The organism is Streptomyces sp. MI02-7b (assembly GCF_033793585.1).
GTDB lineage: Bacteria > Actinomycetota > Actinomycetes > Streptomycetales > Streptomycetaceae > Actinacidiphila.
In genome coordinates, this window is sequence record NZ_JARAWX010000023.1 from 56,133 (window position 1) to 107,424 (window position 51,292).

Sequence of the window (51,292 nt, forward strand, 5' to 3'; positions counted from 1 at the left end):
CGGCTGCCCGGGGAGTTCGCGGCGGCGCCGCCACGCGACGGCGAAGACCTCCGCGGCGACTTCCTCCACCTCGTCCTGCTCCTGGCCGTCCAGCCGCCGCGCGATGTAGCGGCAGATCGCCCAGTAGTGCTCGCGGTAGGCCGTGGCGAACGCCTCGCTGTGCGTCTCGTCCGTGCTCATGACCGCTTGGTGTCCGACATGGCCCCGATCATCACACCCGTCCGGTGTGATCTTTTCGCCGGTCCTCGCGGGCGTCCTCCCGTGACGCACCGGGCGGTCCCGGACACCTAGCGGGCATGAGGCTCAAAGACGTACGCGGGACCGCGGTGGTGCGGTGGCTGACCACCACGGACCACAAGACCATCGGCACGCTCTACCTGGTCACGGCGTTCGCGTTCTTCTGCGCGGGCGGTGTGATGGCGCTGCTGATGCGCGCCGAACTCGCCCGGCCCGGACTGCAGGTCCTGAGCAACGAGCAGTTCAACCGCTGTTCACGATGCACGGCACGGTGATGCTGCTGATGTTCGCCACCCCGCTCTTCGCGGGCTTCGCGAACTGGATCATGCCGTTGCAGATCGGCGCGCCCGACGTCGCCTTCCCCCGGCTCAACATGTTCGCGTACTGGCTCTACCTGCTGGGTTCGCTCATCGCGGTGAGCGGCTTCCTGACCCCGCAGGGCGCGGCCGACTTCGGCTGGTTCGCCTACTCCCCGCTGTCGAGCGCCGTGCACTCGCCGGGTGTGGGCGGCGACCTGTGGATCATGGGCCTGGCGCTGTCGGGCTTCGGGACGATCCTGGGCGCGGTCAACCTCATCACCACGATCGTCTGCATGCGCGCCCCCGGCATGACGATGTTCCGGATGCCGATCTTCACCTGGAACGTGCTGCTCACCGGCGTGCTGGCGGTGATGGCCTTCCCGGTGCTGGCCGCCGCGCTCTTCGCGCTGGAGGCGGACCGGACGTTCGGGGCGCACATCTTCGACCCGGCCAACGGCGGGGCGCTGCTGTGGCAGCACCTGTTCTGGTTCTTCGGGCACCCGGAGGTGTACATCATCGCGCTGCCGTTCTTCGGGATCATCAGCGAGGTGATCCCGGTCTTCTCCCGCAAGCCGATGTTCGGCTACACCGGGCTGATCGCCGCGACCGTCTCCATCGCGGGCCTGTCGGTCACGGTCTGGGCGCACCACATGTACGTGACGGGCGGGGTGCTGCTGCCCTTCTTCTCCTTCATGACGCTGCTCATCGCGGTGCCCACCGGGGTGAAGGTCTTCAACTGGATCGGCACGATGTGGAAGGGCTCGCTGAGCTTCGAGACCCCGATGCTCTGGGCGACCGGCTTCCTGGTCACCTTTGTGTTCGGCGGTCTCACCGGGGTGCTCCTCGCCTCGGCGCCGCTGGACTTCGAGGTCTCCGACACCTACTTCGTGGTGGCGCACTTCCACTACGTGGTCTTCGGGACGGTGGTCTTCGCGATGTTCTCGGGACTGCACTTCTGGTGGCCGAAGTTCACCGGCAAGATGCTCGACGAACGCCTGGGCAAGATCACCTTCTGGACGCTCTTCACCGGCTTCCACGGCACGTTCCTGGTCCAGCACTGGCTGGGCACCGAGGGGATGCTGCGGCGCATCCCGGACTACCTGGCCGCCGACGGCATCACCACCTTGAACACCGTCTCGACGATCAGCTCCTTCCTGCTGGGGCTCTCCCTGCTGCCGTTCCTCTACAACGTCTGGCGCACGGCGAAGTACGGGAAGAAGGTGGAGACCGACGACCCGTGGGGCTGGGGGCGTTCCCTGGAGTGGGCGACCTCCTGCCCGCCGCCGCGCCACAACTTCCGCTCCCTGCCGCGCATCCGGTCCGAGTCGCCCGCGTTCGACCTGCACCATCCCGAGGTGGGGACGTCGGAAACGGTATCGAGCCTGCCGGGAGCGACACTCCCGGCCGGTCGCGGCGGCGCCTAGGTTCGACGGCATGACGACGCACGAAGCCACCACGGCGACCCGCTCGCGCACCCACACCTGGCAGACCCGCCCCGAGCCGACCTCCGAGATCCCGGGGATGACCGGCCGCGAGATCCTCCAGGGCGCGCTGGACGGGAGGTTCCCGGCCGCCTCCATCATGAGCACGCTCGGCTTCCGGCTCGTCGGGGTCGGCGACGGACGCGCGGTCTTCGAGGGCGACCCCGGCGACCACCTGATCAACCCGATGGGCACCGTGCACGGCGGGTTCCTCGCCACCCTGCTGGACTCGGCGCTCGGCTCCGCCGTGATGAGCCGGCTGCCGGCCGGATCGGCGTACACCACCGTCCAGCTGGGGGTGCACATGATCCGGCCGGTGCTCGCGGGGACGCCCACCCTGCGCTGCGAGGGCACCGCGCTGCACGTCGGCCGGACGACGGCCACCGCGCAGGCGCGCGTCGTCGGCACGCACGACGGCAAGCTCTACGCGCACGGCACGACGACCTGCGCGGTGCTCCGCCTCAGCTGACCGACGCCACCGCCGCCTCGGCCACGGCCAGGGCCGTCGCCATGATGCTGAGCTGCGGATTCACCTCCGGGCAGCTGGGCAGCGCGGAGGCGTCGGCGACATGGACGCCCGCCACGCCGCGCAGCCGGCCGTCCGGCCCGGCGGGCGCGGTGCGCGGGTCGGCGCCCATCGCGACGGTGCCGGTGGGGTGGAACGCCGACAGATGGAGCTGCCGTACCGTCACGCGGTCGAGTGTGTCGTGGAGTTCGGCGGGAGTGCGGGCCCTCGGCGCGGCCGGGATGCCGGTGAGGACCTCCCGCGCGCCCGCGGCGAAGAGCAGGTCGCCCATGGCGCGCACCGCGCGCAGCAGACGCCGGGCGTCACGCGGGTCGATGTCGTAGCGCAGCAGCGGGCGACCGCGGCCCCGTACGCGCCCGCCCGGCCGGTCCGCGATCATCGCGCCGAAGGTGGCCAGGCGGCCGGAGTCCTCCAGCTCCGCACGCAACTCCCGCCCGACGCCCGGCAGGACGAAGGAGCCCATGCCCGGCGGCGGGGCCGTGGCCTCGATGAGGATGCCGTCCGCGTGCAGTTCCTCGACGCCCGCGCTCTGCAGCACCGCAGGGCCGCCGTCCGCGACGGGTTCGTCGAAGCGCCCGGCCACGCTGGTGGCCGGGTGCACGGCGAGGTTGCGACCGGTGCGCGGATGCCGGCCGAGCCCGGAGCGGCGCAGCAGCGGCGGGGTCTCCAGCGCGCCGGCGGCGACCACCACCAGCGGGGCCATGATCTCCAGCATGCTGCCGTCGGCGCGTCGTACGGCGACACCGCGGGCCCGCGGGCCGCCGGGCCGGTCCGGATCGGTCAGCACCCGGCGCACCGAGGCGCCGGTGACGATCCGCGCCCCGGCCGCGCAGGCCTGCGGCAGCACGGACAGCTGGACGCTCTGCTTCGCGCCGGCCGGGCAGCCCACCACGCACTGGCACGAGCCGCGGCAGCCGGGCGCGTTGCGCCGCAGCGGACCGGCCCGCCAGCCGAGTTCACGGGCGCCGAGCAGCGCGAGCGTGCCGTTGCGGCCCAGCACGCCGAGCGGCTGGGTGGCCACCCGCAGGGTGCGTTCGACCTCGTCCAGGCGCGCGCCGAAGGTCTCCGCGTCGGCGAGGGCGCCGAGCCCGTGCTCCTCGCGCCAGCGGGCCAGCACATGGTCCGGGGTGCGGTAGCAGGTACCGGAGTTGACGACCGTGGTGCCGCCGACCGCGCGGCCGGTGGGCACGACGAGCGGCGGGCTGCCGAGCGCGACGGTCGCACCGCCGTCCCGGTACAGCTCGGCGAAGCGGTCCAGCGGGGCCCGGCGTCCGAACTCCGCGGTGGTGTGCCGGCGGCCCTCCTCCAGGACCAGGACCCGCAGTCCGGCCCGCGCCAGGGTCCGCGCCGCCATCGCGCCGCCCGCGCCGGACCCGATCACCACGGCGTCCGCCCGTGAGCGGTCCGGCCACCGGGCGGCGGGCACGCAGTCCAGCGGCGGGTCCTGCGGGGCGGCCGGTGCGACGGCCGGCGCGCCCGTGCGCAGCATCCGCTCGGTCCCGGCGGCCAGCAGCACCGGCACCTTCACCACGTCGAGCAGCGGCAGCAGCGCGGGCCGGGCCGCGATTCCGGTCACCAACGCCTCCCGCTGACCCGGTGTCAGCCGCTCCAGTCCGTGCCCGGTCCGGGTCCTGGCGTACCCGTCGACCGCCGCTGCCGCCGCCCGGAACCCGTGCCGCGCCGGTGCGGGCATCGTCGCGAGCAGGCCCTCCAGCCGCGCGGCCACCCCCGCGGTCCAGTCGCCGTCCCCGTCGGCCGCGAGCAACGCCGCCACCAGGCCCTCCACCACGCTCACCGGTCGCCGACCTCCGCGTGGGCGGTGCCGTCGAGCGTCCACTCCGCCTCGGTGTGCCAGCGGCCCGCGGCACGGCGTTCGAGGAGGACGTGGGCGTCGGCGGTCTCGCTGTTGCGGCAGACGGCGGCGGCGCCGTCGGGGTCGGCGTAGTCGAGGGCGAGGGTGCGCTCTGGGTGCTGGACGACCCGTACGGTGACGCGCCGCCGGCCGGCGCGGCCGGTGACCGTCCACTGCGGGAGGCCTATGTCGGCGGTGAAGCGCCGCAGGCCCGCGCGGCCGAGGGCGGCGCGCAGTCCGCCGCGCGGCCAGTCACGGCCGTCCTTGCGCAGGCGGAGGAAGACCAGCGGGGGAAGCCGGTCCAGCCCGGGGCGGGTGGAGACGGCGGCCACGATCTCCAGGACGTCGCCGCCGCCGAGGTCCGCGTGCAGCCAGGCCCAGCGGCGGGCGTTGCCGTGCCCGTAGATGCGGGCCGACGCCCCGGGCGCCCGGCGCAGGTCCAGCTCACCGGAGCCGTGGCGGACGCGGCCGGTGTAGCGGGCCCGGGGGGACGGCACGATCTGCGCCGCCGGGAGCAGCGGCCGCCGCCACGACCAGCGCGGGAAGGTGTAGAGCGGTTCCGCGTCGCCGGGTTCCTCGGTGAGGTCCCAGGACAGGGCGCCCGCGGTGCCGCGCAGCCGTCCGGGCAGGGCCTCGACGCCGCCCGCGGTGAAGCCCTCCGGCTGCTCCGCCGTGCCGGCCGTGCCCGCCGTCGCTTCCGGCCACGGGACGGGCCCGAAGCGGGCGTGCTCGACGGGTTCGGCGCCCTTGGCGGGGAAGACGGCCGCCCAGCCGTGCGCGTGGGCGCCGCCGCCGTCGGCCGGGGTGACCACCTCGTGGTGCAGCCACAGTCCCGCGCCGGTGGCGGGGTCGGTGGCGGTGGTGTACCAGACCTCGGTGCGGCCGGGGGAGCCGCCGGAGCGGGGCGCCCAGTGCGCGCGGGCCTCGTCGCGGACCGGGAAGCGGAAGCTCGTGAGGAACGGCCCGAGCGCGGTGGCGGTGCGGAAGCGCAGCGTCCCGGTGCCTGCCGGTTCCGCGGAGCCGTCCCGGGTGAGCGTGAACGGCAGGACGGTCGTCGACCGCAGCGGGTGCCGCGGGGTGACCGACTTCCAGCCGTCGAGGACGCACCTTCGCCCGTCGAGGGCGAACTCCAGCCGGTAGTGGATGCGCCGCCGGGCCAGCGGTGAGATCTCCAGGGTGCCGGTGGCCTCGGGGTCGTCGGCGCGGCCCGCGATGCGCAGCCGTCCGGTGACCCGGGCGGGCGTGGTGCGGTGGGGGAGCAGCAACCGGTCGCAGCGGACGGCGAGTTCCATCCGCACCGGCCGGTCCTCGTCCTCGCCGGACAGCCGTACGGTGCCGGACATCGTCTCGGCGAAGACGGTGCCGCGCCGGGCGCGGGGGCCGCTCACCGGGTCGCCGCCTTCAGCCCGGCGCGCATGATCCGTTCGGTGGCGGTCAGATAGGCCTCCGCCGCCTCGCGGGCCGCCGCGGGGTCGCCCTCCTCGACCGCGGCGACGACCGGTTCGAGCCGCCCGTGGGCCTCCTCCGGGTCCTGGAACGGACCGGAGAGGTGACGCCGCATCGGCAGATAGGCGTTGAAGAGGGTGTTGGTGAGCAGTACGTAGACCCGGTTGCCCGTCGCGTGGGCCAGCGCGCGGTGCACCTCGGCGTCGGCGAGCTGCACCGCGTCCGGCTGCTCGGCCTCGCGCACGGCCTCGATCCGTGTCCGCAGCCGGGCCCGGTGCGCGGCGGTGGCCCGCGAGGCGGCCGTACCGGCGATCAACGTGCCGACTCCGCGCCGCACTTCGAAGATCTCGCCGAGCCAGCGCGCGTCGTGCCGGACCAGCATGGGCAGCAGGTCGGCGCCGCCGAGCCGCTCGTAGTCGCGCACGCGGGTGCCGATGCCGTGCCGGGTCTCCAGCAGCCCGGCCTGCACGAGCCGCCCGAAGGCGTGCTTGAGCGTGGTGCGGGTGACGCCGTACCCCTCGGCGAGCTGACGTTCGGGTGGCAGCAGACTGCCGGCGGGGTGGCGGCCGGCGAGGATCTCCTCGCGCAACCGGTCCTCCAGGACGTCCACGATCGACTCGCGCGGCAGCGCTTCCATCTCACCCTCCAGTGGCTCAGTGGCTCATCCACTCAATCCAATCGTCCGACGCCCCGTCAAGACCCGGGCGGCGCACGGTCGTCACCCGCACGGCCGTGCCGGGCCGCTCTCCGGTCGCCGTTCCCCGGACCGCGGCTTACGTTCGCGATGGCGCGCCCTCGTCCTCATCCCACGGCCGAAAGGCACAGAACAGACATGACGCCCACGTGCGCACGTCCGCCCCGGAACCGCAGCAACGTGAGTCGGGCGATCGCGGTGGCGCTGGCCGCCGCGGCCCTTCCCACGGCCCTGGCCTGCGGCGGCCCCACCCGCACCGACCGGCCGAACGCCACCGCCCCCGCCGCGGCCTCCTCCTCCCCCGCCACCGGGCCCGGCGAGGGCACGGCCCCGCCCGGCGGCGCGGCCTTCCCCCAGCTGAGCGGCGACATCACCAAGCGGCTCGACTCGGCGATCCAGGACGTGCTGAAGGAGACGGGCGTGCCCGGCGTGATCGCCGGTGTGTGGGCGAACGGCAAGGGCTCGTACGTGCGCGCCTTCGGCGTCTCCGACAAGCAGTCGAACGCCAAGATGACGTCCGACCTGTACATGCGCATCGGCAGCGTCACCAAGACCTTCACCGTCACCGGGCTGCTCCGGCTGGTCGACCAGGGCAAGGTGAAGCTGGACGACCCGGTCGGGAAGTACGTCGACGGCGTGCCCGACGGCGACAAGATCACCCTGCGTCAGCTGGCCGACATGCGCAGCGGGCTGTTCAACTACTCCGAGGACGCGGGCTTCGACAAGACGCTCAAGGAGGACCCCGAGCGCACGTTCCTCCCCGCCGAACTGCTGGCCTACGCGTTCCAGCACCCCTCGAACTTCCCGCCCGGGCAGCGGTTCCAGTACTCCAACACCAACACGGTGCTGATCGGCATGGTGATCGAGAAGGTCGCCAAGCAGCCGCTCGCCGGCTATCTGCAGCGCAACGTCATCTCGCCCGCCCGGCTCGGGCGCACGTCCTTCCCCAGGAACGCCTCCCTGCCCGACCCGCACGCCCGCGGCTACACGACGGACACGACGGACGGGCAGGAGGCCGACGCCACCGGCTGGAACCCCTCATGGGCCTGGGCCGCCGGCGCGATGGTCTCCGACCTGCGGGACATGCGCACTTGGGCGCACACCCTGGCCACCGGGACGATCCTCTCCCCCGCGAGCCAGAAGGCACGCCTGGACTTCCAGCCCACCGGGCTCCCGGGCACCGGATACGGCCTCGGCATCTTCGACAACCACGGCTGGATCGGCCACAACGGCTCCCTGCCGGGCTACCAGGCCGTGGTGGTCTACCTGCCGGAGGCGGAGGCCACGCTCGTCCTGCTGCTCAACTCGGACACCGCGCACCAGGGCAGCGAGCCCAGCACCCTGTTCGCCCAGGCCGTCACGAAGATCGTGTCGCCCGGCCACGTCTACACGCTCCCGGCGATGGCCAGCACCCCGCCCACCCCCGTCCCCAGCTCATCGCCCGGCACGGCCACGCCTTCCGCTCCTTCCGCTCCTTCCGCCCCCTCCGCCTCCCCGAGCGTCGTCCCGCCCACCTCCGGGCCGACCGTCCCCGTCGTCCCGCCCACCCCGGGCACGACCTGACCGACGGCGTACCGCGGCCTGCGGTCCCGCCACGGGACGGCCTGCTCCAGCTGGGCGGCGACGCCCAGCAGCAGGTCCTCCCGGCCCTGGGCGGCCACCAGTTGCACCCCGATCGGCAGCCCCTCGCGGCTCAGTCCCAGCGGCAGGCTGACCGCCGGGTTGCCGGAGACGTTGAACGCCGCGGTGAACGGGCCGTACGCGAACAGCCGCCGCAGCCAGGACCGCACGGTGTGGCCCGGGTCGTCCTGGGCGAACGTGCCGTGCGGTGCGGGCAGGGCGCCCAGCGTCGGGGTGACCAGCAGGTCGTACGTGGTGAAGAAGCGGCCGACCGCGCGCGTCACCCGGTGCTGGGCGTCGACGGCCGCCATCAGCTCCAGCGCGGTGCACGCCTCGGTCTCGGCGAGCACCGCGCGGGACACCGCCTCCAGCCGCGACCGGTCCAGCCGGGGCGCCGCGCGCAGCACCGCGCCGCCGCTCGCCAGCGCGACCAGGACCGAGGCCTCCACCAGGTCCTCGCCGTCCAGAGCGGGGGATGCCTCGGTCACTGTGTGCCCGATCCACTCCAGGACCCTGCCCGCGTCCACCGTGACGGCGGCGACCCGCGGGTCGACCGGGTCGCCGGTCCAGGCCGCGGTGGTCAGGGCGATCCGCAGCCGTCCCGGGTCCGCGCGCATCGCGTCGGCGTAAGGGCGCGGGACCGGCGGCAGGGTCACCTTGTCCCCGGGCACGGGCGCGCCGACCGCGTCGAGGAGGGCGGCGGCGTCCCGCACCGTCCGGGTCAGGGCGAACTCGGTCTGCTGCCCGAAGGCGGCCTCGCCCGCGAGCGGCCCGGACGGTGTGCGGCCCCGGGTCGGTTTCAGGCCGACCAGGCCGCAGCACGATGCGGGGATGCGGATCGAACCGCCCGCGTCGTTGGCGTGGGCCACCGGCACCGCGCCCGCCGCCACCAGGGCGGCCGCGCCGCCGCTGGAGCCGCCGACGCCGCGTGCCGGGTCCCAGGGGTTGCGGGTCGGCCCGTACCGCAGCGGTTCGGTGGCGAAGCTCAGCCCGAACTCCGGCGCCGTGCTCTGGCCGAGCGCCACCAGACCGGCGTCCCGGAACCGGCCCATCAGGTCGTGGTCGGCCTCCGCGACGGCGCCCCGGACGGCGCGGCTGCCCAGGGTGAAGGGCACACCCCTGACGAACGGGCCGCCGTCCTTGACCACGAACGGCACGCCCGCGAGCGGCCCGTCGCCGGCATGGGCGGGTGCAGGGTCGAACAACGGCAGCGTGAGGGCGTTGAGTTCGGCCCCCGCCTCGGCCAGGGCGCGCCGCGCGGCGGCCTCGACCCCGGCCGCGGACACCTCCCCCGCGCGGATCAACTCCCGCAGCCCTACGGCGTCCTGTTCCGCGTACTCGTACGGCTCCAACACCCCTGCCCTCCGGCTCGTGCCCGGCGGTCAGACTGGCACGCCGCGGACCCGCCCGACCACGGGGTTTCCGCGGGTCGCGGGGTACGACCCTCCGGCGCGAGCGCGGCGGGGACGTGAGGGCGCAGGCCCGCGGTGCGGTGGCCCACGAGGTACAGGGGCGGCGTGCGTCCGGGCCGCGGGGCGGGACGGTCGGCCGTTCGCCGGCGCGGGAGCGCGGCGACGACGGGCGGCAGCCGGGGCTTCCCCCGGGGGCCGGGGACGTGACGGCCCCGGGTCCGCGACGCCACCGTCCGCGACGGGCGGGGGCCGGGGTTGCCTGGGATGGGGGTGGCCCTGGCGGCGATGTGGACGGTGACGTGGCCGGTCGGCGTCGCATGGCGAAGGCCGTCGACACGTGTCCGGGCCGGCGGCCCGGGCGTCGGGGAGGTGATGGCTCCGGCCCCGGGTGCGGTCGCTCACGACGGCCGGGGGCCGCGCGCGTTGGGCCCGTTCATGGGCCGAGGCGGCGGCGCGGCGGTCAGACGACCTTCCAGCGGACCAGCGCGCCGAGGGTGAGCGCGCCGGGGATGAGCGGAATCCAGACGGTGACGATGCGGAAGCCGAGCACGACCGAGGTGGCGGCCGCGACGGAGGCGCCGGAGGCGACGAGGGCGAAGACGAGCGCGGCGTCGACGGAGCCGAGGCCGCCCGGGGTGGGGAGGGCGGCGGCCGCGATGCTCGCGGCGACGTACGCGACGGCGACGTGGCCGATCGGCACCGGCATGGCGAGGGCCATCGACACCGCGACCAGGCCGGCCGCCTGCAGGGCCGGGAAGGCGAGCGCACCGGCCCACAGGGCCAGCGCCCGCGACGGCCGGGCGTGCAGCGTGCGGGCGTCGGTGAGCGCGGTGGCCAGGAAGCTCCGGACGGCGGTGCGCACCTTCCGCACGGCCAGCAGGGCGATCACCGCCGCCGCGCAGACGCCGGCGACCACGGCGGCGGTGGTGCCGACCGGGAAGGAGAGGCCGTTCGGCAGCAGGCCGTGCAGCCGCAGCGCGTGCGGGAAGACGGCTATCAGCAGCACCAGCAGCGCCCCGCGCCCCACGCACTCGGCGAGGAAGTACAGGGCGATGGCCGCCGCCGAACGGGCCGGGGGCAGGCCGCAGGCCCGCATGAAGCGGAGGTTGACCGCGCTCGCACCGATGCCGGCGGGCAGCAGGTGGTTGGCGGCGCCCGCGGCGAACTGCGTGGCCAGCAGGCGTCCGGCGGGCAGCCGTTCCAGGACGACGCCCTGCCGCATCAGGGACACCGCGACCCAGCCCAGTCCGGTGGCGGCCATCGCGGCCACCAGCCAGGCGCGGTCGGCGTCGAGCAGCTGCCGGCCGCCGGAGGCGATGAGCGGCCAGTGCAGGACGACCCAGTAACCCACCAGCACGATGGGGGCCGTGCAGGCGATCTGGCGGACGGGTATGCGCCGCAGTGCGGCTCGGATGTGCTGGATGGATATGGCCATGATCTTTAGCCCCCGCGCCTCACGCGCCTGTCCGCAGGTACTGTCGTCCCTTCTTGCCCTGCCGACACGACTTTCCGGTGTCCTCCCGCTGACGTGCGGCCGCTGTGCGGATGGCGGGAAGACGCCGCTCAGCCGCGGAAGGCGCGCCGGTAGGCCTGCGGGCTGGTGCCGACGACGCGCTTGAAGCGCTCACGGAAGGCGGTGGGGGAGCCGAACCCGGCCTGTACGGCGATGCGGTCCACCGAGTGGGACGTGGACTCCAGCAGGTACTGGGCCCGGCGGACCCGGGCGCGGTGCAGCCACTGCAGCGGGGTGGTGCCGGTCTGCTCGCGGAAACGGCGGTTGAGGGTGCGCGCGCTGGTGCCGGCGTGCGCGGCGATGTCCTCCAGGGAGAGCTCGCGGTCGCAGTGCTCCTCCATCCAGCACAGCAGCGGCTCCATCGTGGCCCCGGCGGGTGCCGGCGGCTGCTCGTGGACGATGAACTGGGCCTGGCCGCCCTCCCGTTCCAGCGGCATGACCGAGAGCCGGGCGGTGTCGGCGGCGACGGCGGAGCCGTGGTCCTTGCGGATCATGTGCAGGCACAGGTCGAGCGCGGCGGCGGCACCCGCCGAGGTGAGGAACTGCCCGTTGTCGACGTAGAGGACATCGGGGTCGACGGTCACCTCCGGGTGCAGGGCCGCCAGTTGGGCGGCCGCCAGCCAGTGGGTCGTCGCCCGCAGGCCGTCCAGCAGCCCGGTGGCGGCCAGGACGAAGGCGCCGACGCACACCGACGCGATGCGGGTGCCGTTCGCCGCGGCCTCCCGCAGCGCCCGCAGCACCTCCTCAGGGACCGGCCGCGAGGGGTCCGCGGTGCCGGGCACGATGATCGTGTCGGCGTCGGCCAGGCCCTCCAGTCCGTACGGGGCGCGCAGTGTGAACGGACCGGCGCCGACCTCGGGGTCGGGGGCGCAGATCCGCAGCCGGTAGGCGGGGCGGCCGTCGGGCAGCCGGGTGCGGGAGAAGACCTCGATCGGGGCCGCCAGGTCGAAGGCGATGACCTGGTCGAGCGCGAGGACGGCGACCGTGTGCATGGCGAGAGTGTAGAGGTGCGACGAGTTCTGGCCAAGGCGTGTATCAGGGATACAGCCGAGTTCCCCAGCTGGATACCGTTGGCGAGAATCCGTTGGGATGTGGCAACAGCGCCACTTCTGCCGCGCTTCCCACCGCTCTAGCGTCGGAGGCGTCCGATCGATGTCCACCGCTGTGGAGGGGTGCCGATGCACGCCCAGTTCGTCCTGTTCGACGGCTTCGACCCACTCGATGTCCTCGCGCCCTACGAGACGCTGGGGGTAGGCGGTGCCGAGGTCTCGCTCGTCTGCGCCGAGGGCCCGCGCGAGGTGCCCAGCGGGGTCCGCGGGGTGTCCCTGCGGGCGGGCGCGGTGCTCGACCCGGACCGCGCGGACCTGGTCGTCGTGCCCGGCGCGGCGGGCCGGGTCCCGGCCGGGGACGAGGAGGAGGACGGCGCGGACGACACCGTCGCGGCCCGCCTGGCCCGCACGCTCGGCACCCCGTTGCCGGGCCTGCTCAAGGCGGCCATGGACCGGCCCGGCACCACCGTCGCCACGGTGTGCGGCGGCTCGCAGGTGCTGGCCGGGGCGGGCCTGATCGGCGGGCGGCACGCCACCACCCACGCCCTCGGCCTGGACGCGCTGTGGAACGCCGGGGTGAAGGTCGTCGACGCCCGCGTGGTCGACGACGGCGACCTGGTCACCGCCGCCGGCGCCACCTCGGGGCTGGACCTCGCCCTGTACCTGCTGGAGCGGGAGTTCGGCCCCCGCGTCGCGCACGCGGTGGAGCGGTTGCTCGCCCATGAGCGCCGCGGCGTGGTCTGGCGCGCCGCGGGCGCCGTTCCGGCCGGGGTGTGAGGACGCCGCCCGTGACCAAGTTCCTTCTCGCGGTCCACGTTCTGGCCGCGATCGTCGCCGTCGGCCCGGTCACCGTGGCCGCGAGCATGTTCCCCCGCATGGTCCGCCGGGCACCGCGGTCGGCACCGCTGTTGCACCGCATCTGCCGGGTGTACGCGGGTCTCGGTGTGGCCGTCCCGGTGTTCGGGCTCGCCACGGCCGGCAGCATGGGCGTCCTCGGGGACGCCTGGCTCGTCACCTCCATCTCCCTGACGGCCGCGGCCGCCGGGGTGCTCGGCCTGCTCGTCCTGCCGCGACAGGAGGCGGTGCTCGCCGCGCTCGACCAGGGGAGAGACCCGGGCGGGACCGTCGGGCGCCTCGCCATGCTCACCGGTGTCTTCAACCTGCTCTGGGCGACGGTCACCGTACTGATGATCGTCCGCCCCGGTTCGACGACGGGAGCGTGACCGCGGTGCGCCCGCTGCGGATCGCCTCCGCCGTCGAACTGCTCTCGCTGGCGGTGCTGCTCGCCAACCTCGCCACCGTCCATCTGCCGCCGGTCTCCTCCCTCATGGGTCCGGTCCACGGCTGCGCCTGGCTCTGGGTCGTCATCGCCGTCCACCGGGCGGACGGTTCGGCCACCGGAGCCCGCATCCGCGCCCTGGTCCCGGGCGTCGGCGGTCTGCTGGCGCTGCGCAGGCTGCCCGCGCCGTGACCGCAACACCCCCGCCCGGAACGGGTGGTGGCGCCCCGTCGCGGCCGCGGCCAGGCTTCCGTCATGGAACCGACGCTCGGCCGGGCCGCCGCCCGCCTCTTCCCCGGCACGCCCGGCCACCACGGGGTGCTGCCGCCGCTGCTGGTCGTCCTGACCTTCGTCACGGGCGTGGTGGACGCCGTCAGCTACCTCGGCCTCGGCCGGGTCTTCGTGGCCAACATGACCGGCAACGTGGTCTTCCTGGGATTCGCGCTGGCCGGTGACCACGCGCTGTCCGCGGTGGCGTCGGTGGCCGCGGGGGCGGCGTTCTTCGCCGGGGCGGCGGCCGGCGGGCGGCTGGTGCTGCGGGTCGCGCACCCCGTACGGCTGTTCACGCTGCTGGTGGCCGCGCACGCGGTGCTGGTGGCGGCCGCGATCGGCGCCTGCGCCGCGGGCACCTCCCGGTACGTGCCGATCGCGCTGCTCGCGTTGGGGATGGGCCTGCAGAACGCCGTGGTCCGCAAGCTCGCCGTGCCCGATCTGACGACCACCGTGCTCACCCTCACGGTGACGGGGCTCGCCGCGGACCGCCCGGGACCGGCCACGCCGCGCCGGGTGCTGTCGGTGGCGGCGATGTTCGCGGGGGCCCTCACCGGCGGCCTGCTGCAGATCCGCTGCGGCAACGCCGTCGCGCTCGCCCCGGCGCTGCTGCTGCTCGCCGCCGTCGCCCTCGCGGCCGTGCCCGGCTCGCGGGAGTGAACGGGGCGTCAGGAGCGAGGCGAGGAGGCACCGGACGCCGGGCCGGGGGAAACCCGGCGCCCGGAGTTCTTTCCCCACACACCCGCGGCCGTTCCGCCGCGACCGTCGGCTGCCCCGCCTCCGGCGTCCCAAACGGCCGCACGGCCCGTGCGGCACGTTGCGCCGCACGGGCGGAGCCCGCCGCCACGCCGGGCGCAGCGCCCCGGGGGCGCCGGCGCCGGCTGGTAGCTTCGCCACCCTCCGCAGACGGCCCCTCGGGACGGAGAACTGGGTGACTCAGCGCCGCGACGACACCGACAACCGGCCGTGCGACGGCCCGGCCGACGCGCACGACGACGCCGCGGCCCTGGGCAGGCGGGGCTTCGTCGCCTCGGCCGCGCTGGCCGCCGCGGCGCCCGTCGTCCTGGGCGCCCCGTCCCACGCCGCCGCGCCTGCCGCGCCCGCCGCCGCGCCGGTGCGGCGCGGCACGGTCGCCCGGCTGCTGGAGATCCCCGCGCCCGGCCGTGACGTGCGCTGGATCCGGCAGGCCCTGCAGGTGGCGGTGCAACTGGAGCTGTCGACCATCCCGCCGTACCTGTGCGCCTGGTGGTCGGTGAAGGACCGCCGCGGCGCGGTGGCCCGCAGGCTCCGGAGCATCGTCATGGACGAGATGTTCCACATGGGCCTGGCCTGCAACATGCTCACCGCCGTCGGCGGCCGCCCCTGGATCGCGGGCGCGGTGCCGGCGTACCCGGGGCCGCTGCCGGGCGGTGTGCGCAGCGAGCTCACGGTGTACCTGTCCGGGCTCACCAAGGGATACGTCCACGACGTGATGATGGGCATCGAGATGCCCGAGAACCCGCTGCTGCGCTCGCTGGGCGGGCCGCCCACCATCGGCGACTTCTACGACGGGCTGCTGGAGGCCTTCCGCGGCGTCCGGCCCCGGCTCACCGCCCGCGGCCAGATGACCCAGCGGGTCGGCGGCGACGGGCTGCGGCCGATCCGCACGCCGGCCGACGTCGAGTGGGCGATCGAGATCATCAAGGAGCAGGGCGAGGGCACGTCCTCCTCGCCCCAGGCGCACCTGTCCCATGGCGCCCTCGGCCACTACTACGCCTTCGCCGAGATCTACCACGGGCGCGCCCTGCGCCGGGTCGGCGGGCTGTGGGAGTTCACCGGCGACCTCGTCCCGTTCCCCGAGGTCCGCCCCATGGGTGTGGTGCCGGCCGGTGGCTGGGCCCGTCCGGCGCGTGAACCCGGCCGTCTGCTGCAGCACTTCGACGTCCGGTTCAGCGAGATGCTGCGCGGCCTCCAGACCGCCTGGGGCACCGGCGACGCCCACGCGCTGGACACGGCGGTCAAGGTGATGCGGCAACTGGAGGAGCCCGCCGTCCGGCTCATGGAGATGCCCCTCCCCGACGGCAGCGGCCGCACCTACGGTCCCCAGTTCCACGTCGTGCACCCCGCGGGAGGCCGCCTCGCCACCGCCCACGGCGGGCCGCCGGTCCACTGACCGCCGCCCGGGCCGCTGGACGAAGCGGACAATCGGGGCCTCCCGAGGGGGCGTTCATCGCGCGTTCACCAGGTCCGATGCGGTGATGTGACATCGGCCACACAGGTTACGGAGCGTCAGTGCCCGCCGCTCCCGGGTGCCGGGTGCCGGAGCGGAGCCGACCCGGTGGAAGCTGTGGGGGTCCCGGCCTGATAGAGAGCGGGTGGCGACCTTCGGTCTCGTCGGCCGAGCCGTCAATCTCGGCCGTTGTCCGATCGGTTCCGGTTCACCGAGAGCACTTCCCTGCATGAAGGGGCCTTCGTGACCAAAGTGAAGTTTGTGTAACCCACGTGAAGGCGTTGTGTTTGATGCCTTAGATTTTCCGTACCTGAGTCGCTTGCGTCGCTTTTTTGGTCAATCGTGTTTGACCCGGTTCGTGTGGGGGCCTTTTTCATGTCGAGTTTCTTGGACTCGTCCTGGTCATGGCTGGTGGAGGCGGTGGGTGAGACGTCCTGGCGGGACGTGATGCCGCTGGGCCTCGCCGGTGTGTTCGTGTGGGGACTCTGGCTCTACCGGGCGGTGCTGTCCCGGTTCGCGAGACCCGTGGTGAACAACTTCCGTACCACCACCTCCGTCGTGGTGCCCGCCTACCGGGAGGACCCCGACATCCTCCTGGACTGCCTGGACACCTGGCTCGCGCAGAACCCGATGGAGGTGATCATCGTTCCCGACGTGGAGGACCACGAGGTGCTCCGCCGGCTGTCGCAGGTGACCGACCCCCGGGTGCGCGTGATCGCCTTCGAGCACCGCGGCAAGCGGTCCGCGCTCGGCGTGGGCATACGCGCGGCCAGCGGTGAGGTGGTCGTCCTGGTCGACTCCGACACCCGCTGGGAGCCCGGACTGCTGGACGCCGTGCAGATGCCCTTCGTCGACCCCGCGGTCGGCGGCGTCGGCACCCAGCAGAACGTCTATCTCCGCGGGTCCAGTGTCTGGCGCCGCATAGCCGACTGGCTGGTCAACCTCCGCTACTACGACTACGTCCCCGCCATGGGCCGGGCCGGCGCGGTGGCCTGCCTCTCCGGGCGCACCGCGGCCTACCGCCGCGCGGCGATCACGCCCGTACTGACCAACCTGGAGGACGAGTTCTTCCTCGGCCGCCGCTGCATAGCCGGCGACGACGGACGGCTCACCTGGCTGGTTCTGGCTTCCGGCTACAAGACGGTCCACCAGTCCTCGGCCCGCGCGCTGTCGATGTTCCCCTCGTCCTTCCGCGCGTTCGTCAAGCAGCGGGTGCGCTGGAGCCGCAACTCCTACCGCTGCTACCTCACCGCGGTGTACAAGGGCTGGCTGTGGCGCCAGCCGCTGGTCACCAAGATCACGGTGCTGCAGATCCTGCTCACCCCCGTCACCATGGGCATGGCCGTCGGCTACCTGGTCTTCAGCCGCCTCGACCTGAGCGTCCGCGGCATCGTGCTGGCGCTGATCTGGCTGCTCGTCGGCCGCGGGGTGCGCGGCTACTCGCACCTGCGCAAGCACCCCCACGAGGTGCTGCTGCTGCCGCTGCTGGCCCTGGTGGTCATCATGATCTCGCTCCCCATCAAGCTGTACGCCTTCGCCACGATGAACAAGCAGGGCTGGCTCACCCGCAGCAGCGACACCATCGGCGGCGAGGGCCAGGACTCCGCATCGCTCGGCACGACGCAGACCACCGCCACCTCCGGCTTGGGGGCCCTCCAGTCATGAACCGCCCGATACCCGCGCGGCGCGTCCGCCTCGCGCTGCGGGCCGCGGCGGCGCTGCCCCTCACAGCGCTGCTGCTCGCCCCGGCCGTGCCCGCCCTCGCCGACGACTCCGGGGACACGACCTCGCAGTACACCGCCGAGGAGTCCGAGACGCAGACCGCGCTGGTCGCCGGTGAGGACCACCGGCTCGACCAGATCCGCGCGATCGCCGCGGTCGCGTCGCTGAAGGACCTGAAGTACACCAAGCCGTACCGGCTGGAGACGACCGGCGGCTACACCCTCGTACTGACCCGGCGCAGCCAGGTGTACACCGTCGCCGACCTGCTGAAGCTCGCGCCGCAGACGTTCGTGCGCAAGCCGGACGGTTCCTACCTGCTGACCGAGAACATCTATCTGAACTCCGGCGCCAAGCTGCGGCTGTCCAACCCCGGCGGGCTGAACCTGCACCTGGCCAGCAGCCGGCTGGGCTTCGTCTCCATCGTCTCCTTCGGCGGCCGGATCATGTTCGACGGCGCCCCGCAGGCGCACTTCAAGGTCACCGGCTGGGACCCGCAGAAGAACAAGCCCGACACCGACCCCCGGGACGGGCGGGCCTACATCCGCGCCATCGGCGGCCAGTTCTCCATGACCTACGCGGACATCTCCGACCTGGGCTTCTGGAGCGGCCGGACCGGAGGGCTCAGCCTCACCGGAACCGACCGCCCCAACACCGGCAGCCTCGACGGCCCGGACTCCACCGACGAGGAGGACTCCGGGCAGCTCAGCAGCAGCGGCGTGCTGGCCGGACCCGCGGGCAACCTGAGCAACCCGGACAGCCGCTTCACCGTGCCGAAGCTGTCCTACGTGTCGGCGGACATCAGCCACTCCACCGTGACCGGCAACGCCTACGGGCTGTTCGCCTCCGGCGCCACCGGGGTGACCATCGACTCCACCACCATCCGCGACAGCCTGCAGGACGGCCTCGTGCTGCACCGCTACGTCACCAACGCCGTCGTCGAGAAGACGGTGTCCCGGGACAACGGCGGTGACGGCTTCGTCATGGCCCGCGCCACCCAGCAGGTTCGCGTGACCGGCTCCAAGTCGATCGGCAACGGCGGCAACGGCTTCACGATCAGCGGCCAGCCGCTGGCCCACGGCCCGTCCGCCTCCGGCCAGTCCGTCAGCAACTACGGCTCCAACTCGGTGTCCAGCAGCACCGCCAAGGACAACGGCCACTACGGCATCGAGGTGCTCGGCGGCACCGACGTCGGCGTGCAGGACAACACCGTCAACGGCGGGGACATGGGCATCGTGGTCCGCAAGGACGCGGAGAAGGTCGCCGTCACCGGCAACCACCTGATCGGCCAGTCCCGGCAGGGCATCTCCGTACGCGACGGGGTGACCGGCGCCAAGGTCACCGGCAACATCGTGGAGAACGCCGACACGGCCGTGTACGTGCGCGACTCCGTCGCCGAGGTACGCGGCAACACCGTCGAGAACGCGGGCAACCACGGCGTCTCGCTGGTCGGGGACATCGGGGGATCCACGATCTCCTACAACGTGATCGCCGGCGTCGGCCCGAGCGCCGTCGACCGCACCCGCGCCAGCGGCGACGCCACGGTGAAGGAGAACCAGACCTTCGCCTGGTACGACACCAGTTCGTTCTGGGTGAAGTTCAAGCACTACGCGAGCCCGATGACCCTGCTGTGGGCGGCCATCCTGTTGCTCATCGTCGTCTCCGCGGCCCTCGGCCAGCGCGGCCGGCGCACCCGGCAGCTCGGCCGCCACCCCTACCTGGACAAGCGCCCGCTGCCCAAGGACAACGTCCGCGAGATCCAGCTCGCCGGTCAGGACCGGGTCCCGGTGATGGCCGAATGAAGCAGGGAACGCGGGCCATGTGGGTCTCCGGGGCCGCCCTCGTCATTGCCGTCGTCGCGCTGATCGTCGCGGTGGCCTCGGGCGGCGGCGGGGACGCCTCCCGCACCGGCGCCGCGGGCGACACCGTGCGCAGTGCCTCGCCGTCCGCCCCGCAGGCGCCGGCCGAGGAGCCGACCGCGCCCGCCACCGGGCCGCTCGGCGCGCCGTCGCCGTCACAGCCGCCGTCCTCGCCGGAGCCCACCGACACCGCCACCGCCTCCGCCGGCTCGGTCACCTGCCCGGCGCCGACCGTCATGGTCGGCGACGCCAAGTCGCTGGACGACGCCCTGGAGAACGCCATGCCCGGCGACGTCATCGGGCTCGCCGACGGCACCTACAAGGACAAGTTCACCGCCGAGACCGCGGGCACCTCCGACCGCCCGATCTGGGTCTGCGGCGGCCCCGGCGCGGTGATCGACGCCGGTGACGTCGCCGGCGGCTACGCCTTCCACCTCGACGGCGCCAGCTACTGGCGGCTGGTGGGCTTCACCGTGCGCAACGGCCAGAAGGGCGTGATGGCCGACCACGTCGAGCACGCCGTCATCCAGGGCCTGACGGTTGAGCACATCGGCGACGAGGCCATCCACCTGCGGAACTTCAGCAGCGACAACGTCGTCCGCGGCAACACGGTCCGCGACACCGGCCTGCGCAAGCCCAAGTTCGGCGAGGGCGTGTACATCGGCAGCGCCGAGTCCAACTGGTGCACGGTCAGCAAGTGCAAGCCGGACAACAGCGACCGCAACGTGGTCACCGGCAACCGCATCAGCGCCACCACCGCCGAGTCGATCGACATCAAGGAAGGCACCACCGGGGGCACCGTCACCCGCAACACCTTCGACGGTTCCGACCTGTCCGGGGACCACAACGACTCGTGGGTCGACGTCAAGGGCAACAGCTGGACGATCTCCTTCAACACCGGAAGCCACGCGGCCGCGGACGGCTTCCAGACGCACGAGATCCTCAAGGGCTGGGGCCGCGGCAACACCTTCAAGGGCAACGTCGCGCACGTGGACGGCCCGGGCTACGGCTTCAACCTCACACCCGTCAACGGCAACAAGGTGACCTGCGACAACAAGGTCACCGGCGCGGGGAAGGGCCTGACCAACACCGACTGCGCCGACTGACGCACCGCGTCCGGCCCGCCGCCCCGCCACACCCCCGGACCCGCCGTCGTGCGGGGCCCGTCCTGAGGGCGGGCCGCCGCGGCCGCGGACCACGCCCCGGGGCGCCGTGATCCGCGGCGCCCCGCACCACCCCCGACACGCGAAGACACCGAGACACCCTGGAGCGATCATGGCAGCCATCACCCTCGCGGAGGACGTCGCCGGCGCCAGACCCGGCGAAGCCGACGGGACGGCCCCCCGCCTCACCGTCATAGGCACCGGATACCTCGGTGCCACGCACGCCATCTGCATGGCCGTCCTCGGCTTCGACGTGCTGGGCGTGGACGTCGACCCGGTCAAGATCGAGCGGCTCGCCGGGGGCGAGGTGCCCTTCTTCGAGCCCGGTCTGCCCGAACTGCTCGCCAAGGCCCTGGACTCCGGGCGGCTGCGCTTCACGACCAGCTTCGAGGAGGCCGCGGAGTTCGGCGACGTCCACTTCATCTGCGTGGGCACGCCCCAGCAACGGGGTTCCGACGCGGCCGACATGACCTACGTCGACGGTGCGGTGACCGAACTCGCCCGTCACCTGCGCCGGCGTGCCCTGGTCGTCGGCAAGTCCACCGTCCCGGTGGGCACCGCGGCCCGGCTCACCGAGCTGGTGCGGACCACGGCTCCGGCCGGCTCCGAGGTCGAACTCGCCTGGAACCCCGAGTTCCTGCGCGAGGGCTACGCCGTGGACGACACCCTGCGCCCGGACCGGCTGGTCTTCGGCATCGCCTCGCCCTGGGCCGAGGAGCAGCTGCGCGCCGCCTTCGCCCCGGTGATCGCGCGGGACACCCCGGTGGTCGTCACCGACCTCACCACCGCGGAACTGGTCAAGGTCGCGGCCAACTCCTTCCTCGCCACCAAGATCTCGTACATCAACGCCATGGCCGAGGTCTGCGAGGCCACCGGCGGAGACGTCACCGGCCTCGCCGAGGCGCTGGCGTACGACGACCGGATCGGCGGGCGCTTCCTCAAGCCCGGCCTCGGCTTCGGCGGCGGCTGCCTCCCCAAGGACATCCGGGCCTTCGCGCACCGCGCCGAGGAGCTCGGCGTCGGCCAGGCCGTCGCCTTCCTCCGCGAGGTGGACGGCATCAACAAGCGCCGCCGCGCCCGCACCGTCGACCTCGTGCGCGAGATGGCGGGCGGCGATCTCACCGGGGTGCGGGTGACCGCCCTGGGCGCCGCCTTCAAGCCCAACTCCGACGACATCCGCGACGCGCCCGCGCTGGACGTGGCGCGCACCCTGCACGAGCTCGGCGCCCACGTCACCGTCGTCGACCCGGCCGCCACCGAGAACGCGCGGCGCAGCCACCCGGAGCTGTCCTACGGCACCGACGCGCTCTCCGCGGCGACCGGCGCCGACGTCGTCGTCCTGCTCACCGAGTGGACCGAGTTCCGGCAGATCGACCCCGAGGCGATGGGCGCCGTGGTCGCCTCCCGCCGCATCGTGGACGGCCGGCACGCCCTGGACCCGGTCCAGTGGCGCACCGCGGGCTGGGAGTACCGCGCCCTCGGCCGCCCCTGAGCCACGACCCGGCGGGCCCCACGAGCGGGGGCCCGCCGGGGCATCACCCTCCCGCCGGGCGGGCGCCGGGCCCGGTGGGTGGTCCGCCGGTGCCGGGGACCGCGCTGCCCCGGACGCGGCTGCCGCGGCGGTCGCCGGACCCGGCCGCGCGGGCTCGGGACGGGGCCCTGGCCGGTGGCCCTGCCCTTCCGCCGCTCTGCCGTGTGGACGTCCGCGGTGTCGAACCGCCGCGCCCGTCCGACCGGGCGGACCCGAGCGGTGGATCCCGCGGCGATGCGGTCGACGGGGAGCTCGATGTGGCCTGAGCCGTCCGGCGCGGAGGCGAGCGGGTGTTTGCGCTGTGCCGGGTAGCCGTCGCCCGCCGTCAGCCGCGGCGTGAGGTACTGGCCCGGCAGGTGCCCGGCCCAGCCGGGCACGGCGAAGCGGGTCGGCGGGGCGAAGGCGGGTGCGGCGAGGCCGGGGGTCCTACCGGTCGCCGAGACCCCCGGGAGCCGTGCCCGTCCGGTCCTCGCGGACGCCGTGGCCGCGGAGTCACGCAACGACACTGCTCCGCGTCGAGCGGCTCCTCAGGCGGTGGGGCAGGAGCGTCGGAGGCCGTTCGCCCGTTCGCCCGTGTGGCCGGGGGGCCCGGAGGGGCGGCAGGGGCACGTGTGTCCCGGCGAACCCCCGTCTTCTTGATGGCCGGTCGGGGCGACCGTACTCTGCGGTCTGTTCACTTCTGATCCACCGGCGATGGGGAGTTGACGCCTTGTCCGGAACGCCTTCCGCACCGCCGACCGACGAGGACGTCCTCCGGGCCGTCGAGCGGCACCTGTCCGAGCGCAGCGGCGGCCCCGTCCGGTTCGGCGCCCCCACCGCCGTGCGGATCTCCTGGCACTCGCTGCTGGACTGCCGGATCGTACGGACCACGGAGACGCGCACCGAGAGCGCGCGGACCCACAAGGGCCGGATCGACCTGTCGAAGCGCGCGGTCTACACCGAGCTGACCACCCACAAGGTCGACCCGCCGCCGGAGGCCGGCCGGTCGCGGCGGATCGAGCTCGTCCAGCGGGACTCCATACGCGAGCGGGCCTGCGAGTGCGGCAACGGGACATGGCACTGCAAGCGGTGCGAGGGCCGCGGCGACATCCCCTGCGAGACCACCGTCGTCTGCGCCGGCTGCCGCGGCCTGGACCCCTGCACCGCGTGCGAGGGCACCGGCCGCGCCCGTGACCGCGCGTCCGCGCGCCGCGGCGCGGCGGACGGTACGCCCGCGGTCCCGGCCGCGGCCTCGCCCGAGCGGGTACGGTGCGCGAAGTGCCGCAGCCCGCGCGCCGCCTGCCCCAAGTGCGCGGGCCGGGCCCGTACGGAGTGCCCCAAGTGCGAAGGCCGCGGGTCCGTCCCGTGCCCGCAGTGCAAGGGCTCCGGCACCGTCCCGCACGACGCCTGCGGCGGCACCGGCGTGCTCACCACATGGACCGGCGCCGTCATCGAGGAGCGCGACCGCGCCGACGCGGTGACGCTGCCCCGCAAGCGGCCGCCCCAACGGGCGCGGCGCCGCGCCCGGTCCGCCGGCGACTGGCGCGAGACGGTCCTGACCTCCTCCCGCGCCGGTCTGCCGGCCGACCTGGAGCACGAGCACCACGAGGCGATCGCCCCCCGGCTGGGCCGCACCCCCGGCGAGGTCGCCCGCCGCGTCACCATCCGCCACCTGCCCCTTGCCCGGCTCGTCGCCGACCAGGATCCGGACCGGGTCTTCTACGTCTTCCCCGGCCGTTCCGGCCTGGAGGTCGTCCCGCTCCCCTCCCGGCGGCGGGTGGTGCAGGCGGCCGCCGTGGCGGTGGCCGCGCTGGTGGTGGTCGTGCTCGTGCTGGCACTGGTCCTGTAGCGCCCGGTCGCGGGGCAGGGGGGTTGCCCGGCCGGTGCGCCCGGCGCAGGCTGGGGGCATGGGTGCTCAGGACGGCCCGACGCTCATCACGTCCGTCCAGCGAGCTTTCCGCCTGATGGAGGCCATAGGGGCACACGAGGGCGGCGCCCCGGCGAAGCAGCTGGCACGCGAGGTGGGCCTGCCCCTGCCCACGGCCTACCACCTGCTGCGGACCCTGTGCCACGACGGCTACGCACGGAAACTGGACGACGGCGGCTTCGTCCTCGGCGACCACCTGCACTCGCTGTCGACCGGCGGCCGGGCCCAGTGCCTGCTGACCCGGGTCCGGCCGACGCTGGCCGTCCTGCGGGACGAGGTGTCGGCGGCGGCCTACCTGACGTTCTACGAGGACGGCGAGATCCGTGTGGCCGAGATCGTCGACGGGCCCCGGGCCCCGCGCGTCGACCTGTGGGTGGGGTCCGAGGAGGCCGGGCACGCCACCGCGCTCGGCAAGTGCGTGCTGCGCGAACTCGACGGCGAGGGCCGCCAGGACTACCTGTCCCGGCACCCCCTCGCCGACCTCACGCCGAAAACCGTCACCGACCGCCCGGAACTGCTCCGGCAGCTCGACGCGCCACCGCTGGCCCCCGCGGTGACGGACCTGGAGGAGTACGTGCTCGGCACCGTCTGCCTGGCCGTGCCCGTCCGCTGCGGCGACGTCCTCGGGTCGCTGGGCGTCTCCCTGCCGGCCGGCCGGCTTCCGCAGGCCGAACAGGTCCGGTCCCGGCTGCTCGCGGCGGCGGGCCGGGTCACCCGGAGCCTGTCGCTCACTATCTGAAAACGCGGCCCTTGCCGCCGCCCGGTCTGCCCTGTTCCCTGGAGTCCATTGGATAAAGCGGACATCCAGACGTCGCGTCCCGCGCGTGCGTCGTGAACGGGAGAAGTGCGGAAGCGGACATGACCAGCGCCCCGAACCGAGACCTCGAGCACCACCGCCCGTTCGCCGCCGGCTCCCGCCTCGCCGCGGCCCTTCCCGTACTCCTGCTGTGCACCGTCGCGCTCGCCGCGGTCGCGATCGGCGCCGGGCCCGGATGGCTGCCGCTGCTGGCGGTCGTGCCGGCGCTGGCCGCCGTCACCTGCCGGCCCTGCGGCGTGCTGGCGGTCGGCCTGCTCGCCGTGACACTGGGCTCCCTCGCCGGGTGCCGGGGCGACGGGCCGGGACGGGAACAGACCATCGTGCTGTGTACCCTGGTCGCCGTCACCCTCGCCGGCGCCCTGGCCAGCCGGCTGCGGGTGCGCCGCGAACGCGTCCTGGCCGCGGTGCGCTCGGTCGCCGAGGCCGCCCAGCACGCGCTGCTCCAGCCGGTCCCGGCCACCGTCGGCCGGTTCCAGGTGGCCGTCCGCTACAGCGCCGCCGCGGCCGAGGCCCGGATCGGCGGCGACCTGTACGCCCTGGTCCACAGCCCGTACGGGGTCCGGGTGATCGTCGGGGACGTGCGCGGCAAGGGCCTGCCCGCGGTCGGTACCGCCGCCCTCGTGCTGGGCGTCTTCCGCGAGGCCGCCTACGACGAGCCCGACCTCCTCGACGTCGTCGCCCGCATCGAGCGCAGCCTCGCCCGCAACCTCGGCCCGGACGACTTCGTCACCGCCGTCGTCACCGGCCATCCCGGCGCCGACCGCCTGGAGGTCGTCAACTGCGGCCACGCGCCGCCGCTGCTGATGCGCGGTGGCGACAGCGGCGGCGTCCGGACCGTACAGCCCGTCGAACCGCCGCACCCCGCGCCGCCGTTGGGGCTGCGGGCGCTGACCGGCCAGGCGCCGGCCCTGCAGGTGGTGCCCTTCGCCGACGGCGACCAACTGCTGCTCTACACCGACGGCGTCATCGAAGCCCGCAACCGCGACCGCGAGTTCTACCCGCTCGCCGACCGGGTCCCGCTGCACCTGACCGACGAGCCGTCCCGCACGCTGAGCACGCTCGGCGACGAACTGCTCAGCCATGTCGGCGGCCGGCTCCACGACGATGCCGCGCTCCTCCTGATGCGCAAGCCGGCGGCGGTCTGAGTCCGGCCCCGGGGGCGGCCGTCAGCCCTTGTGCCACTTCTGGTTGGACTGGCCGTTGCAGGTCCACAGCTGGAGCCGGGTGCCGGCGCCGGTTCCCTCGTCCACCACGTCCACGCATTTGTCGGCCTGAGGGTTCACCAGGTCGCCCGCGGCACTGAGCCGGAACTGCTGGGCGCCGCTGTCGTGGCAGTTCGCGAGTTGAATGACAGCGCCATTTTCATGGGATCCCCATGCCACATCCATGCAGAGGCCGAGTGCGCGCAGAGTGCCGTCGGAGGCGAATTCCCACTTTTGGTTGGCCCTGCCGTTGCAGTTCCAGATCTGCAGCGGGGTGCCGTCCTTGCCCTTGCCGTCGTTTGCGTCGGTGACGTCGATGCAGCGCTGGGAGGCGTTGCCGACCAGGGCCGTGCCGGGCACCGTGCCCGTGCCGCCGCCGGACCCGCCGCCCGACGAGCCGCCGGGGGTCGCGGAGGCGGTCGTCTTGGTACCGCCGCTGTGCACGGTGCCGGAGGGCTGCTCCTTGGTGCCGGTGCCGGACTGCGCCCCCGATGTCCCGGTGCCCGTGCCGGTGCCGCCACCGGTGCCCGCGGCCGGCAGGCCGACGCCACCGGAGCCGGAACCGCCGGAACCGCCCCCGACCGTGCCCGCGGCCGCGGACCGGGGCAGCTGGCCCGCGGGCTGCCGGCCCGCCCGCGCCGAGGGCACGGGGCTACCGGGCGCGGTCGCCGCCGCGTCCGGGGTGGCTCCCGCGACCGTCCTGACGGAGGTCGCCGGGGACTCGGAGAACAGGTCTATTCGTGCCAGCAGGGGCACGATCAGGACGCCCGCCACGGCCAGCGCCACCACCCCGACGGTGGTGGCCCACACACGGGCGCCGGGCAGCAGCCCGCGACGCGGCAGGGTGGGGCGCCGGGCGAAGGACTCGGTGAACCGTGCCGCCTGGTCGTCGCCCGGGTCCGTGGCGGACCCGGAGGACTTGGGAGAGAGAACGGACGGCACGTCGCCTCCTTGAAGCCGAGAAGAATTCATCGGAAATGCCCCTTAGGGGCTTGCGGGGGAAATCCGCCGCCCCGGCCCGATCCGCTGAGGCGTTCGAGGGGGCAGGGACACGGTAGCGAATTCTGGCGGCTGTACCATCACCGGAGTGAACGGTCGGCCGTTTTCCGGCCGCCCTCGCCCCGAGTGCGGTGTACGCCCGATGACGGGCGCTGATTTGATCTGCGCCACAAACACCGCCGCAAACACTTCCGACTCCTGGGGAGATTGTGAGCCTCGCCGACCATGACCGTGCGGACGACCTGGCCGACGCCGTCGGGCTCCTCGTCGCCGAACGGGACAGTCTCCGTCGCTATGTCGCGGGACTGATAGGACGCGACCCCCACACCGTGGAGGACGTGGTCCAGGAGACCCTGCTCCGGGCCTGGCAGCACGCGCCGCTCCTGGAGTGGCGCGACCGTCCGATCCGCATGTGGCTGTTCCGGGTCGCCCGCAACCTCGTCGCCGACCGGGTCCGCAGGAACCGGACCGTGCCGGTCGGCGTCACCCCCGACGACTTCGCCGCGGCGACCACCGCCTGCGTCCCGGACCACGCGGACGAGGTCGGGGACCGCCGCCTGCTGGTCGACGCCCTGCACACGCTGGCCCCGGCGCACCGCGAGGCGGTCACCCGGGTGCACCTGCTCGGTGAGGCCGGCGAGGACGTCGCCCGGAGCCTCGGGGTGCCGCGCGGCACCGTGAAGTCCCGCACCCACCACGGCATACGGGCGCTCCGCGACGAGCTGGGCGCGCGCGGCTACGGCCGCCCGGCGCAGGGCGCCGCTCGCGGAAAGGCCGCGGCGTGATGGGCGACGGTGGGCTGACCACCTGGTTCGGGCTGGCCGGCGCCGCCATCCTCGTGGTGGCGGTGACGCACTGGCTCGTCAGGCGCGGGGGCGGATGGAAGGCGCTGCTGCGCCGTACACGGCACGAAGCACGGCTGACGGTCCGGGCGTTCACGGGGCCGGTGCGGACCGAGATCCGCTACCGGAGCGGGCTGCGGCTGCTGGTGCGGCTGCTGCGGGACCGGGACCTGTGGGCCGACGCCGAGCGCGCCGTGGCCATGGCCGGTGACGTGGACCCGACGGCCCGCCCGTACGGGGTGCTCGCCGGCCCGGACCTGCTCGGGGTGCTGGTGGCCGCGGGAACGGCGAACGGCTCCCCGGCCCCCGTCCCGCCGGAGCCGTGGGCCGCGGACCCCGCCGACCCGCTGCTGTGGTGGATCTCCCGCGGCGACGTCGGCGGCGCCGGCGGGGCCGCCGCGCCGCTCCTGGTCTGCGCGGGCACCGACGGGCGCCACGCCGTCCTCCTCGACCTGGCCACCGGCCCCACCGCGGTCTCCGTGCACGGCGCGCCCCGGACCGCCCGCGCGGTCCTCCAGGCGCTCGCGGCCCAGCTGGAGGTGCGCCTCCCGGCGGGCACGGTGGCGGTCTCCGACGGCGTCCACCCGCGCCACCCGGGCCGCCCCGCGGACGAGATCGTGGACCAGCCGGGCGTCGGCTTCGTGGTCACCGCGCAGGCGCCGTCCCGGCCGGTGCCGGACGACGTCCGGCTGTTGACCCTCGGCCCGGCCCGCGGCCGGGTGCGGCTGCTGGCCGCCTCCCCGGACGGGATGCTCACCGTCCACGGCGCCCCCGCCGTCGGGCGGATCGACGCCCTGCCGCTCGCGCGCGCCGTGGTGAAGGCGCTGAACGCGCTGCCGCCCCACCCGGCGTCCGGCGGCCCCGGCCCCGACGACGAGCCGCCGGTCCAGGTCGCGCCCGTGGAGCACCCCGACGTCCTGCCCGCAGGCGTCGCCGCGGCACCCCACGACGACCTGGCCGAGCCCGACTTCACGCTCGGTGTCACCTCCGAGACGCCCCCGGCCCGGGCCGCCGTCCGGACCCCGTCCACCGCCGTCGCCGACGACGGCCTGGACGACCTCGCCGAGCCCACGACGTCCGGCATCGCCGGCGTCTCCGCCGCGCCCCCGACGCCCTGACGCACCGACGGGACATCGTGAACCTCACCATCACCACCGTGGACAGCGCGGACGGACTCCGCCGCGACCACCAGCTGCGGCTGCCCGCCGACGCCACCGTCGGCGAGCTCGCCGCCGCCCTGGAGCACGAGGAGCAGCCGGCCGCCGGCCACGGACCGGAGTGGGCGGCCGCCGCCGCCCCCGCCGCCCGGCCCCTGTACGCCGGCGGCACCCGCCTCGACCCCGCCGCGCCGGTGGCCGGCACCGGGGTCCGGGAGGGCAGCCTGCTGGGACTGGGCGCCCCCGCCGGGACCGCCGACCTGGTGCGCCTGGCCGGCGACGACGAACTGGAACTGGCCGAGCTGCACGTCGTGTCCGGCCCCGGCGCCGGGCGGACCTGGCGGCTCGGTCCCGGCAGCCACGAGATCGGCTCCGACCCGCTCTGCGCGATCCGGCTCGACGCCGCGGCCGAGGGCGTCCCCGTCCGCGGCCTGTGGGTGACGGTCGCCGCGGACGGCACCGCCTCCTGGCACCGCACCGGGGAACTGCCCGGCGAGACGGTGCGGGCCCGGGTGGCCGCACCGCCGCCGGACGACGCGGTGACGGCGCTGCGCCGGATCCGCCCGCCGCGCGCGGCCACCGAGCGCACCGGCGCCCCCGGGCAGCCCGTGCCGTGGCCGGCCGGTGAGGACCTGACCGTCGGGGCGGTGCTGCTGCGCCTGAGCGGTCCCGTCGAGCCGGACGCCGCGGTGACGCCGTCCGCGGACGGCTACGGGATCGACTACAACCGCCCGCCGCGGATCGCCCCGCACCTGGACGCCGAGCGGGTCCGGCTGCCGTCGCCGCCGACGCCGCCGAACAAGCGCCCGTTCCCGGCCGTGATGATGCTGTCGCCGGTGATCCTCGGCTTCTTCATGATCAGCGTCTTCAAGTCGTACTACTACCTGGTCTTCATCATGCTCGGCCCGGCGATGCTGGTGACGAACTGGGTGACCGGCCGCCGCACCTCCCGCAAGGACTACGAGGAGGCGGAGCGGCAGTACTCCCGCCGCCGCGCCACGCTGGAGGAGGGCGTCCGGGAGGCCGTCGCCCGGGAGCGCCGGGTGCGCAACGTCACCGGCCCCGACCCGGCCGCGGTCGCCCTGATCGCCACCGGTCCCGGCGGCCGGCTGTGGGAGCGGCGCCGGCACGACCCGGACCACCTGGTGCTCCGGCTGGGCACCGCCGACCAGCCCTCGCTCCGTGAGCTGGAGGACCCCTCCCGCGACGAGAACCACCGCTCGATCCGCTGGAACATCCCGGACACGCCCATCGGCGTCGACATCCCCGCGCACGGCGTGGTCGGCCTCGCCGGCCCGGCGGCGGACGTGCAGCCGCTCGCCCGCTGGCTGGTGGTCCAGGCGGCCGTCCTGCACAGCCCGCGGGACCTGCGGATCGTCGTCCTCACCGAGCCCGAGCGGGCCGCCGACTGGGCCTGGGTGCGGTGGCTGGCGCACCTGCGGCCCGCGGCCACCGCGGGACCCGTCGTGCTGATCGGCAACGACCCGGAGTCCACCAACGCCCGTGTCGGCGAGCTGGTCTCGCAGATCCAGGCGCGCAAGCGGGCGGCCGGCACCGACCGCAACGCCGGACCCGGCGGCCCCGACGTGCTGGTGATCGCCGACGGCGCCCGGCGCCTGCGCGACGTGCCCGGCATGGTGCAGGTGCTCACCGAGGGCCCGGGCGTCCGCGTCTTCAGCGTCTGCCTGGACGACCAGGAGCGGCTGCTGCCCGAGGAGAGCACCGGCGTGGTGCTCGCCGCCGGCGGCCGCCTGACCGTCAAGCGGCCCGGCACCCCCGACGTCCCGTCGGTCCGCGCCGACCAGGTCGCGCCGCAGTGGTGCGAGCAACTGGCCCGCGCGCTGGCCCCGGTGCGCGACGTCAGCCCCGAGCACGACGCCGGGCTCCCCCAGCGGGTGGCGCTGCTGGACCTGCTGGACCAGGAGCCGCCGAACGCGGAAGCCCTCCTGGAGGGCTGGCGGAACCGGCCCGCGTCCACGTCCTTCGTGATCGGCACCGGCTTCGACGGGCCGCTCTCCCTGGACCTGGTGCAGGACGGCCCGCACGGACTGGTCGCCGGCACCACCGGCTCCGGCAAGTCCGAGCTGCTCCAGACCTTCGTCGCCTCGCTCGCCGCCGCCAACCGGCCCGACGAGCTGACCTTCGTCCTGATCGACTACAAGGGCGGCAGCGCCTTCAAGGAGTGCGCGCAACTGCCGCACACCCTGGGCATGGTCACCGACCTCGACGCCCACCTGGTGGAGCGGGCCCTGGAGTCGCTCGGCGCCGAACTGCGCCGCCGCGAACACGTGCTCGCGGCCGCCGACGCCAAGGACCACCCCGAGTACCAGGCGAAGCGGGCCGCCGACCCGAGTCTGAAGCCGCTGCCCCGGCTGCTGCTGGTGATCGACGAGTTCGCCACCCTGGTCCGCGAGGTCCCCGACTTCGTCCCCGGTCTGATCAGCATCGCCCAGCGCGGCCGTTCGCTCGGCATCCACCTGATCCTGGCCACCCAGCGCCCGGCGGGTGTGGTGACCGGCGACATCCGGGCCAACACGAACCTGCGGATCGCGCTGCGGGTCACCGACCAGAACGAGAGCCAGGACATCATCGACACCCGGGACGCCGTCGACATCTCGTCGGCCACCCCGGGACGGGCCCTGATCCGCCGCGGTCCGAAGCAGTCCGAGCCGTTCCAGACCGCCTGGGTCGGCGCCGAACGCCCCCGGCCCAAGGACGCGGGCGCGGTGGAGGACGAGGCCGGCAAGCGCAGGCCGGTCCGCGCCGCGGAGCTGTCCTGGGACGGACTGGGCCGGTCCGCCACGCTGCCCGCCGAGACGGTCACCGTGGCCGCCGGCGCCCCGCAGGCCCCGGCGCCGACCGACCTGCAGATGCTGGTCGCCGAGATCAGGGCCGCCGCGGACGGGCTGGAGGGCTTCACGCCCGAGGCCAGCCCGTGGCTGCCGCCGCTGTCGGACGAGACGCTGCTGGCGGACCTGGAGGCCATGGGCACCACCCGCGAGGGCCGGCTGCTCATCCCGTACGCGCTCGAGGACGTTCCGGCGCTGCAGCAGCGCCGGGTCGCCGTCGCCGACCTCGCCACGTTCGGCCACCTGTACGTCATCGGCTCCCCGCGCTCCGGCCGCACCCAGGTGCTGCGCACCCTGGCCGGTTCCGCGGCGCGCGCGGTGAGCAGCGCGGACGTGCACCTGTACGGCATCGACGCGGGCGGCGGCGGCCTCGCCGCCCTCAGCTCGCTGCCGCACTGCGGCGCCGTGGTCTCCCGGCACGACATGGAGCGCCTCGGCCGCCTGCTGCGCCGCCTCAACCAGGAGCTGACGAACCGTCAGGACCTGGCCCAGCAGCACAACGCGACCGGCATCGCCGAACTGCGCCGCCTGCTGCCGGAGTCCGAGCGCCCCGCCCACATCCTGCTGCTCATCGACGGCTGGGACTCCCTGTCGGCCATCCTGGACGACCACGACCACGGAGCCCTGGTCCAGGAGGTCGTCCGGCTGGTGCGCGAGGGCGCCGCGGCCGGCATCCACGTCGTCGCCAGCTCGGAACGCTCCCTGCTGGGCGGCCGGATGGCGGCGCACAACGACCACAAGCTGCTGCTGCGCCAGGGCGACCGCAGCGACTACCAGGCCGTCGGCCTGATGCCGGGCAAGATCCCCTCCAACATCCCGCCCGGCCGCGGCTGGCACGTCCTGACCGGTACCGAGACCCAGGTGGCGCTGCTCGCCCGGGGCGGCGGCACCGAGCAGGCCGAGGCGCTGCGCACCATCGGCGACGAAGCCCGCAAGCGGGACGCCCGCGTGCCGCAGGCGCGCCGGCCGTTCCAGATCGCCTCGCTGCCCCGCTCCGTGGAGTTCTCCGACACCTACGACAAGGTGCCCGCCGAGTTCCGGCGCCCGCTGTGGGGCCTGCTCGGCGTCGGCGGCGACGCGGGCGAGCCGGTCGGCGCCGACCTCGCCGGCTCCTCGTCGGTCTTCGGCGTGCTCGGGCCCGCCGGGTCCGGGCGCAGCAACACCCTCGCGTCACTGGCGGTGTCGCTGCTGGCCGGCGGCACCTCCCTGGTCGTCCTCACGCCCCGCGAGTCGCCGCTGCGCGCCCTCGCCCGGCACGGCACGGTCCGGGTGCTCACCGACGCCGACCCGTCGGCGGAGGACGTGCGGGCGGCGCTGGACGCGCTCCCCGGGCCGCGGGCGGTCGTGGTCGACGACGCCGACCTGCTGATGAATCCGGCCGCCGACAAGGTCCTCAAGGAGATCGCCCTCTCCGGCCGCGACCAGGGCCTCGGCCTGGTCTACGCCGCCTCGGCGGACGGTCTGCAGGGCGGCATGAGCGGCTGGACGGTCAGCGCCCGCCGGGCCCGCCGCGGCCTGCTGCTCGCCCCCAAGACGATGGCCGAGGGGGACCTGATCGGTGTGCGCCTGACCGGCAGCGTCGTCCGCGGGGTCACCCACCCCGGCCGCGGCTGGACCGCCGGACCCGGCAGCACGGTGATGGCGGTTCAGGTGCCGCTGACCACGCTCCGGGCGGACTGAGAGCGGACGGCCCGCACGCCACGGCGGTACGACGAGTACGGCGAGGGGGCCGGACCGGAAGCACGCTTCCGGTCCGGCCCCCTCGCCGTGTCCCGAAGGTCAGTTGTTGCCCTGCAGGCTGCTGCTGATGCCCTGGTCGAACTGGATCGCGTTCTCCTTGATGCCCTTGAACATCTCGGAGAAGTCGTTGATGCCCTTCACCGCGGCGAGCAGGCTCGTGTCGAAGTTGTTGTAGGTGGTCCGGATGACCTCACTGGACTGCTGGAAGACCATGCCGTCGTCGACGAGCGCGTTGACCTGGTTGCGCAGGTTGCTCAGGGTGGGGAGCAGGTTCTCGTGCGCGTTGTGGAGGAGGTTGACGACCTCCTCGATCTTGGCGTAGTCGAGGTTGATGCCGTTGTAAGCCATGGTGTCCTGTCTTTCTGGGATCGAGAGGGGAACGCGGCAGGGGCTGCCGTCAGGCGATGCTCGGCCTGGAACCGCCGCCGCCACCGGTCGGGCGCGGGGGCGGTTGGTGACCGCCGCCACCGTCGCCGTCGTCCGGGTCGTTGCCGCCGACCTGCACCCAGTCCGGCTGATTGCCGTCGGCGCCCTTCGGGCCGCGGGTGTACTCGGTCTTGTCACCGTCGCTGTTGGTGACGACCATGCTGCCGCTGCCGTCCGTGTTGAGGTTGGTCTCCGAGTGGACGGTGGACCCGTCGGGGTACGAGGTGTCCGTCGTGTAACTACGGCCGTCGTTGCTGTAGTTGGTGGTGGAGGTGTACGTCTTGCCGTCGTACGTGACGGTGGACACCTCCTTGACCACGTTGCCCTTGTCGTCCACCGTCAGCTGGGTGTGGACGTCGCCGCGCGCGGTCTTGATGTGCTGGTCCAGCGGGGGCTGGCCCGGGTCCGTGGCCGAGCAGAAGTCCGGCATCGAGCCGTCCGGACCGGGCACGCACTGGTCCATGTGCTTCTGCTTGTAGTCCCACAGGTCCTTGTCGCGGTAATAGTTCTGCAGGGCCAGGTTGCTGCCCGTGATGCCCATGCCCTGGGCCAGTTCCGAGTCGAAGGACAAGAACGCCTCGCCGACCGACCCGAAGGCGCTCGCCAGCTCCTTGATGCCCTTGTCGGCCCGGGTCATCGTCGAATGGGCGTTGTCGTAGAAGCTGCTCAGCGCCGAGGCCAGCCCGGCGTCGCCGAGCACCGCGGTGCCGTCGCCGTTGCCGAGCTGCGCGAACAGGCCGGTGTCGAAGAGCGGGCCGATGCCGCTCGCCAGGTTGTCCAGGTCGGTCTTGGCGTCGTTGAGGACGTCGTAGTCGATCTTGAGTTTGTCGGGCATGAGGGCCTCCCGGCTACCCCGTCGAGACTCCGGTCAGCAGGACCACGCACGGGTGGCCCCCGTGGTTCATCACCGGGCGCTTGTGTAACGCAGGTCACGTGAACCGCGCCCCGGGTTCGTGCGTGGTCGGGATGAGGGAGCGGTCCCTGCTCCGTCCCGTCGTCACCGGGAGGAAAACCCATGGCACGCCCGACCGACTGGGACGCGATCGGACTCTCCGGGGACCCCACTCCGGGTGACCCCGAGCAGATCAGGCAGCTGTCCACCGAGCTGAAGACCATGGGCGGCAACGCCCGGGAGATCAGCGCGGCCATCGACGCGGTGATGAACACCGCCGGGGACAGCATCTTCGTCGGCCAGGCCGCCGACGCCCTGCGCGGCAAGGTCGACGACCGGCTGCGCGGCCATATCGAGGACGTCGCCCAGTCCTTCGAGAAGGCCGCGGACGCGCTCACCACCTGGGCGGACAAGCTCGTCGAACTCCAGGGCAGGGCCGACGGCGCGCTGAACGCCGGCCGCGGGCTCTCCGCCGACGACCCGCAGCGCGAGACCTACGCCACCACCGCCAGGGGCGCGGGCACCGAGCACGGCGAGGCGGCCGGAACCGCCGCTTCCAGCATCAACGGCGTCGCCAACATCCAGCTCCCGATCTCCCAGTGCCAGGTGTTCTGGGAGGCCTTCCAGTGGCTGGCGATCATCCTGATCATCCCCGCGCTGATCTTCGGCGGCCCCATCGCGCTGCTCGCCCTGGGCGTCAACCTCACGCTCTTCATCAAGACCATCGTCGACTTCGCCAAGGGCGACGCCAACTTCCTCGACCTCTTCCTCGCCGGCCTCGGCATCATCGCCCCCACCACCAAGGCCCTGCCGATCTTCCAGATCATCAAGGCCGGCGGCACCGCCTTCGCCAAGGGGTTCAAGGCGATCGCGAGCACCGCCTTCCAGGCGCTGCGCAACCTGTTCACCAACGGCTTCCGGTTCACCACGATCATGCCGGGCCTGCGCGACTTCGTGCATCTGAGCACGACCTGGATCCGCGTCGGCGGTCTGTGGGTCATGCAGGGCATCCACAACCTGCCCGGCCTCGCCGGCATGGTCATCCAGCGCGGCGGCATCACCGTCGTGCAGGGCCTGCGCGGCATCCCCGGCGTGGTCCGCGGACTGCCGGAGATCATCAGCGGCGGCCTCGCCGCCGGCTGGAAGGGCCTCGGCCGCGGCCTGACCATCGGCTGGGAGGGACTGACCACCGGCGCCAAGGCCACCTACGACTTCGGCGTCCGCGAGCTCGGCGGCGGCAAGTGGCTGCGCCTGCTGCTCCCCGTGGACGCCGGCGAGATCGGCCAGTACGGCCTGGGCGGCGCCCTGCGCATCGGCTTCTTCGAGCGCGGTGTCATGGGCCAGCACATCTTCGGCGCGCCCCTCGCCGGGGCGGTCGGCCACGGCATCAGCGCGGTGCCGATCCCGCACGGCGGGCCGCACGGCCTGGACGCGCTCGTCGACATGCCGCGCGTCGAGCTGGGCAATGTCCGGCTCGGCGACTGGGCCGGCGCCAACGCCGGTATGCGGCCCTTCGACCTCAACCTCGGTCCCGTCGACCTCGCGTCCGCGCTGCGCACCCCCTCGCTGCACATGGGGAACGTCGGCGCCATCGGCGACCGGGCCGGACTCGGCTTCCACGCCTCCCGGCAGCTCGACGCCCTCGTCGACATCCCCAAGGCCCACCTGAACAACCTTCAGATGAACGGCTTCACCCCGTTCGGCGGCCGCACCGACGCCGGGCTGGGCGTCAGCGCCGCCTCCTCGGCCCCGAGCCTCCACTCCTCCGGTCTCTACCTGCCGGGATCCGCCGGGGCTCCCGCGGTGCAGGGTGTCAACCTCGCCACCGGCACCCCGGTCCCGGGCGCCGCGCACTCCGCGCTCACCGCCGTGCAGGCACCGCCCCCGGGCGCCGTGGGCCACCTCGACACCCTGCTGCCGGGCGCCGGCAGCGGCGCGCACGGCCACGGGAACATCCTGGTCGGCGGCGTGCAGACCCCACCGCCCGGCACCGCCGCCGCGGGCAACCTGCTCACCCCGGGCACCCCCGGCCCGGGCAACGGCGTCCTGCACTCCGCGGTGACCGGAGCCCAGGCGCCGCCGCCGGTCACCGCGGCCGGCCACGATCTCGCGGCCGGGGTGACCCCGGGCGGCGCGGCCGCGGGCGGCCACGTGCCGATCGCCGGTATCGGGCAGGCGCACCACGGCGCCGACGGCACCGGCGCCTCCGCGTTCGACCTGCTCGCGGCGGGCGGCCGCAACGGCCCCCAGAGCCCCGTACCGGCCGGTTCCGGCGCCCAGTTCGGCGACCGTACCGCCAGCGCCCTGACGGCCAACCAGACCCGCCTCCACCTCGACGAACTCCTCCACTCCCCGGGCTCCCCCCGCAGCGGCGCCGTCCCCGACCGGCTCACCCCCGGCACGTCGGCCGCGAACGGTCCCACGCCCAGCCCGGTGCGTCCCGGCGGCGACACCCTCGCCCCGGTCGACGGCACCCGGGCCGCCGCCCTGGACCTCGTCGAGACCGGGCCGGGCGTGCGCCCCGCCGACACCCACGCCTTCGCCGGCGCCCCGGCCAAGAACGGCGACGCCGGCCACGCCTTCGCCGGTGCGCCCGCCCGTACCGGGGACCACCGCCCGGCGGTCCCCGCCACCGCCGACGACCTGGTAGCCACCCCGGTCCGCCCGGACACCGGCGGCCACGGCCCGCAGACCCCGCACACCGAGCCGCACTCCGCCGGCGCCCCCGGCGCCGGGACGGCCGTCCCGCACCACGGCCCGGACGTGTCGGACCTGCCGCACGTGTCGCCGAAGGGCAAGGGACGCGCCACGCCGGCCACGCCGCACGACCTCGACGCCACCCCGCCCGGCGGCGACTGGCGTGCCACGGGCGACGCGAGTGTCGCCCTCACCGACACCCGGCGCGCCTGGGACGACGCGCTGGACGACTTCGAGGACATCGAGCAGCGCCACCTGCAGGGCGTCGGCAGCTCCGGCCACGCCGACGGCTCCGCCCTCGCGCACGCCTGGGACCGGTTCGTCCGGGCCGACATGGACCAGGCCCTCGCCGAGCGGCAGTGGTCCGAGGCGACCGGCGGCTCCCCGCTCCCCGAGGTGCGCGAGGTCGAGGCCCGCTACGGCGTGCTGCCGGGCGGCTCGCCCGTCTCACGCTGGCTGCGGGGACTGCGCGGGCACCACGACGTGCCCGCCGGCCCTCCCGGCGTCGTCCAGTCGGTGACCCCCGTACCCCCAGCGAGCCATGTCGTCATCGACGGCACGAGGGCGGGCGAGGCCACCGGCCGCGACGTCCACGTGCTGATCCCCACCAGCCGCGACCTGACGGTGGCCCACTGGCTGCAGCACCCCGCCGACGCCCAACGCGCCTTCCAGGCCGACATGGACGCCCTGACCAAGGCGCGCGCCGCGGCCACCCACGACGAGCTGATCACGGCCCTGGACACGCGGATCGCCTCGCTCACCGACGACCTGGAGCTCTTCCGCGGCCTGGAGGGCCGACCGGTCTGGAACGACCTGCGGACCCCGCAGGTGGCCGCGCTCGTCATGGTGGAGCGGCGCGCCCTGCGGAGCCTGGAGATCGACCGTGCCGCACTGATCTCCAAGCTGCGCAGCGGCGACTGGGCGTGGGCCAAGCCGTACCTGGTGGGCGGCGGCATCGACGGGGTGATGGACTCCCTGGTCACCAAGGTCCTGCACCACCTGCGCAACGACATGACCCTGACGGTCAACGTCGACCTCGGCAAGGCGGTCAAGGGCACCGGCGGCTCCGTGCTGGACGCGATGGTGCGGGACAACACCGTGCTGGTGCGCAACGCCTGGGAGGCCACCCCGGACCACCTGCGCTACCTCTTCAAGAGCCGCGGCCCCGCCGAGGAGTCGTTGGGCTACGCCGGCACCGTCAAGCGCACCGGCGGCCCGGACCGGGCGGGGGTCTACCCCGGCCGTACGAACGACCCCGGGGAGCTCTTCGCCCCGACCGACCTCGACCGCTCGACCCTGCCGGGCTACGCGGCCCTGACCTCCTCCCACCGGCCGCAGGCGCTCCAGCAGTACGGCTCGGCCGTCTTCCACCTCAAGCCGCAGGTGATGGAGCGGGCCACCTTCACACCGACCGACAGCTTCGGCCGCGGCCCGCGCGGCGCGGAAGGCGTGACCGGCCTCGGCAACATGGCGCCGCTGCTCAACCACGGCCCCGACTCCCTGGTCCGGCTGGCGTTCGCCGAGGCGACCGACTTCGCCTTCGACGCGACCTACCGCGGCCTGCGGGACTCCGGCGACCTGCCGTCCCGGCTCCAGCAATACATCGAGGCGCAGATCCACGGCCGGATCACCTGGCAGGACCTGGACCGCGTCGTGCTCTTCCACGACGGCGCGGACGCGGCGAAGGCGGGTGAGGCCCTCACCCAGAAGACCGTCCTGGAGACGTTCGCCCGCGACAACAACTTCTCGTTCACCGTGGACACGGTGCCGGTCTTCCCCAAGCCGCGGCGCGGCGCGGCCCCGGCTCCCGCGGCCGGCGCGGGCGTCCACGAGAGCTTCGAGGACCTCCGCTTCACCGCGGGCCTGCTGGACCCGCACGGTGCCCCGCGGGCGGACCTGCTCGACGAGGCCGCGAAGGTCGCCGACACCCGGCCGACACCGCCGCCACCGGCACCCCGGCCGAAGCCCGCCCCCGCGCCGCCGGTGCCCGTGCGCGGTGAGTTGTCGCGGGAGACGGACCTGTTCCACACGGTGAACCTGGAGCTGAAGAAGCTCGGCCAGGGAGCGGTGTCGCGGGCGGAGTTCGACACGGCGTTCCACGCGGTGCAGGGCCGACTGGGGACGGTGGCGGACCGGCTGACGGTGCGGGCGCTGTCGCAGGATGTGACGGCGCAGCTGCTCGGGCACGAGTTCCCGCGGCTGCGGGGCGGGATGCACCCGACGACCGCGGGCGACGACCTGGCGACCGGCGGCCCGTCCGGCGCGCACCAGGCGCCCGCGCTGCCGGCGATCGACAACCGCTCGGTCGTCGGCATCCCCGGTCACGACGGGATCGTCGTCCGGGCCGAGCGCGGTACGCCCCCGGAGCTGGTGGGCAACGCCACCGTCGGCGGGCACCGCTTCGAGGTGGTGGACGTCCAGCGCGGCGGGGCCCAGTTCACCGTCCGTGAACTGGACGCCGGCGGCTCGGCCGTCCACAGCTGGACGTACAAGCGGCTGGGTCCGCAGCTGCGTACGGCCGAGGAGTCGATGGCGTTCTCCGACGGCCACTTCGGCGGCTCCACTATCAAGATCACCGGCAACGCGGTGGGGGACGTGTCGGTCGGCGGTTCGGCGTGGCCGGCGAAGCTGGTCGGCGACGGCGAGATCCATGTGGCGTCGCCCGCGGGCAACCAGGTCTACGACCGCGCCACCGGCACGCTGATCAGGACCGAGACGTCCGGCCGGCCGCCGGTGAGCCCGCCCGCGGACCTGCACCTGCCGCCGGCCGAGGCGGACAGCTGGAAGGCCGCCACCGACCTGGCCCGTACACACCTGGGCAGGGCGACCGAGGACAACAGCCTCAAGCTGTTCATGCAGGGCGTCATCGGTGGTGCCTTCACCTCGAAGAAGGGTTACGGCGGCTTCGTCAACCCCAGCGCGCTGACGGCGGACGCGGGCCTGGTCGGCAAGGTCGAGGAGTTCAACAAGGTCACCCGCGATCTGCTGCACCAGGGCGCCAATGAACCGATGACCGTGTGGCGCGGTGTGGCGATGGACCCGCACTCGGCGCGGGCCGACGTCTTCATCGAGCGGCTCCCGGCGTCGACGTCCAACAACCGCGCGTTCCAGGCGGAGTGGGCGAAGAACGGTGTCAACAGCAACCGTGTGGTCTTCGAGATCGAGGTTCCCGCGAACCACGGCAAGCTGGCGATGGCGTACCCGCCGGGCTACGAGAAGACCATCGACGACGCCATCGCGCTGAGCGACCAGTCGGAGGTGACGCTCTCCCCGACCAGGCTGGTGCGCACCGGCGAACCCCGGGTCGAGCCGGACGGCATCACCGTCATTCCGGTGCGTGCGGAGCAGATCCCGAACGCCGAGCTTCCCGCGCTGATCCGCGCGGAGTGGGAGGGCCTGCCGTCGGGCACGGCCTTCGACGACTTCGGCCGGGCCTTCGAACAGGGCGCGGTGCGGCAGTGGGAGGGGCTGGGCGACGCGGTCGTCCGCACGGAGGCCACCGACACGGTCAAGACGTTCGTGGTCAGCCGCCCCGGTCTCGCCGACGAGCTCACCGTGACCGTCACCCACCACCCGGAGCGCAACGCCGTCGAGGTGTCGATCACCGGTGGCGACCGCACCTTCACCAAGGAGTGGAGCGGCACGGGCTTCAGCAGCCTCGCCGCCGATCTGCGCGGCACCGTCCTCCACAACAACGAGCTGTTCAACCCGCTGCCCACCCCGTCGTCCTGGCAGCAGGCGCACACCGCGACCGCGGTCCGCACCGAGCTGTCGCGGGAGACGGACCTGTTCCACACGGTGAACCTGGAGCTGAAGAAGCTCGGTCAGGGAGCGGTGTCGCGGGCGGAGTTCCAGACGGCGTTCCACGCGGTGCAGGACCAGCTGGGCACGGTGGCGGACCGGCTGACGGTGCGGGTGCTGTCGCAGGATGTGACGGCGCAGCTGCTCGGGCACCCGTTCCCGCGGGTGCGGGGCGCCGCGCGCCCGACGACCGTCGGTGACGATCTGGCCGCGGGCGGTCCCTCGGGCTCGCACCAGCCGGCGCCACTGCCTCCGGTCGACAACCGTTCGGTCGTGGGTGTTCCGGGGCAGGACGGGTTCGTCGTGCGTGCCGAGCGCGGCAAGACTCCGGAGCTGCTGGGGAACCCTGTGGCGGGCGGGCACCGCTTCGATGTGGTCCAGGAGGGCCCCCAGTTCACCGTGCGTGAGCTGGACGGCGGCGGGACGGTCGTCCACAGCTGGACGTACAAGCGGCTGGGGCCGAATCTGCGCACCGCACAGGAGACGATGTCGTTCTCCGACGGCCACTTCGCGGGCGCCGAGATCAAGATCACCGGCAACGCGGTGGCGGACATGTCGGTCGGCGGTTCGGCGTGGCCGGCGAAGCTGGTGGGCGACGGCGAGATCCATGTGGCGTCGCCCGCGGGCAACCAGGTCTACGACCGCGCCACGGGCACGCTGATCAGGACCGAGACGTCCGGGCGGCCGCCGGTGGCGGTGCCCGGGAGCGTGTCGCCGGGTGAGGCCGGGAACTGGACTGCCGCCGCGGACCTGGCGCGTGCGCATCTGGGCAAGGCCGCAGTGGACAACGACCTGAAGTTGTTCATGCAGAACGTGATCGGTGGTGCCTTCACGTCGAAGAAGGGTTACGGGGGTTATCTCAACGCCGGTGTTCTGGAGGCGAATCCGGGCCTGATCGGCAAGGTCGAGGAGTTCAACAGGGTCACCAAGGGCCTGCTGCACGAGGGTGCGAACGAGCCGATGACGGTGTGGCGCGGTGTGGCGATGGACCCGCACGCCGCGCAGGCCGATGTCTTCATCGAGCGGCTGCCCGCCTCCACGTCCAACAACCGCGGCTTCCAGGCGGAGTGGGCGAAGAACGGCGTCAACAGCAACCGTGTCGTCTTCGAGATCGAAGTGCCCGCGAACCACGGCAAGCTGGCGATGGATTACCCGCCGGGTTATGAGAGGGCGTCCGACGACGTCGCGGTCGCGCTGAGCGACCAGTCGGAGGTGACGTTGTCGCCGACGCGGTTGGTGCGGACCGGCGAACCCCGCGTCGAGCCGGACGGCATCACCGTCATTCCGGTGCGTGCGGAGCAGATCCCGAACGCCGAGCTTCCCGCGCTGCTCCGCGAGGAGTGGCAGGGCCTGCCGTCGGGGACGGCCTTCGAGGACTTCGGCCGCGCTTTCGAGCAGGGCGCGGTGCGGCGCTGGGAGGGCCTGGGCGACGCGATCGTCCGGACCGAGGGCATCAACCCGGACGTCGTGAAGTTCGTGGTGAGCCGGCCCGGCTACCCGGACGAGCTGACCGTGACCGTCACCCACCATGCGGAGCGCAACGCGGTCGAGGTGTCGATCACCGGCGGTGAGCGGGCTTTCACGAAGGAGTGGAGCGGCACCGGTTTCAGCAACCTCGCCGCCGACCTGCGCGGCACCGTGCTGCACAACAACGATCTGTTCAACCCGCTGCCCACGCCCGCGTCCTGGAGGGAGGCTCCGACCGCGGTCCGCACCGAGCTGTCGCGGGAGACGGACCTGTTCCACACGGTGAACCTGCAGCTGCAGAAGCGCGGCGAGGCAATGGTGACGCGGGCGGAATTCCAGCAGGCCTACCACGTGGTGCAGGACCGGCTGGGCACCCTCGAAGGCCGGCTGACCGTGCGGGCGCTGTCGGAGGACGTGACCGCGCAACTGCTCGGCCACGAGTTCCCGCGGCTGCGCGGCGGCGTGCACCCGACGACGAGCGCGGGCGACGACCTGGCGACAGCGGGGCCCTCGGGTTCAGGCTCCCACCAGCCGCCGGCGGCAGCGCCCACGGCGCACACGCCGGTCGACCTCACGCCGCTGAACAACGCCCTGGAAGGCCACGCCGGTGCGGGGAGCAAGCTGCGCCAGGTCGAGAACGACCTTGCGCAGCTGTCGGACAACTCCCCCAAGCTGTCCGATGCCCAGGCCAAGGTGGACGACGCCCTCCTGAACGAGCAGAAGGCCACGGCGGTGCTCGACGGCGCTGTGGACGACCTCATCAGCTCCCGGAGCCTCACCCAGGTCGAGCTGAACAGCCTGGTCGACCGGCTCGCCGGTTCGAGCTACGTGGACCAGGCCGTACGGCTCCGCGCGCACGGCGACGACCTGGACGTCTTCGCCCGTACGCCGGAAGGCGCCGGACGTCCCGACCAGGGAGTGTGGACCGGGCCGGAGATCAGGACGCAGGCCGGCGACGTGCGGGTGCGGGTCGCGGACCTCGAGAACGCGCTGCTGCCCGGTTCCCCGGCGAGCCGCGCGGAGATCCAGGGCCTCGTCGACGAGCTCAAGGGCTCGGCCGGGCGGCTGGGCGTGATGACGGACGGATTCATCAAGGACGCCGCCCGTCTCGGTGGCGCGTACGCGCTGCGAGCCCAGAACAAGGCGCTCGTCGTCGCCGTGAACCACTACGTGAAGCTCGTCGACGACGCCCTCACCGCGGCCCGGCCGGGCGAGGCGGTGCACCTTTCCGAGCCGTTCCTCGTCGGCAAGGCGGCCCGCGGCCTGTCGGGCGGGGCTGTCGACGTCGCCCGCAGGTACCGGGTGTGGGGCGCGTACAAGGACGTACCGACGGGCAAGCAGTGGACGAAGGTCCTTCCCGACGCCGAAGGGAACTGGGCCCAGGCGATCGGCGACTTCCCCGACAACCTGACGCCCACGCAGAAGGGGGAGTTCGTCAAGAACCTCTCCGGCCGGAACATCCAGGTGCTGAGGGAGGAGTTCGACACCCTGCTCGGCAAGCTGGATGCCGGTGACGCCCAGGCCTTGCGCGATCTCCGCGCCCGGGTGGAGAACCTCCCGCACCACATCAAGCACGCGACACCGGCCTACCACACCATGGCCAACAGCGGATTCATGATGTCGCAGGGCGAACTGGAGCGCCGCGGACTGAAGTTCCTCGCGTCCGGCAAGAGCTCGGTGAAGAACACGTCCAACCTGGGCAACGACGACTTCGTGTTCTTCCGGATGGAGTCCGGCAAGGCCCCGATGCAGACCCGGTACGGGCCCACCACCATGATCTTCGACGCCAAGGTGCTGGAGGAGAGGGGCGGCTGGGTCTCCCTGCACGACCAGCTCAACCCCCTGGACCGTCCGACCATGCGGAACCTGGAATTCGAGGGGAAGAACGTCCGCGCGGCCGAGTTCGACGAGGGCTTCACGGGAACGGGCGAGCGGGCCCGGTGGACCTACACGTACCCGGACAGGTCCACCCGCACGGTCTCCTTCGAGCAGGAGGTCTTCCACGGCGCGGAGGTGCGGGAAGGGCTCGCCCTGTCGGTGGTGCGCGAAGTGCAGTCCATCGGGGGCGACTTCAAGGCCCATGCGCTCCGCGTCATGGACAACCCGGACGAACTGGGCAAGGTCGTCTCCGACCTGTTCCGCCCGGAGGCGAAGTTCGGCGGCAACCTCCCCTTCACGCCCCTGGGGTCCGAGGTCTCCGGACGCTGGGCGGGCCTCGTGGACGTCCACAACCCGGCGGGCGACGGACGGTACCTGCCCGACGGCACCGTCGACCCGATCGCCCGGGCCGCGGGCAAGCAGCACGACGAGGCGCTCGACAAGGTCCGCCAGGCCGACAACGGCATCGCGAGCGGGCACACCAACTCCGTCAGGTTCAACCTGCGCAAGGCGGAGCTGCACGCCCAGCAGTCGGTCGACCTGACCGACCAGTTCCGCAGGACCGCCACCGGCGACCGCCTGGAGATGGCCGAGAAGCTGTTCGCCGAGCGCACCAAGCTGCTGGACGACATCAAGGCCCGGCTGGCGCCCGCGGCGCAGGCCGCGCCCCCCGCACAGCCTCCGGTCGCGGCCCTCGGCACCGCCGGTGCGCAGCCGCCGGCCGCCGCCGTCGCGAGCGTGGAGGATCTGCTGCGGCGTCCGGCGCCCTGGGTGGAGGGCGCGCTGAAGGGCGCCGGGGTGGCGAAGGCCAACGGCCACATGGTGTCGGTGGCCAAGGTGCTGGCCCACTCCGACGGGTTCCGGCCGCTGCTGAACTCCAAGGTCGACCTGGAGACCAAGGCGGCGTTCGGGCTCAGCAAGAACCAGTTCTCCAAGGCCTTCTCGGCCTTGAAGGACGCCGGGCTCGTCAGGGGCGCGGACGACGGGCTCCATCTGACGGACAAGGGCCGCGAACTGCTGCTGCCCCCGGGCACGGCGACCGACGCCCACCCGTCGGCACCCACGCCTCCCGCCGTCGCCCACGACGCGACCACGACCCCTCCCCCCGCCGGTACCCACGGCGGCGGCGCCGACCCCTGGACCCACGACTCCCGTGCCCTGGACGATCTGCTCGGCGGCCAGGGGCAGCCGGCGCGGCAGCACTACGCGGACCTCACCTCGGCCCGCACCGACCTCGGCAAGGCCGAGGACCACCTCCGCGGTGGCGAGGCGGGCACGTCGCAGCACGTCAGCGTGGTCGATCAGCACCACCAGGGCGAGGTGCTGGCGGCGCGGGGCCGCGAGGCGGACGCGTTCCACCAGTTGCAGGACGCGGGTGTCGACCCGCTCGCCGTCGACGGGCGGATGCACGAGATCAACGAGCGGGCCGCCGTCGAGCGCGGCGCGATCAACGCGGGCAGCGGCGGCACCGTCCCGCGGGAGCACGTGCCGGTGTCCACGGACGAGACGCCCTTGTTCAACAGTGCGGTCAGCGGGGAGAACGGTCTGCTGATCCAGCGGAGCGTCTGGGAGAACGGCGACCGGACCCACCAGGTGCTGGGGAACGACCTCGCGGCGCACCCCGACTACACGGTCACCGTGCGCCGGGACGGCGGTTTCGACGTCCGCCACGCGCCCAGCGACACGATCGCCACGTACAACGACAACGGCCTGCGGATCGCCCACGACCTCCCGCTGCTGGACTCCACCTGGAACGCGACCGGTTCGCGCCTGCACGTCGAACTGGACGGGCGCGGGCACGCCACGGACGCCACGGTCACCGGCCCTGGCGGGCAGGCGCACCGCGTGGAGCTGTTCCGCGGCGACGTCGTGCGCGTCACGGACGAGTTCGGCTCGGCGGCCCGCTTCACGATCGACGGCCGCCCGTGGAACGTGCTCGACCGGCTCGACGGCACCTTGTCGCAGCACGGCAAGGCCGTCGAGGAGCTGCAGGGCGTCGAGCAGCAGCTGGCCCAGAAGACGGAGACGGCCGCGAAGGACGGCAAGGCCGTCACGGGCACCGACGCGCTGCAGGGGAAGATCAACGACGTCCGCGGCAAGGAGACGCTGGCGCGGCAGGCGGTGACCGACGCCGTGCAGGACCTGATGGACGCGCGCTACCTGTCCCAGGACGAGGTGAACCACCTGGTCGAGCGGTTCGCCGGCCTCGGGGACGTCGAGCACGCCGAGATGCTGCAGGCCCACGCCCGGCGGCTCGACGAGCTCTCGCGCGACGCGACCGCGGAGGAGCCCGCGGGCCTCTGGCAGCGGATCTGGACCGGGCAGGAGATCGCGGACCAGTCCGCCCTCGTCGAGAACCGCGCCGTCCGGCTGCACGAGGCCCTGAACGGGACCGGTCCCCGGCCGACCCCCGACCAGTTGCGCGGCATGGCCGGTGAGCTGCGGCAGGCCGCGGACGACCTGGACACCGGGCTGCGGGGCTTCGTGAGGGACGCCGCCGGCTCCGGCGGTGTCTACGGGCTGCGCAACGCGCACACGCCGTGGGCGGCCGTCGGCCGGCACTACGCCAAGCTCGTCGACGAGGCCGTCGACGCCGCGGGACCGGGGGCGCCGGGTTCGCACGTGCTGGTACGGGATCCCGCGCACCCCGACCGCGCGTTCGATCCCCGGGCGGCGGTGGACCGGACCCGTTCGCTGACGGACCTGGTCCGGCGGTACCGGACCGACCAGGCCTTCAAGGCGGTGCCGGCCGGCACCCAGTGGAAGGCCGTCTTCCCGGGCGACCAGGGGCAGTGGTCCTCGGTGTTCGCGGACTTCGAAAGGCTCACACCCGCCGAGCAGACGAGCTTCGTCCGCACGCTCTCCGAGACGAACGTCCACAACCTGCGCACCGAGGTCGACACCCTCCTGGCCGGGATGCCGGATCCGGTCCGGGCGCAGTTCCTCGAACTGCGCAAGCAGCTCGACGCGGTCCCGTACCACGTCAAGCACGCCACCCCCGCGTACCGCGCCATCGAGAACAGCGGGCAGATGGCGTCACAGGGCGAACTGGGCCGCCGTGGCCAGAAGTTCTACGCCTCCGGCAAGAGCTCGGCCAACAACACCTCCAACCTGGGCAACGACGACTTCGTCTTCTTCCGGATGGAAGCGGGCGACGCGCCGATGCAGACCCGGTACGGGCCCACCACGCTGGTCTTCGACGCCAAGGTGCTGGAGGAGAGGGGCGGCTGGGTCTCCCTCCACGACCAGCTCAACCCGCTGGACCGGCCGGCCATGCAGAGCCTGGAGCACGGCGGGCAGCAGGTCCGCACCGCGGCGTTCGAACCGGGAGCCACCGGCACCGGGGCACGTACCCGGTGGACGTACACCTATCCGGACAAGAGCACGCGCCAGGTCTCCTTCGAGCAGGAGGTCTTCCACGGCGAGCACGTGCGCGAGGGCCTCACGCTGTCCGTGATGCGCGAAGTGGCCTCCATCGGGGGCGACTTCCAAAAGCACGTCCTCGGCCTCCTGGGTACGCCCGACGAACTGGGCCGGATCGTCACCAGGATGTTCCGCCCCGAGGCCAAGTTCGGCGGCAGCCTGCCCATCACCGCCGAGGGCGTCGTGGCACACGGCGACTGGCCCAGCCCGGTGAAGGTCTGGAACGCGGACGGCGACGGCCGCTACTTCCCCGACGGCACCGTCGACCCGGTCGCCCGCGCCTCCGGCAAGCAGTTCGACCTGGCCTCCGACCGGCTGCGCCAGGCGCTGAGCGGCATGGACAGCATCGAGGCGACCGGGAAGCGCACCGACCTCACCGAAACCGGGCGTGCCGAGCGCATCACGGGTATCCATCGCAATGTGCGCTGGAACCTGAGGAAGGCGCACCAGCACGTCACGACGTCGCTCGAACTCACGCAGCGCTTCCACGCGTCCGCGGAGGGGGCGCGCAAGGAGCTGGCGCAGCGCCTGCTCGACGAGCGCAACGGGCTGCTGCGGACGATCGAGGAGAAACTGGCTCCGCGGAAGCCGGCGGTCCAGCAGCCGCCCGTGCGTGATCTGGCCGGTGAGATCGCCAGGGCGATGCCGGCTGCGGACAAGGATCTGCGCCAGGTGATCCAGAAGCTGGTCGAGAGCGACGGCAGCATCGAGATCCCGAAGTCCGGCGGCCCGAGCTACCAGGACGCCTTCGGCGTGGGCCGCAACCGGGTCGACAGGATGACGAAGGAATCGTCGACCTATGTGTACGCGTACCAGCGGACCGCGGAGAACGGGTCCCCGATCCGCGTGATCGCCCTGAGCGACACGGCTCGCGAGCTGTTCCTGTCCGGCCGGACCGCGCCGGAGGTCCCGGTGCCGTCCACGCTCGGCGGGGTCACCCACGAGGTGCCCGCCCCCGCCCCCGCGAGCGGTTCGGGCCTGTCGCACACCCCGGCGCCGGCCGCCGTGCTGCACGAGGCCCCGGCCCCCAAGCCGGTGGACGACGCTCTCGCCGGTGGCCCGGCGGCGCGTGTGCTCACGCCGCCGAAGGCGGTGGACGGCGTCCTGTCGCGGCCCAGCGTGCTGGACGACCTCCTGGCCGGCCGGCGGGACGGCGGTCCCGTCCGGCACATCGAGGAGACCCGTCCGCTCGGCAGTGGCAGTGGACGCGGCACGGACGCGGTTCCGCCGGCGCCGCCGGCCGAACTCCCGTCCCGCCCGGCGCTGGTCGACGACCTCGTCGTCCGCCCGGCGGGCAACCCCGGCCGCCCCGCCGCGCCGGACCTCACCGTGCACGCCGGGGGCGGAGCCGGGACCGCGCGGCCCGCGCACACCGATCTGCTGGACCCGGACGTCTTCCGGAACCGGACCGCGACCAGGACGGGTATCCGCAGCCAGTCTCAGATCCACGCCGTGGACCAGGCCCTGAACGACCTGCGGGGCGTCCCCGAGACCGACTTCGCCCGGCGGGCCGACGCCCTGGACCGGGTGGTCACGGCGGCCGACGGGTTCCTGCGCGTCCGGCCCGGCTCGGAGCGCGCTCCCGGCGTCCGGGACCTGCGGACCCAGGCCCGGGACGAGGCGGCCGTCTACCGCGCGCTGGACGACGTCCAGCAGGGCGGAAGGGGCGACCTGGCGCGCGGCGCCCGACCGCTGCTGTCGGGGGACACCCTGCGCGCGAGCACCCGCGGCCGCCTCGACGGAGCCCTGACCTGGCTCGCCCGGGCCGACGAGACGGACCAGCCCGCGTCCTGGTCCCAGTACCGCGCCGTCGAGGACCTGCTCGGCGGGGAGGGGCGGCCGTTCCGGCAGCGCTACTCCGACCTCACCTCCGCCAGGACGGACCTCGGCAAGGCGGAGGACCACCTGCGCGGCGGCGGGGCGAGCACGTCCCAGGGCGTGAGCGCGGTCGACGCGCACACCCGGGGCGAGGTGCTGGCGGCGCGGGAGCGCATGCAGTCCGCGTACCACAACCTGCGGGACACCGGCCTGGATCCGCACATCGCGGACCAGCGGATGCACGCGGTCAACGAGCAGGCCGCCAGGCGCGGCGCGGTCAACGCGGGCGGCGGCGGGAGCGGTTCGTCGACGGCCGCGCCGGCGGCGACGGTCACGACCGCGCTGTCCGACCCCGGCCCGGCCGGGACCCAGGGGCTCAGGATCGAGCGGAACACCTGGGCGGACGGCAGCGTCACCCACCGGGTGGTGGACCAGAGTTCTGTCCCCGACCCGGACCGCACGGTCACCGTCCGGGGGGACGGCGGCTTCGACGTCCGCCACACGCCCACCGACACGGTCGTCAGGTACGACCAGGGCGGCGTGCGGATCGGCGAGGACGTCCCGATGCGCGACGCCGGCCACCAGCCGACCGGAATGCGCCTCCAGCTGCGCATCGACGCCGACGGGCGCCCGGCGGACCCCCGGGTCGTCACCACCGGGGGGCAGCCGCCGCACGCGGTCCTCCTGGGCGACGGTCATGTGCGCGTCACCGACACGGGCACTGGCGTCACCACGCGCTTCACCGCGCAGGGCCACCACGTCGACCAGGGCATCCGGTTGAGCGGCGGCGACGGCGCTCTGGCGGACGCGGACCGGGTCCTGATGACCGAGGGCGCGGCCCACCACGTCACCGACCTGAACGGCGCCCGCCGTTCGGGAACCGTCACCGATCTCGGCCACGGCAACGGCTTCCGGGTGACGGACGACGCCACCGGCGGCTTCGTGGTCCACGGCGCCGACGGCCGTCTGCGGGACACGGGTGTGGCGCTCGCCGACGCGCACGGTGTGCGGGGTGGGTTGTTCGTGGTCGATCGCGGTGCGGCCGGGCATGTGCTGACGGACGCGGCGGGTACGGTGCGCGGCGAGCGGTTGACGGTGCTGCCGGAGAACGCGGGTTTCCGGGTGACGGACGACGCCACCGGCGGCTTCGTGGTCCACGGCGCCGACGGCCGTCTGCGGGACACGGGTGTGGCGCTCGCCGACGCGCACGGTGTGCAGG

26 protein-coding genes and 3 pseudogenes (1 of these 29 running past the window's edge) are annotated in these 51,292 nt (G+C 73.8%); 19 read left to right on the forward strand and 10 right to left on the reverse strand.

Annotation, left to right across the window (positions count from 1 at the left end; genetic code table 11):
- Positions 1-180: the start of a sigma-70 family RNA polymerase sigma factor gene (locus PV364_RS31170; RefSeq protein WP_319663823.1), read on the reverse strand. It extends 420 nt beyond the left edge of the window; only the first 180 of its 600 coding nucleotides appear in the window; the start codon lies at positions 178-180; its stop codon lies off the left edge, out of view.
- Positions 181-296: 116 nt separating this feature from the next.
- On the opposite strand from PV364_RS31170, the pseudogene ctaD reads away from it, so the two are divergent.
- Together ctaD and PV364_RS31180 are read left to right on the forward strand one after the other, a co-directional pair.
- Positions 297-1,960, forward strand: a pseudogene (gene ctaD, locus PV364_RS31175) (cytochrome c oxidase subunit I).
- A gap of 10 nt (positions 1,961-1,970) precedes the next feature.
- Entirely contained in the window at positions 1,971-2,486 is a 516-nt protein-coding gene (locus PV364_RS31180) for a PaaI family thioesterase (protein ID WP_319663824.1), read from the forward strand.
- Here the strand turns inward: PV364_RS31180 and PV364_RS31185 are convergent.
- The 3 genes from PV364_RS31185 to PV364_RS31195 are packed head-to-tail and all read right to left on the reverse strand — an operon-like array spanning position 2,479 to position 6,478.
- Positions 2,479-4,338: a GMC family oxidoreductase N-terminal domain-containing protein gene (locus tag PV364_RS31185; RefSeq protein ID WP_319663825.1), complete on the reverse strand. Its 1,860-nt coding sequence runs from the start codon at positions 4,336-4,338 to the stop codon at positions 2,479-2,481. The two genes, PV364_RS31180 and PV364_RS31185, sit on opposite strands and share 8 nt — an antisense overlap.
- On the reverse strand, positions 4,335-5,783 hold the full coding sequence (locus PV364_RS31190) for a hypothetical protein (RefSeq protein WP_319663826.1): 1,449 nt from the start codon (positions 5,781-5,783) through the stop codon (positions 4,335-4,337). Before PV364_RS31190 ends, PV364_RS31185 begins: the two co-directional genes overlap by 4 nt.
- Positions 5,780-6,478 (reverse strand): FadR/GntR family transcriptional regulator, encoded by a 699-nt coding sequence (locus PV364_RS31195; protein WP_319663828.1) that lies wholly within the window; start codon positions 6,476-6,478, stop codon positions 5,780-5,782. The genes PV364_RS31190 and PV364_RS31195 overlap by 4 nt, the downstream gene beginning before the upstream one ends.
- A gap of 195 nt (positions 6,479-6,673) precedes the next feature.
- Between PV364_RS31195 and PV364_RS31200 the strand changes: the two genes are divergently transcribed.
- Complete coding sequence (locus PV364_RS31200; protein ID WP_415924624.1) at positions 6,674-8,098, forward strand: serine hydrolase domain-containing protein; 1,425 nt, start codon at positions 6,674-6,676, stop codon at positions 8,096-8,098.
- Between the two features lie 77 nt (positions 8,099-8,175).
- Here PV364_RS31200 and PV364_RS31205 read toward each other — a convergent pair.
- From PV364_RS31205 to PV364_RS31215, 3 genes and pseudogenes are all read right to left on the reverse strand, one after another.
- A pseudogene (locus PV364_RS31205) lies at positions 8,176-9,510 on the reverse strand (amidase); the annotation flags it as partial.
- Between the two features lie 517 nt (positions 9,511-10,027).
- Entirely contained in the window at positions 10,028-11,002 is a 975-nt protein-coding gene (locus tag PV364_RS31210; protein WP_319663830.1) for a lysylphosphatidylglycerol synthase transmembrane domain-containing protein, read from the reverse strand.
- Positions 11,003-11,130: 128 nt separating this feature from the next.
- The gene (locus PV364_RS31215; RefSeq protein ID WP_319663832.1) at positions 11,131-12,072 is read right to left on the reverse strand and encodes a GlxA family transcriptional regulator; all 942 of its coding nucleotides are present in this window, start codon (positions 12,070-12,072) and stop codon (positions 11,131-11,133) included.
- Positions 12,073-12,258: 186 nt separating this feature from the next.
- On the opposite strand from PV364_RS31215, the gene PV364_RS31220 reads away from it, so the two are divergent.
- The 12 genes from PV364_RS31220 (at position 12,259) to PV364_RS31280 (ending at position 26,027) form a co-directional block, all read left to right on the forward strand.
- Entirely contained in the window at positions 12,259-12,906 is a 648-nt protein-coding gene (locus PV364_RS31220; RefSeq protein ID WP_319663833.1) for a DJ-1/PfpI family protein, read from the forward strand.
- 11 nt (positions 12,907-12,917) lie between these two features.
- Entirely contained in the window at positions 12,918-13,352 is a 435-nt protein-coding gene (locus PV364_RS31225; protein WP_319663835.1) for a hypothetical protein, read from the forward strand.
- A complete protein-coding gene (locus tag PV364_RS31230; protein WP_319663836.1) occupies positions 13,349-13,600 on the forward strand; it encodes a DUF3817 domain-containing protein in 252 nt (83 codons plus the stop codon). The genes PV364_RS31225 and PV364_RS31230 overlap by 4 nt, the downstream gene beginning before the upstream one ends.
- Before the next feature lie 63 nt (positions 13,601-13,663).
- The gene (locus PV364_RS31235; RefSeq protein WP_319663837.1) at positions 13,664-14,338 is read left to right on the forward strand and encodes a YoaK family protein; all 675 of its coding nucleotides are present in this window, start codon (positions 13,664-13,666) and stop codon (positions 14,336-14,338) included.
- A 271-nt stretch (positions 14,339-14,609) separates the two neighbouring features.
- Positions 14,610-15,830, forward strand: a complete 1,221-nt coding sequence (locus PV364_RS31240) for a ferritin-like protein (RefSeq protein WP_319663838.1) — start codon at positions 14,610-14,612, stop codon at positions 15,828-15,830.
- A gap of 432 nt (positions 15,831-16,262) precedes the next feature.
- Positions 16,263-17,552 (forward strand): glycosyltransferase family 2 protein, encoded by a 1,290-nt coding sequence (locus PV364_RS31245; RefSeq protein ID WP_319663839.1) that lies wholly within the window; start codon positions 16,263-16,265, stop codon positions 17,550-17,552.
- Positions 17,549-19,408: a right-handed parallel beta-helix repeat-containing protein gene (locus PV364_RS31250; RefSeq protein ID WP_319663840.1), complete on the forward strand. Its 1,860-nt coding sequence runs from the start codon at positions 17,549-17,551 to the stop codon at positions 19,406-19,408. Before PV364_RS31245 ends, PV364_RS31250 begins: the two co-directional genes overlap by 4 nt.
- Positions 19,405-20,571, forward strand: coding sequence for a nitrous oxide reductase family maturation protein NosD (locus PV364_RS31255; protein WP_319663841.1), 1,167 nt, complete (start codon positions 19,405-19,407; stop codon positions 20,569-20,571). The genes PV364_RS31250 and PV364_RS31255 overlap by 4 nt, the downstream gene beginning before the upstream one ends.
- A 169-nt stretch (positions 20,572-20,740) precedes the next feature.
- Entirely contained in the window at positions 20,741-22,120 is a 1,380-nt protein-coding gene (locus PV364_RS31260) for a UDP-glucose/GDP-mannose dehydrogenase family protein (protein ID WP_319663842.1), read from the forward strand.
- Between the two features lie 748 nt (positions 22,121-22,868).
- Positions 22,869-23,987, forward strand: a complete 1,119-nt coding sequence (locus PV364_RS31270; RefSeq protein ID WP_319663844.1) for a hypothetical protein — start codon at positions 22,869-22,871, stop codon at positions 23,985-23,987.
- A gap of 58 nt (positions 23,988-24,045) precedes the next feature.
- Positions 24,046-24,804 (forward strand): IclR family transcriptional regulator, encoded by a 759-nt coding sequence (locus tag PV364_RS31275; protein ID WP_319663845.1) that lies wholly within the window; start codon positions 24,046-24,048, stop codon positions 24,802-24,804.
- A gap of 119 nt (positions 24,805-24,923) precedes the next feature.
- A complete protein-coding gene (locus PV364_RS31280; RefSeq protein ID WP_319663846.1) occupies positions 24,924-26,027 on the forward strand; it encodes a PP2C family protein-serine/threonine phosphatase in 1,104 nt (367 codons plus the stop codon).
- Between the two features lie 21 nt (positions 26,028-26,048).
- Here the strand turns inward: PV364_RS31280 and PV364_RS31285 are convergent, their stop codons facing one another.
- Entirely contained in the window at positions 26,049-27,026 is a 978-nt protein-coding gene (locus PV364_RS31285) for an RICIN domain-containing protein (RefSeq protein ID WP_319663847.1), read from the reverse strand.
- Positions 27,027-27,292: 266 nt separating this feature from the next.
- On the opposite strand from PV364_RS31285, the gene PV364_RS31290 reads away from it, so the two are divergent.
- From PV364_RS31290 to PV364_RS31300, 3 genes are read left to right on the forward strand one after another with little or no spacing between them, the layout of a single operon-like run.
- Complete coding sequence (locus tag PV364_RS31290) at positions 27,293-27,868, forward strand: sigma-70 family RNA polymerase sigma factor (protein WP_319663848.1); 576 nt, start codon at positions 27,293-27,295, stop codon at positions 27,866-27,868.
- Positions 27,868-29,043: a hypothetical protein gene (locus PV364_RS31295; protein ID WP_319663850.1), complete on the forward strand. Its 1,176-nt coding sequence runs from the start codon at positions 27,868-27,870 to the stop codon at positions 29,041-29,043. The genes PV364_RS31290 and PV364_RS31295 overlap by 1 nt, the downstream gene beginning before the upstream one ends.
- Before the next feature lie 17 nt (positions 29,044-29,060).
- On the forward strand, positions 29,061-33,611 hold the full coding sequence (locus PV364_RS31300; protein WP_319663851.1) for an FtsK/SpoIIIE domain-containing protein: 4,551 nt from the start codon (positions 29,061-29,063) through the stop codon (positions 33,609-33,611).
- A 99-nt stretch (positions 33,612-33,710) separates the two neighbouring features.
- Here PV364_RS31300 and PV364_RS31305 read toward each other — a convergent pair whose 3' ends face one another.
- Together PV364_RS31305 and PV364_RS31310 are read right to left on the reverse strand one after the other, a co-directional pair.
- Entirely contained in the window at positions 33,711-34,019 is a 309-nt protein-coding gene (locus PV364_RS31305) for a hypothetical protein (RefSeq protein ID WP_319663852.1), read from the reverse strand.
- Positions 34,020-34,068: 49 nt separating this feature from the next.
- Entirely contained in the window at positions 34,069-34,932 is an 864-nt protein-coding gene (locus tag PV364_RS31310; RefSeq protein WP_319663854.1) for a hypothetical protein, read from the reverse strand.
- Between the two features lie 180 nt (positions 34,933-35,112).
- Between PV364_RS31310 and PV364_RS31315 the strand changes: the two are divergent.
- Positions 35,113-51,292 (forward strand): annotated as a pseudogene (locus PV364_RS31315) (hypothetical protein); the annotation flags it as partial.

What these genes read in the sequence shown, in the direction of transcription:
- PV364_RS31180 (WP_319663824.1), top strand. Translation starts at nt 1,971, where the DNA reads ATGACGACGCACGAAGCCACCACGGCGACCCGCTCGCGCACCCACACC.
- PV364_RS31195 (WP_319663828.1), bottom strand. Translation starts at nt 6,478, where the DNA reads ATGGAAGCGCTGCCGCGCGAGTCGATCGTGGACGTCCTGGAGGACCGG.
- PV364_RS31200 (WP_415924624.1), top strand. Translation starts at nt 6,674, where the DNA reads ATGACGCCCACGTGCGCACGTCCGCCCCGGAACCGCAGCAACGTGAGT.
- PV364_RS31210 (WP_319663830.1), bottom strand. Translation starts at nt 11,002, where the DNA reads ATGGCCATATCCATCCAGCACATCCGAGCCGCACTGCGGCGCATACCC.
- PV364_RS31215 (WP_319663832.1), bottom strand. Translation starts at nt 12,072, where the DNA reads ATGCACACGGTCGCCGTCCTCGCGCTCGACCAGGTCATCGCCTTCGAC.
- PV364_RS31220 (WP_319663833.1), top strand. Translation starts at nt 12,259, where the DNA reads ATGCACGCCCAGTTCGTCCTGTTCGACGGCTTCGACCCACTCGATGTC.
- PV364_RS31235 (WP_319663837.1), top strand. Translation starts at nt 13,664, where the DNA reads ATGGAACCGACGCTCGGCCGGGCCGCCGCCCGCCTCTTCCCCGGCACG.
- PV364_RS31245 (WP_319663839.1), top strand. Translation starts at nt 16,263, where the DNA reads ATGTCGAGTTTCTTGGACTCGTCCTGGTCATGGCTGGTGGAGGCGGTG.
- PV364_RS31250 (WP_319663840.1), top strand. Translation starts at nt 17,549, where the DNA reads ATGAACCGCCCGATACCCGCGCGGCGCGTCCGCCTCGCGCTGCGGGCC.
- PV364_RS31255 (WP_319663841.1), top strand. Translation starts at nt 19,405, where the DNA reads ATGAAGCAGGGAACGCGGGCCATGTGGGTCTCCGGGGCCGCCCTCGTC.
- PV364_RS31260 (WP_319663842.1), top strand. Translation starts at nt 20,741, where the DNA reads ATGGCAGCCATCACCCTCGCGGAGGACGTCGCCGGCGCCAGACCCGGC.
- PV364_RS31275 (WP_319663845.1), top strand. Translation starts at nt 24,046, where the DNA reads ATGGGTGCTCAGGACGGCCCGACGCTCATCACGTCCGTCCAGCGAGCT.
- PV364_RS31280 (WP_319663846.1), top strand. Translation starts at nt 24,924, where the DNA reads ATGACCAGCGCCCCGAACCGAGACCTCGAGCACCACCGCCCGTTCGCC.
- PV364_RS31295 (WP_319663850.1), top strand. Translation starts at nt 27,868, where the DNA reads ATGGGCGACGGTGGGCTGACCACCTGGTTCGGGCTGGCCGGCGCCGCC.
- PV364_RS31305 (WP_319663852.1), bottom strand. Translation starts at nt 34,019, where the DNA reads ATGGCTTACAACGGCATCAACCTCGACTACGCCAAGATCGAGGAGGTC.
- PV364_RS31310 (WP_319663854.1), bottom strand. Translation starts at nt 34,932, where the DNA reads ATGCCCGACAAACTCAAGATCGACTACGACGTCCTCAACGACGCCAAG.